The 57,671-nt window shown below is 56.8% G+C and carries 48 protein-coding genes, 4 tRNA genes and 1 pseudogene (1 of these 53 running past the window's edge); 13 read left to right on the plus strand and 40 right to left on the minus strand.

Features of this window, described 5'->3' with window-relative positions:
• The 9 genes and pseudogenes from MDG893_RS21240 to MDG893_RS11945 all read right to left on the minus strand — a co-directional run.
• Positions 1-68, minus strand: a pseudogene (locus MDG893_RS21240) (DNA-binding protein HU); the annotation flags it as partial.
• Between the two features lie 238 nt (positions 69-306).
• The gene (gene lon, locus MDG893_RS11910; protein WP_007154038.1) at positions 307-2,724 is read right to left on the minus strand and encodes an endopeptidase La; all 2,418 of its coding nucleotides are present in this window, start codon (positions 2,722-2,724) and stop codon (positions 307-309) included.
• Between the two features lie 159 nt (positions 2,725-2,883).
• The gene (clpX, locus tag MDG893_RS11915) at positions 2,884-4,167 is read right to left on the minus strand and encodes an ATP-dependent Clp protease ATP-binding subunit ClpX (protein ID WP_007154039.1); all 1,284 of its coding nucleotides are present in this window, start codon (positions 4,165-4,167) and stop codon (positions 2,884-2,886) included.
• Between the two features lie 77 nt (positions 4,168-4,244).
• Entirely contained in the window at positions 4,245-4,880 is a 636-nt protein-coding gene (gene clpP / locus MDG893_RS11920; protein WP_036205091.1) for an ATP-dependent Clp endopeptidase proteolytic subunit ClpP, read from the minus strand.
• A gap of 213 nt (positions 4,881-5,093) precedes the next feature.
• Entirely contained in the window at positions 5,094-6,398 is a 1,305-nt protein-coding gene (tig, locus tag MDG893_RS11925; RefSeq protein ID WP_007154041.1) for a trigger factor, read from the minus strand.
• A 314-nt stretch (positions 6,399-6,712) separates the two neighbouring features.
• A tRNA-Leu gene (locus tag MDG893_RS11930) sits at positions 6,713-6,797 on the minus strand.
• Positions 6,798-6,852: 55 nt separating this feature from the next.
• Positions 6,853-6,928: transfer RNA gene (locus tag MDG893_RS11935), tRNA-His, on the minus strand.
• Between the two features lie 96 nt (positions 6,929-7,024).
• A tRNA-Arg gene (locus MDG893_RS11940) sits at positions 7,025-7,101 on the minus strand.
• Positions 7,102-7,151: 50 nt separating this feature from the next.
• Positions 7,152-7,228, minus strand: a tRNA-Pro gene (locus MDG893_RS11945).
• 164 nt (positions 7,229-7,392) lie between these two features.
• On the opposite strand from MDG893_RS11945, the gene folD reads away from it, so the two are divergent.
• On the plus strand, positions 7,393-8,250 hold the full coding sequence (folD, locus tag MDG893_RS11950; RefSeq protein WP_007154042.1) for a bifunctional methylenetetrahydrofolate dehydrogenase/methenyltetrahydrofolate cyclohydrolase FolD: 858 nt from the start codon (positions 7,393-7,395) through the stop codon (positions 8,248-8,250).
• Between the two features lie 54 nt (positions 8,251-8,304).
• On the opposite strand, the gene MDG893_RS11955 is transcribed toward folD, so the two are convergent.
• From MDG893_RS11955 to MDG893_RS11965, 3 genes are all read right to left on the minus strand, one after another.
• Complete coding sequence (locus MDG893_RS11955) at positions 8,305-10,485, minus strand: malate synthase G (RefSeq protein ID WP_007154043.1); 2,181 nt, start codon at positions 10,483-10,485, stop codon at positions 8,305-8,307.
• A gap of 143 nt (positions 10,486-10,628) precedes the next feature.
• A complete protein-coding gene (gene cysS, locus MDG893_RS11960; RefSeq protein WP_040474548.1) occupies positions 10,629-12,011 on the minus strand; it encodes a cysteine--tRNA ligase in 1,383 nt (460 codons plus the stop codon).
• A 39-nt stretch (positions 12,012-12,050) separates the two neighbouring features.
• On the minus strand, positions 12,051-13,727 hold the full coding sequence (locus MDG893_RS11965; RefSeq protein WP_007154045.1) for a glutamine--tRNA ligase/YqeY domain fusion protein: 1,677 nt from the start codon (positions 13,725-13,727) through the stop codon (positions 12,051-12,053).
• 138 nt (positions 13,728-13,865) lie between these two features.
• On the opposite strand from MDG893_RS11965, the gene MDG893_RS11970 reads away from it, so the two are divergent.
• Positions 13,866-14,375 (plus strand): peptidylprolyl isomerase, encoded by a 510-nt coding sequence (locus MDG893_RS11970; protein ID WP_007154046.1) that lies wholly within the window; start codon positions 13,866-13,868, stop codon positions 14,373-14,375.
• Complete coding sequence (locus tag MDG893_RS11975) at positions 14,372-15,097, plus strand: UDP-2,3-diacylglucosamine diphosphatase (RefSeq protein ID WP_007154047.1); 726 nt, start codon at positions 14,372-14,374, stop codon at positions 15,095-15,097. The genes MDG893_RS11970 and MDG893_RS11975 overlap by 4 nt, the downstream gene beginning before the upstream one ends.
• A gap of 31 nt (positions 15,098-15,128) precedes the next feature.
• Here MDG893_RS11975 and MDG893_RS11980 read toward each other — a convergent pair whose 3' ends face one another.
• The 5 genes from MDG893_RS11980 to MDG893_RS12000 form a co-directional block, all read right to left on the minus strand.
• The gene (locus MDG893_RS11980; protein ID WP_050776501.1) at positions 15,129-15,923 is read right to left on the minus strand and encodes an amino acid ABC transporter ATP-binding protein; all 795 of its coding nucleotides are present in this window, start codon (positions 15,921-15,923) and stop codon (positions 15,129-15,131) included.
• An 11-nt stretch (positions 15,924-15,934) separates the two neighbouring features.
• Positions 15,935-17,020 (minus strand): amino acid ABC transporter permease, encoded by a 1,086-nt coding sequence (locus tag MDG893_RS11985; RefSeq protein ID WP_007154050.1) that lies wholly within the window; start codon positions 17,018-17,020, stop codon positions 15,935-15,937.
• Positions 17,020-18,207, minus strand: coding sequence for an amino acid ABC transporter permease (locus tag MDG893_RS11990; RefSeq protein ID WP_007154051.1), 1,188 nt, complete (start codon positions 18,205-18,207; stop codon positions 17,020-17,022). The genes MDG893_RS11985 and MDG893_RS11990 overlap by 1 nt, the downstream gene beginning before the upstream one ends.
• Before the next feature lie 93 nt (positions 18,208-18,300).
• Complete coding sequence (locus MDG893_RS11995; protein WP_040474555.1) at positions 18,301-19,326, minus strand: amino acid ABC transporter substrate-binding protein; 1,026 nt, start codon at positions 19,324-19,326, stop codon at positions 18,301-18,303.
• A 281-nt stretch (positions 19,327-19,607) separates the two neighbouring features.
• A complete protein-coding gene (locus MDG893_RS12000; RefSeq protein WP_157132828.1) occupies positions 19,608-20,468 on the minus strand; it encodes a hypothetical protein in 861 nt (286 codons plus the stop codon).
• 99 nt (positions 20,469-20,567) lie between these two features.
• On the opposite strand from MDG893_RS12000, the gene MDG893_RS12005 reads away from it, so the two are divergent.
• Both MDG893_RS12005 and MDG893_RS12010 read left to right on the plus strand, forming a co-directional pair.
• A complete protein-coding gene (locus MDG893_RS12005) occupies positions 20,568-22,436 on the plus strand; it encodes an LTA synthase family protein (RefSeq protein WP_007154054.1) in 1,869 nt (622 codons plus the stop codon).
• A gap of 33 nt (positions 22,437-22,469) precedes the next feature.
• Positions 22,470-24,266 (plus strand): glycerophosphodiester phosphodiesterase, encoded by a 1,797-nt coding sequence (locus MDG893_RS12010; RefSeq protein WP_007154055.1) that lies wholly within the window; start codon positions 22,470-22,472, stop codon positions 24,264-24,266.
• 36 nt (positions 24,267-24,302) lie between these two features.
• On the opposite strand, the gene MDG893_RS12015 is transcribed toward MDG893_RS12010, so the two are convergent.
• From MDG893_RS12015 to MDG893_RS12025, 3 genes are all read right to left on the minus strand, one after another.
• Positions 24,303-25,412, minus strand: a complete 1,110-nt coding sequence (locus tag MDG893_RS12015) for a hypothetical protein (RefSeq protein ID WP_040474549.1) — start codon at positions 25,410-25,412, stop codon at positions 24,303-24,305.
• Between the two features lie 15 nt (positions 25,413-25,427).
• Complete coding sequence (locus MDG893_RS12020) at positions 25,428-25,766, minus strand: DMT family transporter (protein ID WP_007154057.1); 339 nt, start codon at positions 25,764-25,766, stop codon at positions 25,428-25,430.
• Positions 25,767-25,867: 101 nt separating this feature from the next.
• Positions 25,868-26,638, minus strand: coding sequence for a ferredoxin--NADP reductase (locus MDG893_RS12025; RefSeq protein WP_007154058.1), 771 nt, complete (start codon positions 26,636-26,638; stop codon positions 25,868-25,870).
• A gap of 119 nt (positions 26,639-26,757) precedes the next feature.
• On the opposite strand from MDG893_RS12025, the gene MDG893_RS12030 reads away from it, so the two are divergent.
• On the plus strand, positions 26,758-27,693 hold the full coding sequence (locus MDG893_RS12030) for a LysR family transcriptional regulator (RefSeq protein WP_007154059.1): 936 nt from the start codon (positions 26,758-26,760) through the stop codon (positions 27,691-27,693).
• A 13-nt stretch (positions 27,694-27,706) separates the two neighbouring features.
• Here the strand turns inward: MDG893_RS12030 and MDG893_RS12035 are convergent, their stop codons facing one another.
• Positions 27,707-28,309 carry a MiaE family protein gene (locus tag MDG893_RS12035; RefSeq protein WP_007154060.1) on the minus strand — a complete coding sequence of 201 codons (603 nt, stop codon included), beginning with the start codon at positions 28,307-28,309 and terminating at the stop codon, positions 27,707-27,709.
• A 194-nt stretch (positions 28,310-28,503) separates the two neighbouring features.
• Between MDG893_RS12035 and MDG893_RS12040 the strand changes: the two genes are divergently transcribed.
• A complete protein-coding gene (locus MDG893_RS12040; RefSeq protein ID WP_007154061.1) occupies positions 28,504-31,098 on the plus strand; it encodes a bifunctional aconitate hydratase 2/2-methylisocitrate dehydratase in 2,595 nt (864 codons plus the stop codon).
• 284 nt (positions 31,099-31,382) lie between these two features.
• Here the strand turns inward: MDG893_RS12040 and putP are convergent, their stop codons facing one another.
• From putP to MDG893_RS12105, 13 genes are all read right to left on the minus strand, one after another.
• Positions 31,383-32,873 (minus strand): sodium/proline symporter PutP, encoded by a 1,491-nt coding sequence (gene putP / locus MDG893_RS12045; RefSeq protein WP_007154062.1) that lies wholly within the window; start codon positions 32,871-32,873, stop codon positions 31,383-31,385.
• A gap of 214 nt (positions 32,874-33,087) precedes the next feature.
• Positions 33,088-36,267: a bifunctional proline dehydrogenase/L-glutamate gamma-semialdehyde dehydrogenase PutA gene (gene putA, locus MDG893_RS12050; RefSeq protein ID WP_007154063.1), complete on the minus strand. Its 3,180-nt coding sequence runs from the start codon at positions 36,265-36,267 to the stop codon at positions 33,088-33,090.
• A 200-nt stretch (positions 36,268-36,467) separates the two neighbouring features.
• Positions 36,468-37,247: an AraC family transcriptional regulator gene (locus tag MDG893_RS12055; protein ID WP_007154064.1), complete on the minus strand. Its 780-nt coding sequence runs from the start codon at positions 37,245-37,247 to the stop codon at positions 36,468-36,470.
• 67 nt (positions 37,248-37,314) lie between these two features.
• Positions 37,315-37,947, minus strand: coding sequence for a dTMP kinase (tmk, locus tag MDG893_RS12060; protein WP_007154065.1), 633 nt, complete (start codon positions 37,945-37,947; stop codon positions 37,315-37,317).
• Complete coding sequence (mltG, locus tag MDG893_RS12065; RefSeq protein ID WP_007154066.1) at positions 37,944-39,011, minus strand: endolytic transglycosylase MltG; 1,068 nt, start codon at positions 39,009-39,011, stop codon at positions 37,944-37,946. Before mltG ends, tmk begins: the two co-directional genes overlap by 4 nt.
• A gap of 4 nt (positions 39,012-39,015) precedes the next feature.
• Positions 39,016-39,834 (minus strand): aminotransferase class IV, encoded by an 819-nt coding sequence (locus MDG893_RS12070; RefSeq protein ID WP_007154067.1) that lies wholly within the window; start codon positions 39,832-39,834, stop codon positions 39,016-39,018.
• A gap of 7 nt (positions 39,835-39,841) precedes the next feature.
• Entirely contained in the window at positions 39,842-41,089 is a 1,248-nt protein-coding gene (gene fabF / locus MDG893_RS12075) for a beta-ketoacyl-ACP synthase II (RefSeq protein ID WP_040474550.1), read from the minus strand.
• 115 nt (positions 41,090-41,204) lie between these two features.
• Positions 41,205-41,438: an acyl carrier protein gene (gene acpP / locus MDG893_RS12080; protein WP_007154069.1), complete on the minus strand. Its 234-nt coding sequence runs from the start codon at positions 41,436-41,438 to the stop codon at positions 41,205-41,207.
• 133 nt (positions 41,439-41,571) lie between these two features.
• Positions 41,572-42,315 carry a 3-oxoacyl-ACP reductase FabG gene (gene fabG, locus MDG893_RS12085; protein WP_007154070.1) on the minus strand — a complete coding sequence of 248 codons (744 nt, stop codon included), beginning with the start codon at positions 42,313-42,315 and terminating at the stop codon, positions 41,572-41,574.
• A gap of 16 nt (positions 42,316-42,331) precedes the next feature.
• Positions 42,332-43,267: an ACP S-malonyltransferase gene (gene fabD / locus MDG893_RS12090; RefSeq protein ID WP_040474551.1), complete on the minus strand. Its 936-nt coding sequence runs from the start codon at positions 43,265-43,267 to the stop codon at positions 42,332-42,334.
• Between the two features lie 129 nt (positions 43,268-43,396).
• Positions 43,397-44,398, minus strand: coding sequence for a phosphate acyltransferase PlsX (plsX, locus tag MDG893_RS12095; protein WP_007154072.1), 1,002 nt, complete (start codon positions 44,396-44,398; stop codon positions 43,397-43,399).
• A gap of 44 nt (positions 44,399-44,442) precedes the next feature.
• Positions 44,443-44,622: a 50S ribosomal protein L32 gene (gene rpmF / locus MDG893_RS12100; protein WP_007154073.1), complete on the minus strand. Its 180-nt coding sequence runs from the start codon at positions 44,620-44,622 to the stop codon at positions 44,443-44,445.
• Positions 44,623-44,693: 71 nt separating this feature from the next.
• A complete protein-coding gene (locus MDG893_RS12105; RefSeq protein WP_007154074.1) occupies positions 44,694-45,251 on the minus strand; it encodes a YceD family protein in 558 nt (185 codons plus the stop codon).
• 121 nt (positions 45,252-45,372) lie between these two features.
• On the opposite strand from MDG893_RS12105, the gene MDG893_RS12110 reads away from it, so the two are divergent.
• Positions 45,373-46,008, plus strand: a complete 636-nt coding sequence (locus MDG893_RS12110; RefSeq protein WP_040474552.1) for a Maf family protein — start codon at positions 45,373-45,375, stop codon at positions 46,006-46,008.
• Here MDG893_RS12110 and MDG893_RS12115 read toward each other — a convergent pair.
• Genes MDG893_RS12115 through rluC form a run of 3 tightly spaced genes read right to left on the minus strand, consistent with a single transcriptional unit; the run spans position 45,975 to position 48,788 of the window.
• Positions 45,975-47,015 (minus strand): S49 family peptidase, encoded by a 1,041-nt coding sequence (locus tag MDG893_RS12115; RefSeq protein ID WP_007154076.1) that lies wholly within the window; start codon positions 47,013-47,015, stop codon positions 45,975-45,977. The genes MDG893_RS12110 and MDG893_RS12115 overlap by 34 nt on opposite strands.
• Before the next feature lie 25 nt (positions 47,016-47,040).
• Positions 47,041-47,688 (minus strand): HAD family hydrolase, encoded by a 648-nt coding sequence (locus MDG893_RS12120; RefSeq protein WP_007154077.1) that lies wholly within the window; start codon positions 47,686-47,688, stop codon positions 47,041-47,043.
• A gap of 50 nt (positions 47,689-47,738) precedes the next feature.
• The gene (rluC, locus tag MDG893_RS12125; protein ID WP_083797697.1) at positions 47,739-48,788 is read right to left on the minus strand and encodes a 23S rRNA pseudouridine(955/2504/2580) synthase RluC; all 1,050 of its coding nucleotides are present in this window, start codon (positions 48,786-48,788) and stop codon (positions 47,739-47,741) included.
• A gap of 597 nt (positions 48,789-49,385) precedes the next feature.
• On the opposite strand from rluC, the gene rne reads away from it, so the two are divergent.
• Positions 49,386-52,529 carry a ribonuclease E gene (gene rne, locus MDG893_RS12130; RefSeq protein WP_007154079.1) on the plus strand — a complete coding sequence of 1,048 codons (3,144 nt, stop codon included), beginning with the start codon at positions 49,386-49,388 and terminating at the stop codon, positions 52,527-52,529.
• Between the two features lie 3 nt (positions 52,530-52,532).
• Positions 52,533-53,072: a YecA/YgfB family protein gene (locus tag MDG893_RS12135; protein WP_007154080.1), complete on the plus strand. Its 540-nt coding sequence runs from the start codon at positions 52,533-52,535 to the stop codon at positions 53,070-53,072.
• On the opposite strand, the gene MDG893_RS12140 is transcribed toward MDG893_RS12135, so the two are convergent.
• A complete protein-coding gene (locus tag MDG893_RS12140; RefSeq protein ID WP_007154081.1) occupies positions 53,069-53,947 on the minus strand; it encodes a PHP domain-containing protein in 879 nt (292 codons plus the stop codon). The two genes, MDG893_RS12135 and MDG893_RS12140, sit on opposite strands and share 4 nt — an antisense overlap.
• Positions 53,948-54,033: 86 nt before the next feature.
• Between MDG893_RS12140 and MDG893_RS12145 the strand changes: the two genes are divergently transcribed.
• From MDG893_RS12145 to MDG893_RS12155, 3 genes are all read left to right on the plus strand, one after another.
• Entirely contained in the window at positions 54,034-54,333 is a 300-nt protein-coding gene (locus tag MDG893_RS12145; RefSeq protein ID WP_007154082.1) for a YciI family protein, read from the plus strand.
• Positions 54,334-54,450: 117 nt separating this feature from the next.
• Positions 54,451-55,122 (plus strand): TIGR04211 family SH3 domain-containing protein, encoded by a 672-nt coding sequence (locus MDG893_RS12150; protein WP_040474557.1) that lies wholly within the window; start codon positions 54,451-54,453, stop codon positions 55,120-55,122.
• Between the two features lie 182 nt (positions 55,123-55,304).
• Positions 55,305-55,607: a PilZ domain-containing protein gene (locus tag MDG893_RS12155; RefSeq protein ID WP_007154084.1), complete on the plus strand. Its 303-nt coding sequence runs from the start codon at positions 55,305-55,307 to the stop codon at positions 55,605-55,607.
• A 64-nt stretch (positions 55,608-55,671) separates the two neighbouring features.
• Here the strand turns inward: MDG893_RS12155 and rraA are convergent, their stop codons facing one another.
• Together rraA and ppsA are read right to left on the minus strand one after the other, a co-directional pair.
• The gene (gene rraA / locus MDG893_RS12160; RefSeq protein ID WP_007154085.1) at positions 55,672-56,154 is read right to left on the minus strand and encodes a ribonuclease E activity regulator RraA; all 483 of its coding nucleotides are present in this window, start codon (positions 56,152-56,154) and stop codon (positions 55,672-55,674) included.
• Positions 56,155-56,179: 25 nt separating this feature from the next.
• Positions 56,180-57,671, minus strand: the 3' portion of a protein-coding gene (ppsA, locus tag MDG893_RS12165; RefSeq protein ID WP_007154086.1) for a phosphoenolpyruvate synthase. It continues 881 nt past the right edge of the window; only the last 1,492 of its 2,373 coding nucleotides appear in the window; its start codon lies off the right edge, out of view; it ends in the stop codon at positions 56,180-56,182.

Below are 57,671 nucleotides of genomic sequence, written 5' to 3' on the forward strand. Positions count from 1 at the left end.
CGGCCAGCAGCGGCTTTGGAGATATCTGCGGATTCTGCAATTGCATCGATCAGTTCGGACTTGTTCACACTAAACCCCTTCGATTTCAGGTTGAAGATGTTATAGGTTGGTTTGTTGTTTCCTGGACGTTCCCGACTATCGCATAAGCGGTCAGAGAATTCCATTCTTCACTATTTTTATTCCTTTCGGTTACTAACCGGTGTTCGGAATAGGCATTAACTGCGCGGGAGCCCTTGATATTGGCTGCTTCACGGCGAAACAGTTATACCAATGGGCTCTCTCGCATGTCAACAATACAACGCGTGTTTAATGTGTATTTATGCGCTCTGCAGCGTCGCCGTCTTCGTCACGGGGCTTACCTGCCCCCGTTTCTGAGGACGAATCTTCGGTGCGCGGTTCCGGCGGATAGGCCAGTGCAATATCGAGCACCTCGTCAATCCATTTGACCGGTCGGATTTCCAGTGACTCCTTGATATTGTCCGGTATCTCTTTGAGATCACGAGCATTTTCATCAGGGATAATAACTGTCTTTATACCACCTCTGTGGGCCGCCAGGAGCTTCTCCTTTAGCCCTCCGATGGGCAGAACCCGACCGCGAAGGGTGATCTCACCCGTCATCGCCACGTCGGCCCGAACCGGAATCTGGGTCAATGAAGAAACCAGTGCCGTGCACATGCCGATACCGGCACTCGGGCCATCTTTTGGCGTCGCGCCCTCGGGAACGTGGACGTGCAAATCGTGCTTTTCATGAAAATCGTCACTGATACCCAACCCCAACGCACGACTTCTGACCACTGTCAGGGCAGCCTGGATAGACTCCTGCATCACATCACCCAGGGAGCCGGTCTTGACCACACGTCCCTTGCCTTTGGTCAGGGCGCATTCAAGAGTCAGCAGCTCACCACCAACCTGGGTCCAGGCAAGGCCTGTCACCTGTCCGACCTGATTCTTCTCCTCGGCCAGGCCATACTTGAATTTTTTAACACCTGAATAGTCCTCAAGCATCTCAGGCGAGAGCGTCACAGTGGCCTTGGCACCGCTTTCAACATGATCCCGAACCACTTTACGGCAGATCTTGGCAATCTCACGCTCAAGGCCGCGTACGCCGGCCTCACGGGTATAGTAGCGAATCAGGTCACGAAGCGTTTGCTCTGGCATGTCGAGTTCGTTCTTACGCAGGCCGTTGGCCTTTACCTGCTTGGGCAACAGATATTTCAGCGCAATATTGACCTTCTCGTCCTCGGTGTACCCCGGGATGCGGATAATTTCCATGCGATCCAGCAGCGCCGGCGGAATGTCCATGGAGTTCGACGTACACACGAACATCACATCCGAAAGATCGTAGTCGACCTCCAGGTAATGGTCGTTGAAGGTGTGGTTCTGTTCCGGGTCGAGCACTTCCAGCAACGCTGACGCCGGGTCGCCACGATGATCCATGCCCATTTTGTCGATTTCATCGAACAGGAACAGCGGGTTCTTCACACCCACCTTGGACAGCTTCTGCAGCAACTTGCCCGGCAAAGCCCCGATATAGGTTTTGCGATGGCCGCGGATCTCCGCTTCGTCACGGACGCCGCCCAACGCCATACGCGTATACTTGCGATTGGTCGCGCGGGCGATCGATTGGCCAAGAGAGGTCTTACCAACACCGGGAGGACCTACCAGACAGAGAACCGGACCCTTCACTTTTTTCACCCGACTCTGGACAGCCAGATACTCCAGAATCCGCTTCTTCACTTCGTCCAGGCCGTAGTGATCCTCATCCAGGATGTCGCGGGCCTTTTCGATGTCGTGGCGAACACGGCTGCGCTTTTTCCAGGGAATGGCCAGCATCCAGTCGATGTAACCACGCACAACCGTTGCCTCTGCAGACATCGGTGACATCATCTTGAGCTTGTTCAGCTCCGCTTCGGTTTTCTTGCGGGCCTCTTCGGGCAGGCCGGCTTCTTCCAGCTTTTGCTCAAGCTCTTCAAAATCGTTATTGCCCTCACCGAGACTGCCCATCTCTTTCTGGATGGCCTTCATCTGCTCGTTGAGATAGTACTCCCGCTGGCTGCGCTCCATCTGTTTCTTGACGCGGCCGCGAATGCGTTTTTCCACTTCAATCAGATCGATTTCACCGTCCAGCTTGCCCAGCAGCAAGTCAACACGCTGACGAATCTCGAGGGCTTCAAGAAGCTCCTGCTTCTCGGGAATCTTCAGCTCCAGATGGGCCGCCATGGTATCTGCAAGGCGTTCAAGCTCATTAATGCCGGTCAATGCATTGGAGACTTCCGAGGGCACTTTCCTGGAGAGCTTCACGTACTTCTCGAACTCGTCCATCAGGGTTTTGACCAGCACGTCCTCTTCCCTGGCAGGCAGCGAGTCCTCATCCATCAGCATGGCCGTACCGGCGAGATACTCGCCATCAGCGATGCCGGTAATGGTTGCACGGGCGTTGCCCTCAACCAGGACCTTGACGGTGCCATCCGGCAACCTGAGCATTTGCAGCACTGTGGCTACGGTACCCATGGCAAACACATCATCCGGGCCCGGTTCGTCCGTTGACGCATCTCTCTGGGCCACCAGCAGGATTTCCTTGTTGCCCTCCATGGCCGCTTCCAGCGCCTGTATGGACTTCTCCCGGCCCACAAACAGCGGTACCACCATGTGCGGGAACACCACCACATCTCTCAGCGGCAACAGCGGGTATTCTTGCACGGACTCTTCAGGTATCAGGGTCATAGAAAATCCTCTGACGATGTTTGATTCAGCATATCACCCTTCATTGGGGCGACAGCAAAAATTGCAACTTTTTACGCTCTCAGGCATTACTTCCCGGCCCGGTGCGGGCATAAAAAAAGGGCGTTTCCGCCCTTTTTTAAACGCCGACTGACCGGAGCATCAATCCTCCGGCACCGCCTTGGCGTGGTCGCTGCTTGCATAAATCTTGAAAGGCTCGGATTGGCCGCTGATGACGCTCTCGTCAATCACCACCTTGGAGACATCATGCTCAGACGGTATCTGATACATGGTGTCCAGCAATGTCGCCTCCATGATCGAACGAAGACCACGGGCGCCGGTTTTCCGCTCCATGGCCTTACGAGCAACTGCCCGCAGTGCGTCTTCGCGAAAGTCCAGTTCCACGCCTTCCATGTCAAACAGCTTCTGATACTGTTTGGTCAGAGCGTTCTTGGGCTCGGTCAATATCTGTACAAGCGCCTCTTCGTCCAGTTCCGTCAGAGTCGCCACTACCGGCAGACGACCGACGAACTCCGGAATCAAGCCATACTTGACCAGATCCTCGGTTTCGACATCCTTAATGATATCGCCCGTGTTCTTGGTGTCGTCCGGACTCTTCACCAGCGCAGAGAAGCCAATGCTGCTGCGTTCTGAGCGCTCCTGAATCACCTTATCCAGGCCAGCAAAGGCGCCGCCGCAGATAAACAGCATGTTACCGGTGTCCACCTGCAGGAATTCCTGCTGCGGGTGTTTGCGGCCACCCTGCGGAGGAACGGACGCCACAGTGCCCTCAATCAGCTTGAGCAGCGCCTGCTGAACGCCTTCACCGGACACATCCCGGGTGATGGACGGGTTGTCAGACTTGCGGGAAATCTTGTCAATTTCGTCGATGTACACAATGCCTCGCTGGGCCTTGTCGACATCGTAGTCGCATTTCTGCAGAAGTTTCTGGATGATGTTCTCGACGTCTTCACCGACATAGCCGGCTTCGGTCAACGTGGTTGCATCGGCAATGGTGAAGGGAACATTGAGCATCCGAGCCAGAGTTTCGGCAAGCAGAGTCTTACCACTACCGGTCGGGCCGATCAGCAGGATATTACTTTTGCCCAGTTCCACTTCGGCCTTGCCCTCACCATAGCGAAGGCGCTTGTAGTGGTTGTAAACCGCTACGGATAGCACCACCTTGGCCCGGTCCTGGCCGATCACGTATTCATTCAGCGTGTCGCGGATTTCAGCGGGTGTCGGAAGACGATCACTGGCCTCTTCCTGTGCATTTTCCTGGATTTCCTCCCGGATAATATCGTTGCACAGATCGACGCACTCGTCGCAGATGAACACCGAGGGCCCTGCAATGAGCTTACGGACTTCATGCTGGCTCTTTCCACAAAACGAGCAGTACAGCAACTTGCCGTTATCGTCGCCCCTGCCGTTTCTTTCATCTGCCATTGAAATACCTCTGAGCTTGGTTTGCCGGCGCACTCACCTCAATACGCCAGCAGGGAATGTTGCGATTACCTTCAGTATTATTTATTCGGTACACGCTTATCAAGTATAGAATCAATCAGCCCGTAGTCCTTCGCCTGCTGCGGATCCATGAAATTATCACGGTCCGTGTCCTTGGCGATGGTGTCGAGCTTCTGGCCGGTGTGATGGGCCAGGATGGAGTTCAGGGTGTGGCGGATCTTCAGGATCTCACGTGTGTGGATCTCAATATCCGTTGCCTGGCCCTGGTAACCGCCTAACGGCTGATGAATCATAACCCGCGAATTCGGCAGGCAGGCACGCTTGCCTTCTGCACCGCCCGCCAGCAGAAACGCGCCCATGCTGGCAGCTTGTCCCACACACAGCGTGGCCACATCGGGCTTGATGAACTGCATGGTGTCGTAGATAGACATACCCGCAGTAACGGAGCCGCCCGGGCTGTTGATGTACAGATGAATGTCCTTGTCCGGGTTCTCGGACTCCAGGAACAGCAACTGAGCCACGATCAGGTTGGCCATATGGTCTTCGACCGGGCCCACCAGGAAGATTACCCGCTCCTTTAACAGACGGGAAAAGATGTCAAAAGAACGTTCGCCTCGTGCGGTCTGCTCGATAACGATTGGTACCAGGCCGGAATTGGTAACCATTGCGGGACCATCAATTGGTGTCTGCGTCATGATGCGCGTGAACTCCTTCTGGACAATGAAGTGGCGTTTTTTCGCCACCGCTTATAAATCAGCTACGCCTCGTTTTTCTTATCGCTACTAATCAGAGCTATTGCTGTGTTGGCTATTACTGTGCCAGCACCGGGCCAAGATGAAAACAGCCGGACGTACCGGCTGCTCTACTTCCCAGGCATGCGGGGCCAATCTGCAATGGCCCTGCTGTCTTTAACGCTGCTGCTGACCGGCCTGGATAGCCTCTTCGTACTTGAGCTTCTTCTCCTTGACCTTAGCCTGGTCAAGAATCAGATCAACGACCGCATCTTCGAGAACAGACGACTCGATCTGCTGCTTCTGCTCCGGGCTGCTGTTGAAATGCGCCACAACCTCTTCAGGCTGTTCATACGTTGACGCAATTTCCTGGATCTTTTCATCCACTTTAGCAGGATCTGCCTTCAGGTCATTCTGCTTGACCACTTCCTGGAACAGAAGGCCTGTTTTCACACGACGACGAGCCTGCTCTTCGAAGATTTCCTTGGGCAACTGCTGGAAGTCTACCTGGCCGCCGAACCGCTGTACTGCGTCCTGGCGCAGGCGATCGATTTCCTGATCCACCAGAGCCGTGGGCACTTCAAGCTCGGTGCTTTCAAGAAGCCCCTCAACCACGTCATTCTTGACCTTGTTTGAGACCGCCTGCTTGAGCTCACGCTCCATGTTCTTCTGCACTTCTTCACGGAACGTGCCTTCGTCTTCAGCGTCGATACCAAACTTCTTGAAGAATTCCGCGTCCAGCTCCGGCAGCTGCGGCTCCTGAACGTCGTGAATCTTGATGTCGAACTTGGCCGGCTTGCCCGCCAGATCTTCGTTCTGGTAGTCCTCAGGGAAAGTCACTTCGATTTCAAGCTCTTCACCGGCTTTACCGCCAACAATGCCTTTCTCGAAACCGGGGATCATCTGGCCCGAACCGAGGGTCAGTTTGTGATTTTCGGCAGCACCGCCTTCGAACTCTTCGCCATCAACAGTGCCCTTGAAATCGATCAGTACAACATCCTTGTTCTTGGACTTGCGTTTGACCGACTTCATGGTGGCCTGCTGGCGACGCAGGTTGTCAATCATGGTGTCGACGTCTTTATCGGCAATCTCGGCCTTCGGCTTTTCCACGGAGATCTTGCTGAAATCACCCAGCTCCACTTCCGGCAATACTTCGAAAATGGCCACGAACTCGAGGTCCTTGCCCTCTTCCATGGTTTTCGGCTCGAACTTCGGCCAACCTGCAGGGTTGATGTCCTGCTCCTGCAACGCCTTGATGTAGTTGTCGCGCATAACCTCGCCGACAATCTCCTGCCGGACGCTGTCACCAAAACGACGCTTCACCACACGCATGGGCACCTTGCCCGGGCGGAAACCGTTCATTTTTACCGTGCGAGCGGTTTCCTGCAGGCGTTTCTGAACCGCCTGGTCGATTTCCTGGGCGGGCACACCGATTGTCATCCGACGTTCGATGTTGGAGGTCGTTTCAACAGACACTTGCATGGAAGATCCTCAAATTACAGGTTCGGTATGTGAATGAAAGTAAAAGCTAAATTCGATTTCAGGACAAATACCCTGAAAAGGACGAAAATTTAAAAGCGGGTAGTTTATCACGGTTTGCCGTGCCGAGAGAATCCACCTGTTACAGGCAACTTCCGGGAATATGGGCGCCCCGCTCTTTTATCTGAAACGAGAGTTGGGGATTAAAACCAAAAAAGAAAGGGGGCTATAAACATCAATGTGACAGGAATCACTCTCCAGCCACTTCTGTAACCCATAAAAAAACCCCCTCAGAGTTTCTGAGAGGGTTTCTGATTTGGTACCTCGGGAGGGACTTGAACCCCCACGCCTTGCGGCAACAGGACCTAAACCTATCGTGTCTACCAATTCCACCACCGAGGCAAAAAAATCGGAATTCTGTTCCTAAAGGAGCCATAGATCACTGCAAGCAGGAAAGTGGGGTGGACGAAGGGGTTCGAACCCTCGACCGCAGGAGTCACAATCCTGAGCTCTACCAACTGAGCTACGTCCACCACATCCAGACTACTGCCGGGCAGAGACCCCAACAGGCACTTCAGGTAAACTTTGCTGATTCGGTGTCTCCGGGACGGATCAAACCGTCTGCGGTATGGCGCGCCCGGCAGGACTCGAACCTGCGACCACCGGCTTAGAAGGCCGATGCTCTATCCAGCTGAGCTACGAGCGCATAAACCGTTCGCCCACCTGACTGTTCAATATCCTGGACTGACCAGAAAGTGGTCGGGGTAGAGAGATTCGAACTCCCGACATCCTGCTCCCAAAGCAGGCGCGCTACCAGACTGCGCTATACCCCGTCTCAACTGAACAACAGATACCTCAGCAAAGTTGGCGCGCATATTACCGGCGCCGAACCGGTCCGTCAACACGCATTTCGGGTTTTCGCCCTTCGATTGGCGACGGAGCCCAAGCATGAGACAATGCTGCGCCTTTATTCTCGCACAACCGACAAGACAAAGACATGAGCGCCAAACTGATCAACGGAAAAGACATCGCCGCCACTGTGCGACAACAGGTTGCGGCAGGAACTGAAGCCCGCAGGCAACAGGGGCTTCGCGCGCCCGGGCTGGCTGTGGTGCTGGTAGGCAATGACCCGGCCTCGCACGTGTACGTAGGCAACAAGCGCAGGGCCTGTGACGAGGCGGGCATCATGTCGCTCTCCTACGACCTTCCGGAAGACACCTCACAGGAAGCCCTGGAGGCTCTGGTTGACGAGCTCAATGAGAACCCAGACGTGGACGGCATCCTGGTGCAGCTTCCCCTGCCCGACCACATGGACGCTGACCCCATTCTGGTAAAGATTCGCCCTGACAAGGACGTGGACGGCTTCCACCCCTACAATATCGGACGCCTGATGCAGCGCAAGCCGGCCCTGAGACCCTGCACACCAGCAGGCGTCATCACCCTGCTGGACAGCGTAGACACCCCTTATAAGGGCCAGCACGCCGTTATCGTGGGCGCATCCAACATCGTCGGTCGCCCCATGACCATGGAGTTGTTGCTCAAAGGCGCCACCGTGACAATATGCCACCGGTTTACCGACGACCTCGAGAAGTTTGTGCGGGAAGCGGACATTCTGATTGCCGCGGTCGGAAAGCCGGGGCTGATCAAGGGTGAGTGGGTCAAACCCGGAGCAACCGTGATTGATGTGGGAATCAATCGAATGGAAGACGGCAAGCTGCGTGGTGATGTCGATTTCGAAGCGGCTTCGGAGCGGGCTGCGTACATTACTCCAGTGCCCGGCGGCGTAGGCCCCATGACGATTGCGACGCTGCTACAGAACACGCTCTATGCAGCGAACGAGCTACACAAGGATTAATCCGGCCCCACAAAAAACCCCGCATTCGCGGGGTTTTTTGATCGTCGGCCCTGATTACTGACCGTACTTCTCTTTCGCCTTCAGACGATAGGCGTGCAGAAGCGGCTCGGTGTAACCATTCGGCTGCTCGCGGCCCTTGAGAACCAGATCCATGGCAGCCTGGAAGGCAATGCTGCCCTCGAACTCCGGCGCCATGTCACGGTAGGACGGGTCGTTCGCATTCTGGCGATCAACCACTGCCGCCATGCGCTTCATGGTTTCGTTGATCTGCTCTTCGGTGCAGATACCGTGGTAGAGCCAGTTGGTCAGCAACTGCGAAGCGATACGCAAGGTAGCGCGGTCTTCCATCAGGCCCACATCGTTGATGTCGGGAACCTTGGAGCAGCCGACACCGCTGTCGATCCAACGCACCACGTAACCGAGAATACCCTGGGCGTTGTTGTCCAGCTCCTGCTGAATTTCTTCCGCCGACAGGGATTTCGGGTCGTCCATTACAGGCACGGTCAGGATGTCATCCAGGTTGGCACGGGTGCGGCTTTCCAGCTCTTGCTGGATATCCGCAACGCTCACCTGATGGTAGTGGGTGGCGTGCAACGTAGCCGCTGTTGGTGACGGCACCCATGCGGTATTGGCGCCGGCTTTCGGGTGACCGATCTTGGCTTCGAGCATACCCGCCATCAGGTCCGGCATGGCCCACATTCCTTTACCGATCTGGGCAACACCACGGAAACCGGTTTCCAGGCCGATATCCACGTTCCACTGTTCGTAGGCCTGGATCCAGGCAGCCTGCTTCATCGGCCCCTTACGGATAAACGGCCCCAATTCCATGGAGGTGTGGATCTCGTCACCAGTGCGATCCAGGAAACCAGTATTGATGAAGACGGCACGCTCTCTGGCGGCATAGATGCAGGACTTGAGGTTAACGGTGGTACGCCGCTCCTCGTCCATAATGCCCACTTTCAGGGTGAACGCCGGCAGACCAAGCGCATCTTCAACGCGACCGAAAAACTCGTTGGTAAACGCCACTTCTTCAGGCCCGTGCATCTTCGGTTTAACAATGTAAACCGAGCCGGTGGTGCTGTTCTGCAGCTTGCCAGTGCCTTTGAGGTCGTGGATTGCGATCAGTGAGGTCATGAGTCCGTCCATCAACCCCTCAGGCACTTCACTGCCGTCTTTCAGCAGGATGGCCGGGTTGGTCATCAGGTGACCCACGTTACGCACGAACATCAGGCTGCGGCCTTTCAGCACCAACTCTCCGCCTTCCGGCTTGGTGTAGGCACGATCACCGTGCATCTTGCGAGTGGTTTGCTGGCCGCCTTTCTCGAAGGTTTCTTCCAGGTCGCCTTTCATCAGACCCAACCAGTTGCGGTAGGCCAGCGCCTTGTCATCGGCATCCACGGCAGCGACGGAATCCTCACAGTCCATGATGGTGGTCAGGGCTGACTCCATCAGCACATCTTTTACATGTGCCCCGTCATCCTTTCCGATGGGGTGGCTGGCATCGACCTGAATTTCAAAGTGCATGCCATTCTTGACCAGCAGCACGCCAGTAGGTGCATCGGCGGCGCCGGTGTAACCCACAAAGCCGGACTCGTCTTTCAGGCCAGTAGACTCACCGTTCTGCAACTTGACCACCAGCTTGCCACTCTCAACCAGATACTGGGCTGCGTCTTTATGGCTGCCAGAAGCCAGCGGAGCGGAACTGTCCAGAAGGTTGCGCGCAAATTCAATGACCTTGGCACCACGAACCGGGTTGTAGCCACGGCCTTTTTCGGCGCCGTTTTCCTCGGAGATCGCATCGGTGCCGTACAGTGCGTCGTAAAGACTACCCCAACGGGCGTTGGCAGCGTTCAGCGCAAAACGGGCGTTCATCACCGGAACAACAAGCTGGGGACCAGCCATGGTGGCCACTTCCGGATCCACGTTTGAAGTGGAGATCTTGAAGTCACCGGGCTCGTCAACCAGGTAGCCGATATCCTTCAGGAACGACTTGTACTCGGCCATGTCGAGCTTCTGGCCCTTGTGGTCACGATTCCAGGTGTCCATTTTCTCCTGGATGTCATCGCGCTTGGCCAGCAGCTCTTTGTTACGCGGAGCCAATTCGTGAACAATCTTGTCGAACTCGGCCCAGAATTTGTCAGCGTCGACACCCGTGCCCGGAATTGCTTCGTTGTTAACGAAATCGAACAGGTTCTTTGCGACCTGAAGGTCGCCGACTTGTACGCGTTCTGTCATCGTTGTTTGCCTCAGTGGGTTACTGTATTCCCTGCCCTTTTTACGGGTTTACCCGTCAGGGCCGTTATAATTCGAGGGCCGTATTGTACGGGAATTTCCCTACAAGGTCATTCCCATGCCAACAACACGACCTTTGGTGGACATCATCCCCTGCGCCAGCTGGTGCCTTCGCGACTGTCGTCCAGGATAACGCCTTTATCGGCCAGCTCATCCCTTATACGGTCCGCTTCGGCGAAATCTTTCTGCTTGCGCGCATCGGCACGGGCCTGGATCATCGCCGCGATGTCGTCAGCACTGAGCTCACCGCCAGTATCGGCCTGAAAGAAAGCTTCCGGGTCCTGCTGCAACAGCCCCAGAACACCGCCAAGCCTCACAAGCACCGCAGCTTGCTCGTTAGCCTTTTCGTCGCGCCCTTCCCTACGGTGCAGGTTGATCTCATTAGCGACTGCATGAAGAACCGCCGTGGCTCCTGCAGTGTTGAAGTCGTCATCCATGGCCTCGGCAAAGCGCTGATCGTGTTCTGTTTCCGCCACGTTCTTGGCGGGCACCAGGCCACGCAGAGCATGGTAGAGACGGGTGAGCGTGCGCCCAGCTTCCGCGAGATTGTCTTCCGAGTAGTCCACCTGACTGCGGTAATGGCTGGATACAAGGAAGTAACGCACCACCTCCGGCGCATACTTCTCAAAGATCTCACGGATGGTGAAGAAATTGCCCAGGGACTTGGACATTTTCTCCTTGTTCACCCGAATTGCGCCAGCGTGCATCCAGGTGTTCACAAAGGTATGGCCATTGGCGCATTCGGACTGGGCAATTTCGTTCTCATGATGCGGGAACAGCAAATCCGGCCCGCCGCCGTGGATATCAAAGGTCTCGCCGAGGCAACGATTGGACATGGCAGAGCATTCGATATGCCAACCCGGCCGACCGTCACCCCAAGGTGAAGGCCAACTTACCTCACCCTCTTTAGCGGCCTTCCAAAGCACAAAATCCGCCGGGCTGCGCTTCGCTTCCTGAACATCCACCCTTGCGCCAGCCACAAGATCCTCAAGCTTTTTCTTGCTGAGTTTGCCGTAATCGGAGTACGACTCGACGGAAAAGTAGACGTCGCCGTTATCGGCGGCATAGGCATGACCGCCCGAAACGAGCTTGTGGATCATGGCCACGATGTCATTAATGTAGTCGGTCGCGCACGGCTCTTCGGTAGGCGACAAAACGCCCAGCTTGGCCTCATCCTCGTGCATGGCCTTGATCATGCGCTGGGTGAGGTCGCTATAAACTTCGCCATTCTCGTCCGCGCGGCGCAGGATCTTGTCGTCGATGTCGGTGATGTTGCGCACGTAGTGGACATCGTAGCCGCTGTGACGCAGGTACCGCGTGATCACATCAAACGCCACCAACACCCGCGCATGTCCCAGATGACAGTAGTCATACACCGTCATGCCACAGACATACATGCGAACCTTTCCTGGCTCTATCGGCTGAAACTCTTCCTTTTGCTGACTAAGGGTGTTGTAGATTCTAATCACGCGTCGCTCGTTAAAAATTGAATGAATGTATCACCGAACTTACTTGCCCTTGCCCCAGGAATCCCTGAGGGTCACGGTACGGTTAAACACCGGACGGCCTGCTGCCGCAGTCAGTTCCTGATCGCAGAAGAAGTAACCTTCCCGTTCAAACTGATACGGCAGGTCGGTCCCCGGAGAGGCCAGATTTTTCTCGGCTCGTGCGCCTTTGAGAACCACCAGCGATTCCGGGTTAATGGATTCCACAAAGTCGGTGTCTTTGTCGCTGTCCGGCGACTCTTCGACAAAGAGCCGGTCATACTGGTTGATGTCAACTTCCACGCTGTCGGCCGCCGATACCCAGTGGATCACGCCGTTGGGCTTGTAGCCCTCCGGATTCACACCGAGTGTGTTCTGGTCGAATTCGCACTTCAGCTCAACAATTTCACCATTGTCATTGCGAATCACCTCACGGCAAGTCATCACATAGCCGCCACGCAGACGAACCGCCTGATCAGGCGCCAACCGTTTCCACTTTCGCGGAGGTTCCTCGGCGAAATCTTCACGGTCGATGAACAGGGTCTGGCTCCAGGTGACTTCACGCTCGCCCATGTCCGGGTTCTGGGGGTGAAGCGGCAACACCAGGGTTTCGGTCTTGTCTTCCGGGTAATTAGTCAGTGTTACCTTCAGCGGGCGCATTACGCACATGGCGCGGGGCGCACGGGTATTCAGGTCTTCGCGAATGGCGTGCTCCAGCATGCCCATATCCACGGTGCCGCCGGCCTTGTTGACACCGATCATGTCACAGAAGGTGCGGATGGACTCCGGGGTATAACCACGGCGGCGCATGCCGGAGATGGTGGGCATGCGTGGATCGTTCCAGCTATCGACAAAGCCTTCGTCCACCAAACGCTTGAGTTTGCGCTTGCTGGTGATGGTGTAATTGAGATTCAGCCGGGCAAACTCGATCTGCCTTGGCTGGCACGGAGCGGAGATGTTTTCCAGCACCCAATCATACAACGGGCGATGATCCTCGAATTCCAGGGTGCACAGGGAGTGCGTAATCCCCTCCATGGCGTCGGAAATCGGGTGGGTGAAGTCGTACATCGGATAGATGCACCATTTATCGCCAGTCTGGTGATGGTCGGCATAACGAATCCGGTACAAAATCGGGTCCCGCAGATTGATGTTCGGGGAGGCCATATCGATTTTGGCGCGCAGCACCAGCTCACCGTTCTGATACTTACCGGCGCGCATATCGCGGAACAGCTGAAGGTTTTCTTCCACCGGACGGTCGCGGTAGGGACTGTTCTGGCCCGGTTCTTTAAGCGTACCCCGGTACTCGGCCATCTGATCGGCAGTCAGCGCGCACACATAGGCTTTGCCTTTTTCAATCAACTCAACGGCAAAGTCGTAAATGGCGTCAAAATAGTCCGAAGCGTAGCGAACCTCTCCGCTCCATTCACAACCCAGCCAATGAACATCCTGCTTGATGGAGTCAATGTACTCCTGGGATTCTTTTTCAGGATTAGTATCGTCAAACCGCAACGTGCATTCACCGCCAAAGGTTTCCGCAATGCCGAAATTCAGGCAAATGGATTTGGCGTGGCCGATGTGCAGGTAACCGTTCGGCTCGGGTGGAAAACGGGTCACAACCTTACCCGTGTGTTCGCCTTTGGCAACGGCGTCTTCGATCAGGCTCTGGATGAAGTTATGGGCTTTCTTGGACTCGGCGCTCATACAATCTCAATCGTAGGGTGTGTATCTGAAACCGCGTATTATACTCACAAATCATTGCCTAACTCATGCACGCGTACAAACTCTTCAGTACAATAACTGCCACGTTGCTTTTAATACCTACTTGAACAGGAAACCCTGATGATTCTGCTGAAAACCTCCCACGGTGACATCACACTGGAACTGGATTACGACAAGGCCCCCGAGACCGCCAAAAACTTTGAGCAATATGTTCGCGACGGATTCTATGATGGGCTGATCTTTCACCGTGTGATCAGCAACTTCATGATTCAGGGTGGCGGCTTTGAACCCGGCATGACCCCTCGAAAGACCCGCGAGCCCATTCAGAACGAAGCCAACAATGGCCTCAGCAATATGCAGGGCACCGTTGCCATGGCCCGCACCATGGACCCACACTCCGCCACCGCGCAGTTCTTCATTAACGTCGAGAACAACGGCTTTCTCGATCACACCGCGGAGAATGCCGAAGGCTGGGGCTACTGCGTCTTCGGCAAGGTTGTGGATGGTATGGAAACGGTAAACGCCATTCGCGCGATACGTACCACCATGCGTGCTGGGCATCAGGATGTGCCCGCTGAAGACGTGGTGATCGAAAAAGCCGAAATTACAGAGGATGGAGGCGCGGCGTGACCACGCTGTTCATCTCAGATTTACACCTGGAAGAGTCCCGCCCGGACATCACCAATGCGTTTTTGGGGTTTCTTGAAGAGAAGGCCCGCGGTGTGGAGCAGCTCTACATTCTCGGCGACTTTTTCGAGGCCTGGATTGGCGATGACGAGCGAACGCCCTTGCAGGAACGGATTGCGACAGCACTGCACGCGGTCAGCGACTCGGGCACCAGGTTGTTCCTGATGCACGGAAACCGGGACTTTCTGATCGGCGAGGAGTACTGCAATCGAATTGGCGCCACTCTACTGGATGACCCAACGGTGGTGGACCTTTACGGCACGCCCACCCTGCTGATGCACGGTGACAGCCTGTGTACCGCGGATGTGGAGTATCAGAAATTCCGCGCCAACATGCGCAACCCGCAATGGCAGCAGATGATTCTCCAACGCCCCCTGGCCGAGCGTCAGCAGATGGCCCGTCAGTTACGGGAAATCAGCATGGCCAAGAACCAGGGCAAGGAAGAGTTCATCATGGACGTCACCAAAGATGAGGTGGTGAAGGAAATGGAAGCGCACGGGGTGCAACGGCTGATTCACGGCCACACCCACCGCCCGGCGATTCACGAACTGGAGGCAGGCGGTAAACCGGCAAAGCGGATTGTGCTGGGAGATTGGGACGAAAACGTCTGGTGGCTGGTGGTGGAACCGGACAAGGAACCGGTTCTTACCAAACAACCGCTGTAAAAAGAGCCGGGCATCGCCCGGCTCTTTTCGTTCAGTGCTGCAGGATCTGCTTCAGGAACTTCTGGGTTCTGGGCTCCTGCGGGTTGGTGAAGAAATCGTGGGGCGGCGCCTCTTCAACAATTTCACCGCCATCCATGAAAATCACCCGGTCGGCCACCGTCTTGGCGAAGCCCATTTCATGGGTAACGCACAACATGGTCATGCCGCTGCCGGCCAACTCAATCATGACGTCCAGCACTTCCTTGATCATCTCCGGGTCCAGCGCCGATGTCGGCTCGTCAAACAGCATGATTTTCGGTTTCATGCACAGCGCCCGGGCAATCGCGACCCGCTGTTGCTGGCCACCGGAAAGCTGGCCTGGAAACTTATTGGCCTGGTCCGGAATTTTCACTCGTTCCAGGTATTCCATCGCCGTAGCCTCGGCTTCCTTACGGGGCGTTTTCCGCACCCAGATCGGCGACAGGCAGCAGTTCTCAAGCACCGTCAGATGCGGGAACAGGTTGAAATGCTGAAACACCATACCAACCTCACGTCGCACGCTGTCGATCTGACGTACGTCGTCCGTCAGCTCCACGTCGTCGACAATGATTTTGCCTTGCTGGTGTTCCTCTAACCGGTTGATACAACGAATAAACGTGGATTTGCCCGAACCGGAGGGGCCACATATAACAATGCGCTCGCCATGGCGAACTGTCAGGTTAAGGTCCTTCAGCACGTGGAAATCGCCGTACCACTTGTGCATGCCCTCCACCCGAATAATGTCAGACTTGCCCACGTCTGTGGACGGTGACGACTGTGTTTCAGGAGTTTGCGTTTGTTCTGTCATTGGTTTACCCATCAGGTTCTGTGACCGGTATCGAGTTTGCGCTCAAGGTTCTGGCTGTATCGGGAGATGCCGAAGCAAAACACCCAGAAACAGAACGCCACAAAGACATACCCCTCCACGGCCACGTTCTGCCAGGCGGGGTCCGTAACCGTCGATTGAACGGTGCCGAGAATATCGAACAGCCCGATAATCAGCACCAGCGTTGTGTCCTTGAACAACGAGATAAACGTGTTAACGATGCCGGGAATAACGAGCTTGAGCGCTTGAGGCAGGATGATCAGCCCCATTTTCTTCCAGTACCCAAGGCCCAGGGCACTGGCGGCTTCGTACTGCCCACGGGGGATGGCCTGCAGGCCGCCACGAATGACTTCCGCCATATATGCGGACTGCCAGAGCGTGATGCCGATGAGCGCACGCGCTAGTTTCTCGAAGTTCATGCCTTCCGGGAGGAACAACGGCAGCATCACCGAGGCCATGAACAGTACCGTGATTAACGGGACTGCTCGCCACACTTCGATGAAAACCACACAAAGCCCACGAATGATCGGCATCTCGGAGCGCCGCCCCAGTGCCAGCAAGGTCCCGATCGGCAACGAGGCAATGATGCCGATGTACGCCAGAATCAGCGTCAGCATCAGCCCACCCCACTTCGAGCTCTGAACCTCCTCCAGGCCAAATAGGCCACCCGGAATCAGGAAATAGCCGACAATCGGCAGCCCTGTCAGTCCGAACAACCCCAGCCACTTACGGCCAGGAAAGCGTTCAATGAACTGAGGCGCGAAAGACAGTGCCAGCAGGCCGAACATAATGTCCACGCGCCACTGGAACTCCTCGGGATAAAACCCGTAGATAAAGAAATTAAGCCGCTGATTGATAAACAGCCAGCAGGCCCCCGCTCCGGTGCAGTCACTCGGGTCACTGCCCTGGAAGTTCGCATCCAGCAACACCCAATTAAGCAAGGGACCCACACTGGTCACGATCAGGTAGCCCACCAAGAGCGTCAGAATCGTGTTGTGCCAGCTTGAAAACAGGTTTTCCCGCGCCCACCGGACCGGATCAATGCGCTTTTTTGGCGCTTTCATGGTTGACTCAGCCATCATCGCTCCTTAATCGCTACAGCCCGGTTATAGATATTCATAAACAGGGAGATCAACAGGCTGATGGTGAGATAAACGGCCATGGTAATGGCCACAACTTCCACGGCCTGGCCGGTCTGGTTCAGCGTAGTTCCCATGAACACCGCAACCAGATCGGGATAACCGATGGCCGTAGCGAGCGAGGAGTTCTTCACCAGGTTGAGATATTGGCTCGTCAACGGCGGGATAATCACCCGCATCGCCTGGGGAATCACCACCAGTCTGAGCGTAAGGCCATTCGGAAGGCCCAGTGCCTTCGACGCCTCAGTCTGCCCCTTACTGACCGAAAGAATGCCGGACCGCACGATTTCCGCGATGAAGCTGGCGGTGTACAGGGACAAGGCAATCCATAGAGCGGCCAGTTCCGGAATGATGGAAATGCCACCACCGAAATTGAAGCCCTTCAACGCTGGCAAATCCCATTCCAGAGGCTGACCGGCGAGGAAGTACGACATTATCGGAACCAGAAACAGAATTCCCACGCCCACCTTGAAGGTCGGGAAAATCGCTCCGGTCGCCAGTTGGCGCCTCTTGGCCCATATGCGAATGCCGATGACGGCTGCAATGGCCGCGAGAATGCCTCCCCACACCAGGCCAAAGCCATCCTGAGTCACCGGCTCCGGCACATACAGGCCACGATTGTTGAGGAAAAAGGCGCCGCCGACGTCCACGCTTTGTCGCGGTGAAGGCAGGCTACTGAGCACCGCAAAGTACCAGAAGAAAATCTGCAGCAGCAGGGGGATGTTGCGGATCACTTCGATATACGCCAGAGAGACTTTGGCAACCAGCCAGTTACTTGAAAGCCTGGCGACACCGATGATGAAACCGAGGATAGTGGCGGTCACCACACCCATTGCCGATACCAGAAGGGTATTGGTCAGGCCGACCCAAAAAGTTCGACCGTACGACATGGTGGCGTCGTAGGGGACCAGGCTCATGATGATGCCGAACCCGGCTGATTCATCAAGGAACCCGAAACCGGTGCTTATGCCACGGCTCTCCATATTGGAAAGCGTATTGTCGATAAGAACCCAGCCACCCCAGAAGACAAGGGCAATGGCTACTACCTGGAAAAAAATAGCGCGAACCCGCGGGTCGTACCAGGGCTTTGGCCCCGCAGGTTTGGAATCAAAGGTTTGTTTTTTCATGCATGTTCCCGGAAAGCTAGCCCGCGACGAAACGAATCACAGATGTCAGTGGGCGGCTCTACGAGGAGCGCGCCCACTGGGTGCTTTCAGGTATTAACGTACCGGAGGCGCGTACATAACACCGCCTTCGGTCCACAGGGCGTTGATTCCCCGCTCCAGACCAAGCGGAGTGTCCGGGCCTACGTTACGATCGTACATCTCGCCGTAGTTACCGACCTGTTTGATGGCCTTGGCACCAAAATCAGCCGGCAGGCCGAGCTTGGCCCCCATATCACCGTCGGTGCCCAGCAGACGCTGGATGTTCGGGTTGTCGGACTTCAGCATGTCATCAACGTTGGCGCTGGTAACGCCCAGCTCTTCAGCGTTGATTTGTACAGACAACACCCACTTCACGATGTTGAACCACTGGTCATCGCCCTGGCGCACGACCGGTCCAAGCGGCTCCTTGGAGATGGTGTTGGGAAGGATCTTGGCGGAATCGGGATCGGACAGTTTGGAGCGAAGTGCCGCAAGCTGTGAACGGTCTGAAGTCAGCACGTCACAACGACCGGACGCAAAGCCCTGAACCGTCTGTTCAGAGGTGTCAAATACAATCGGCTTGTATTCCATGCCCTTGGCGCGGAAGTAGTCCGACAGGTTGAGCTCCGTGGTTGTACCGGCCTGGATACAGACAGTTGCACCGTCCAGCTGGGTGGCATCGTCCACACCAATACCCTTGTTCACCAGGAAGCCCTGGCCGTCGTAGTAGTTAACACCGGCGAAGTTGAGACCCAGCGATGCATCCCGGGTAAGGGTCCACGTGGTATTACGGGACAGCATGTCTATTTCACCCGACTGGAGTGCGGTGAAACGCTCTTTGGCAGTCAAAGGGGTGAACTCGACCGCCTTGGCATCCCCGAAAATCGCAGCGGCTACGGCACGACAGGTGTCAACGTCTATACCAGTCCAGTTGCCTTTGTCGTCCGGCTGTGAAAACCCCGGAAGACCACTTGTTACACCACACTGCAAATGCCCTTTTTCTTTGACGCTTTCGAGCGTCGTAGCCGCACTGGCAACCGAAGCGGTAAAAACTCCACACAGCATGGCTGCGCCGACGGCAATCGACTTGGCGTTCTTCATTATCATATCTCCAAAATTCCGTTGGTTAGAGGTGCACTGAATATGAGCAATTTACGAGCCAGATATACCAACGTGTTGATTTATAGTATTTGTTTTATCAAACAAGTAGCCTCGAATACTGCCTTCAACCTCTACGGGCCACAACTTTGTGCAGCGAGTGCCTCACATCAGCACGCGCTGACAGACCCAAGGGCAGGCAATTTCTCAACCACTTCCCTATAAAGTAGAAGGCGTTCGCGAATTGGACCAGTTTTCACGATTTATTTTGGTGCGACAAAAGTCTAATTTGGCTCCCGATAACTTTCCAAACGCCGGAGCCATCCCTTTAGCCAGCGCTCCCGCTCGATCGGCGCATCGGCATTCTCGGCCCGCCGGGTCAATACCTCAGCGGCTGCGCTTCGGAATCGGTCAAGGATGGGCCGATCATCACCTTTCATGGCAAGAAGGACCTGTAACAGGCCCCAACCTTCACCGTTGTATTGTTCTGTGGCGGACAACCCCTCCCCCTTGAAGTTCACGTAGTCAATGACGGCGTAAACCCCGCCGGACGTGCTGACCAGCTCGTCAAGATGGCGCTTTACACGTGGTTGTTGAGCGTCAGGAGCTGCCTGTATAACACGTAACAGGGAGCTTCTGGCCCGCTGGACAATAAAGCCGGCCTGGAGGTCCCGGGTTGCCAGCAGAAACTCCCTCAGTTCGGCAACACGGGAGGAGTCCGCCACCTCGAGAAAAGCGGCTCTGTCAGGCCATGGCGCGTCAAATGGCTCTAACTGCGCAAGCCAATGGGGCAATGGTGCGTCACGCTTCTCCATGTACCGAATCAACGCGGGAAAGCTTTCTACGAAGCGCCCCTCCACTGCCGACGGATACCAGATAAAATGCCCGATACCGAGCGACGGAAAGGCCTCACCTTCGTTCCAGTGCACAAGGCAGACTTTCTTCGCAGAACATTCATTTCGAAAAATCTGCTGCCCTACCCAGTCGAGTTCAGCCTTACTTAGCGCAATCTCAGGTACGCTTATGTCCTGCACGCTTTTCGATTCAGCCCCCGCCGGCGTGGGATCCATTTCATCGGAGCACCCTGCCAGGGTAAAAATGATCAGCCATCCGATTACCAGTGATTCATAAACGTTCCGCGACATTGCCAGCCTCCAGCCGGTGGCGATAACCTGTTTGTTTGGCGCCCGGCCTTTCACGCCAATTCTGACGATCTCAATCGCCGCTCGATACCGGACCACACTATGACATTTTTCTCTGGGCTCATGGCCAGACATTTCCGCCAAACACTGGTTTTGGCTTTCTGCTGGCTGGTTGTTGTCAGGGCGAGCTATGTGTTGCAAAGCGGGGTCGTTCCCAATCCTCTGGCGATGATTGCCGGCGATCTGGCCGGTGCGTTTGTTCTCGCAGTTTTGCTATGCATCACCAGAGGCATTTCCAGGGTTATTCTGGTCGTGGTCCTGGGATGCGCAACGTTTGTTGCCGGCATGCACCTCACCGTTCACGGAACCCTGTTCCAGCTGTCACTGATCGGCAAGGGCGTTGATCCGACCTTTGTAACCGGCAGCCTGATCAACGTTCACGCGCTTTGGTTTCCCGTCTACCTTTCCCTTGCCGGGTTTCTTCATTGGCGGCACCGTCGGCTCGACCCCGAAGCAGTGCCGGCAGGCAGGACCGGGCAGGTGTTGGTTGCGGTCCTCGTAGCCGCGATCTATGGCGTGTCGTTCCAGAGCCTTACAACGCCCGCAAACAATGTTGTCGCCAGCTTCTTCGCCCAGATACCAGGGGCGATCATCGGGCCACTCGCCCCGACACTGTCCACGGAAGACGAGGACCTCAACGGGTCTGAAAAGGCCCTGAAAACCCTGCAGACGGCGAGCTTTTTTCGTCACCAGGTTGCCGCGCCTATCGTGAAGAACCACCCTAATGTGCTGCTGGTCATGATTGAGGGCATGTCAGGCGGCTATTTCCCAAGCCTGAGCCGCTATCACGGTCTTGACCCAACCGTTACCCTGGCCAGCCTTGAAGAAAACCTGCGCCGTCATGGATTTCGTCTCTACCGGAATTCGCTGAGCATGGAACGTCAGACAGATCGCGGCACCTTTGCCATCCTGTGTGGCGCATACCCGGACTTCCGCCGGCAATCACGGAAAATGGTTGATGTGGCTGAGGGGCGCGTTGTGGTGGACTGCATGCCCAAACACCTGAAAGAACATGGCTACCGTACGGCCTACTGGCAGGCCGCGCCGCTGGATTATATGCAAAAGGGCGAGTTCATGCCGCAGGCCGGATTTATCGATGTCACCGGCGCAAAGATCTTCAACGGCCCCGGAGAAGAAGTGGAAGGTTGGGGGCCACCGGATCCGATCTATTTCAACAACGTTGCACAGCGGCTAAGACAGCTTGACGCGAAACCTGGCCCCTGGATGGTCACCTTGTTGAACGTGGGCACCCATCACCCGTTCAAAATCGGAAAAGAGGCGGAACAGCAACCACCGGACGATGAATTGAATGCCGAGGACATTACACCAGAGCCTCAGGAGGCTCGGAAAAAGGCCATGAAAACCATGGAAGATGCCTTGAATCAGTTTCTTGACGACCTGGCGTCCGACGGCATTCTTGACGACACTCTCGTCATTATCACTTCTGATGAGTCTGGAGGCTTCATTCGCAAAGATCATGAATCAATGCCCCTGAACAGCAACGTTGGCGTGCTGGCGATACGTCCTCCGGACAGCGATTCGCTCGAGGACTATGCCAATCGCGACCAGATCGTGGCGCAAATCGATATTCCGCCCACCATCCTGGACGCAACGGGGCTCGGGACAAAGGCTGGCGACATGATTGGCCGGAGCCTGCTGGTCAAGCAACCAAAACAGCAACGCGACCTGCTGTTGGCGGACACCTACACGGGGCTCAAGTACTTCCTTAGGGAGTCTGGGCAACTCCTGAGTTGCAGCGAACTGATGACTGACTGCACCACCTGGCGCTTTAATCCGGAGCGACTGTTTGGCACGCTTGAAGCGACGAATGCGGAACCTTTCCTGACATTCGATGAACGCACGGCATTGTTCAACAGGGCAGCCCTCATGGAGCCTGCAGAGGACCCCTGAGCTTGAAACTTCGACACGGGGACGATTGCCTGAATGAAGATTCTTGCACTGCACACGCTGGCATTCCTGCACGTTCATCGCCGGGCGCTGTTGGTCTTTTACCTGTTTTTCACCGGCCTCGTTCTGGCCGCCATTGCACCGCTCTTTTCCAGCGCCCTGGCAGCGCTTCGGCCGATAACCGGTCACGCTGCCATCAGCACTGGTGGGCTGGTGCAGTTTGTGGTGTCCCCTGGCGGCTTGCTGTGGCTCAGCGCAACGGCGACCCTGACCGCCTTCCTGGTGATCCTGCAACAAGCGGGCATGACCTGGATTGCCGCCTCCGGCGGAGGCCGCGAATACCGGATAGCCATTGCCACGCTGTGGGCTCTTGCGCAACGTTTCAAACAACTACTCACCCTCACCCTGCTGCAATTGGGCGGCCATGCACTGATCGCCGTGCCTTTCCTGCTGGCCATAGTGGCGAGTTACCAGTGGCTGATCTCACCCCACGACATCTACTATCTGAAGCTGGAACGGCCACCCGAAGTCTGGTGGTTCCTGGGCATATCTGGGGTCGCAGCGCTGGGAATCGCCGTATGTAACGGCTGGCTTTACCTGCGCTGGGCACTGTCAGTTCCCCTGCTCCTGCTGGAGCGCATGGGTGCGCGCGACGCTCTCAGGCAGAGTAGCCATTATGTTCACGGCCAGCGCCTGCCCGTGATGGGCGCACTCATCGCCGGCCTGGTCGGCCTGGCCCTGACCCCAATTGCGGTTACATGGCTGTTCCAGGCGGCGGGAGGCGAGATCCTAACAAGCCTGCCTGAGCGGATGGGCGTGCTGATGCCCGTCACCCTGGGCCTGATCGCGCTCTATACACTGTTCACCCTCACCGCCGCCTTTGCTGGCATAGCGGCCTACAGCATGCTGACATACAGCGTGTATAGGCAGGCAACGGGTCACCACCGTCACAGCACCGCCCAAAACCTGCCCCGGCGGGCGTCACCATTGGCGTGGTCGGCCGAACTTTTGATCATCATTCTGGCCGCCACGCAGGCCTGGTTTGTCCTGCAATCCTTCGACCACAGGGACGATGTTTCCATCACTGCCCATCGTGGCAGTGCTTTCAAGGCGCCGGAAAACACCATGAGCGCCATAGAACAGGCCATCGAGGATGGCGCTGACTACATTGAAGTGGATATCCGCATGACCGCGGACGGCGTGCCGGTGCTTTGGCACGATACCGACATGCGACGTGTCTTCGGCCTGAGCGGCAGGATCTCCGATATCACCCTGGAACAGGCCCGTGCCCGGGACGCTGGTTCGTGGTTCGGCCCGGCGTTCAGCGATGAGCGGATTGCCACCCTGGAACGGGTCATCGAAACCACCAGAGGGCGAGCCCATTTATACCTCGATCTGAAGCCCGCCCCGGAGACGCCCGACCTGACCAGGGAGGTCGTCCATATGCTGCAGCGCATGGACGCCGTGGAGAACACGGTGATTGCGGCCGCCGAATGGCGAGTCCTGGCGGAAGCGCGACAACTGGAGCCTTCGCTGAAAACCAGCCTGCTGGCACAATTCATCGTTGGTCCGCTGTGGGAACAAGACTTTGACATACTGGGCCTGCGACAGAACCGTGTCACTCCTGCCACGGTGGCTCGCACCCACCGTGCTGGCAACGAACTCCATGTATGGACGGTCAATACGCCGCAGGCGATGTCACGCTTTATCGACATGGGCGTGGACAATATCATTACCGACCGGCCAGCTATGTTGGCGCAACTGCTACAACGCCGGCAGGCACTGACCGACGCAGAACTTCTGGTGATCAAGCTCCGGAACTGGCTGCGCTAGTCTCTTGAACGAGCAAACGCGATACGAGACAACAACCTACTGAAGGCCGGAAAAATAACCGGGCCTGCGGCCAGCAAGCCGGTAGAGAAACGCAAGAAGCCCCCTCAAGAGCGCAATGGCGGGCCAAAGTAACCAACTTGCCAGATAAAGCAGCGGCACAAGAATCAGCAACCAGCCCACGAGCTGGACCATCATCGGGGAGACACCCAACACATCGGCGACGCCGGCAAAAAAGTCGTTGATGATGCTGGGGTGGGCGACCACCAGGTAGCCAGCGCCAATGATCAGAGGCCACTTCGCATAGCGGGCACTGCGGAGAATCAAGCGCCCGCTGCCGGTAATACGGGCAGCCAACGCTGCGGAGCGGGTTGAAAGTCTGGCGCCCTGGGTCGCCTTTGCCGCCGTACGACCGACCCGAAGCACCTTGACTGCGCTGGCAAACACCAACACATCCACCGATGCCCAGCCTATGTCACTGGCGGAGATATCCTCTCCGGTTCGGTAATCCGCCTCCAGCTGTCGCACGCCGCTAGTGAAGAACTGGGCAAGCCCTTCTGTAATCCTCTCGGTCTGCACCCACTGGGTTTCGCCATTGGCATCCACCACGAACTGCCCGAGAAAATCGTGACCCTCGTTGCGGATGAAGTTCACTGCGTACCAGCCCCGCTGTTCGGGCGTCATAGGCTCTGTTTTTTCCGGCTTCTGTTCGCTCGGGTCCTTGCCACGGAGCTCAGCGATATAGTTCCGGGCGCGTTCATATTGACGGGCAGCCTTGTTCATCCATTCAATGGAGCTGACAGGCTGGCGAAGGAAGTAGTAAATCGGTGGCAGGGCGCTCTCTCCATAGGTGCGCAACACCTCCTGGAATTCCGGCTCGGACGCATAAAGCGGAAAAATGGCGCGGGCCATGTCAGGGTGTGCCATCAACGCTGCCTGGGCCTTGAGGAGCAGAAGAGGATCGCCCCCCAGGTCCAGAATGGCGGCCTGGACGTCAACAGGCTCATCCCCGATATCCTCAAAACCTGGCAATGCCTCCCGGGCCTGAATCGAAATCAGTTTCTGCTCAATGGGTACCGGATCGGAGGCGACACTGGCGATTGCGGCAACCAGCAGCGCGATACCCAGAATCACCATGGCCTTCTTCAAACGTCCACCTCGGGCTCAATGCGTTGATCCTATACTGCCTGAGAATACGTTGATTACCATAACGCCGGCAACGATGAGGCCGATGCCGAGGATGGCGGGAAGGTCCAGCGTCTGCCCGAAAAACAGATAACCCGCCAGCGCAATCAAGGCCACACCAGCGCCGGCCCACACCGCATAGGCCACTCCCACTGGCAAGGTTTTCAGGGTCAACGCCAGGAAGTAGAACGCCAGGATGTAGGACACCACAACAACCAGCGACGGCCCCAGGCGGGTGAAGCCCTCAGAACTCTTTAAAAAGGAGGTTCCGATAACCTCCGCAACGATAGCCACCGACAAATATACCCACTGAATCATTCTACAGTTCACCTTTCTGACGGGCGCAAAATGCAAAAACCCCGAAGCTCTCACTTCGGGGTTTTGCGGACATTGGGATCAACCCTGGCGACGCGGAGAATTTACTGCTCCACGAAGGCCCTCTCGATCACGTAGTGACCAAGGTTACCATGGCGTGCTTCCTTGAACCCCATGTTATTGAGGATGGAGCAGGTGTCCTTCAGCATGCTGGGGCTGCCACACACCATGAAACGATCATTTTCCAGGTCAAACTCCGGCAGGTCCAGATCCTTCGTCAGCTTTCCGTTTTCCATAGCGTCGGTCAGCCGCCCGGTGTTACGGAAGTCCTCACGGGTGACCGTGGGATAATAAAGCAGCTTGCCATCAACCATTTCACCGAAGAATTCGTTATTCGGCAGTTCCTCAATCTCGGACTGGTACGCCAGCTCGGACTTGTAGCGAACGCCATGGGTCACGATGACTTTATCAAAAGCCTCATAAACTTCCGGGTCCTTGATGATGCTGATAAACGGTGCCAGGCCGGTACCCGTGCTGATCAGCCAGAGATTTTTACCCGGCAGCAGGTTGTCCATAATCAGGGTACCGGTGGGCTTGCGACTGACCATGATCTCGTCGCCAACCTCAATTTTTTGCAGACGTGATGTCAGCGGGCCGTCCTGAACCTTGATCGAGAAGAACTCCAGCTCTTCTTCATAGTTGGCACTGGCAATGCTGTAGGCACGCATCAGAGGCTTGCCGTCGGTTTCCAGGCCAATCATTGTGAAGTGGCCATTCTTGAACCGGAAGCCCGGATCACGGGTGGTGGTGAAGCTGAAGAGTGTGTCGTTCCAGTGACGAACACTTGTTACACGCTCTTTATTCAGGTTGCTCATGGTATCGCCCGTTCGTTAGCCGTTAGCAAATAAGTAAAAATCATTGTGTAAATAGTAACCCAGGGGTAACCTATCGACAAAATGGGATATTTTCATAACCTTATTCGGAATTATCGATTATGAAGTTTAGCTTCCGCCAACTCGAGGTCTTCCTGGCTGCGGCGCACTTCCAGAACATCACCCGTGCGGCGGATTCCCTGGCAATGTCTCAGTCTGCGGCCAGTAGCGCCCTGAAAGAACTGGAGAGCCAGTTCGATATCCAGCTCTTCGACCGGGTCGGGAAACGACTGCAGCTCAATGAGCTCGGCCGTCTCTATCGGCCAAAGGTCGAGGCTTTGCTGGCGCAGGCCGGGGAGCTGGAACAGGCATTCAGCAAGCATACTGAAGTCGGCGCCCTGAAAGTCGGCGCAACCCTCACTATTGGTAACTATCTGGCTGTTGGTGTCATGGCCCAATACATGAATACCCCTACCCACCCGAAAGTGGCGCTTGAAGTGGCCAACACCCGCACCATTGCCCAGCGCGTCAAGGATTTTGAACTGGACATCGGGCTGATTGAAGGTGAACTGCAATCCTCTGAGCTGGAAGTTATACCCTGGCGGGGCGACGAGCTGGTGGTCTTTTGCTCCCCCGACCACCCCTTTGCCCAGAAGGGTAGGCTTTCGGATGCAGACCTTCGCTCGGCAACCTGGGTGATGCGTGAACAGGGGTCCGGCACCCGGCAGACCTTCGAACGCGGCATGCACGGCCTGCTTCCAGACCTGGACATACTGCTGGAACTCGAGCATACCGAGGCGATCAAACGAGCAGTGGAAGCCAATCTTGGGATCGGATGCCTGTCACGGGTGTGTCTTGCAGATGCGTTCAGGCGGGGCAGCCTCGTTCCCCTGAAGGTTCCCGAGGAGCGGCAGTTCGACCGGACTTTTTACTTTATCCTGCACAAACAGAAGTATCGGAGCGCCGGCATCGACCGCTGGATTGACCTGTGCGAGCAACTTCAGGACCCACCGCTTCCTGAGGAGCGTGGCTTGTTGTACGACAGGACATCCTCCTGATCCCGCCTTGCAGTCAGACTGGCCCGCCGTGAAACCGGAACTCGGTGTCCGGTGTCTCAATCAGTTGTTGCTCCAGCGCGAGGAAGGTCGCCACCCGATCCTCCACCGAGCTCGCTGCGGCCTGCTCGGCTAATGTCAGGTAGTCACGGTAGTGTCGGGCTTCGGACTTCAGGAGTCCGGTGTAGAAATCTGACAGTGTCGCATCCAGATGCGGTGCCAGAGCTGCGAACCGCTCACAGGAACGGGCCTCGATAATGGCACCCACGATCAGCACATCCACCAGCCGACCGGGATCTTCTGTACGTACTTCCTGCCGTAACCCGGCTGCGTATCGAGCTGGGCTCAGGTGGCCATAACTCACTCCCCGCTTTTTCATGATAGCCAGCACCTGCTCAAAATGGCGCAACTCTTCCCGCGCAAGACGCGACATCCTGTTGAGCAAGTCCGTGTTGTCCACGTAGCGATACATCAAACTCAGGGCCGTGGACGCTGCTTTTTTCTCACAATGAGCATGATCAATCAGCATCAGATCCTGATTGGCCACGGCATTTTCAATCCATCGCTGTGGCGTTCTGCAGGGCAGGAAATCGTGAATCTGGTCGAGGGAATCGGTCATTGTTTACAGCAGGTCGGGTTCTCGGGCACGGCAGTATACCGCAACAAACCACAATATCCGACCACAGTCCAACTTAACTTTATAAGGGGTTTCCTATAGAATGCAGCGCCAACTTAGCGCCTTTTCGCCATAAAACTCCCGCCAGGCAACGACGCCCACGGCGCGGGACATTCCAACTGATGAGGGTCCATATCGTGTTAGAAGCCTATCGTGAACACGTTGCAGAACGCGAGGCTCTGGGCATTCCCCCGAAGCCTCTGAACGCTGAGCAGACCGCCGCTCTGGTCGATCTCCTTAAAAACCCGCCGGCCGGCGAAGAAGAGACGCTGGTCTATTTGCTTGAAAACCGCGTTCCGCCGGGTGTGGACGAAGCCGCTTATGTAAAAGCTGCTTTCCTGACCGCCATTGTTAAGGGTGAAGCAACGTCTCCCCTGCTGGACAAGCCGAAGGCCGTTGATCTGCTGGGCATGATGCAGGGTGGCTATAACATCGCGACCCTGGTCGACCTGCTGGACGATTCTGAACTGGCCGAACAGGCCGGCGAGAAGCTCAAGCGCACCCTGCTGATGTTCGATGCCTTCAACGACGTGAAGGAAAAGATGGACGCAGGCAACGCCGTTGCCAAGGCCGTCATCGAATCCTGGGCCAACGCCGAATGGTTCACCAAAAGGAAGAAGGTACCGGAAAGCACCAAAATGGTGGTATTCAAGGTGACCGGTGAAACCAACACCGACGATCTTTCTCCGGCTCCAGATGCCTGGTCCCGCCCGGACATCCCGCTGCACGCCCGCGCCGCCTACAAAATGGAGCGTGATGGCCTGAAGCCGGAAGAACCCGGCGTTACCGGCCCGATGAGCCAGATCGACGACATCAAGTCCAAAGGCCTGCCCGTTGCCTTCGTTGGTGACGTGGTCGGCACCGGCTCCTCACGCAAGTCTGCCACCAACTCTGTGCTTTGGTTCTTCGGTGAAGACGTTCCGGGTGTGCCGAACAAGCGCGCCGGCGGCGTGTGCATTGGCAACAAGGTTGCTCCGATCTTCTTCAATACCATGGAAGATGCTGGCGCTCTGGTTTTCGAGGCCCCGGTTGACGATCTGAACATGGGCGACGTTATCGACATTCGCCCCTACGAAGGCAAAATCCTGAACGAAGCCGGCGAAACCATCTCTGAGTTTGGCTTCAAGTCCGACGTTATCCTGGACGAAGTTCAGGCCGGCGGTCGTATTCCGCTGATCATTGGCCGTGGCCTGACCGCCAAGGCCCGCACAGCACTGGGCATGGGCGCCACTGACATCTTCCGTTTGCCGAATGACCCGGAAGAAGGCACCAAGGGCTTCACCCTGGGCCAGAAGATGGTCGGCAAGGCCTGCGGCCTGGAAGAAGGTAAAGGCGTTCGCCCCGGCACCTACTGCGAGCCACACATGACCACTGTTGGCTCCCAGGATACTACTGGTCCGATGACCCGTGACGAGCTGAAAGACCTGGCGTGCCTGGGCTTCCAGGCTGATCTGGTGATGCAGTCCTTCTGTCACACCGCGGCTTATCCGAAGCCGGTCGACGTGGAAATGCAGCACACCATGCCGGACTTCATCCGCACCCGCGGTGGCGTATCCCTGCGCCCGGGCGATGGCATCATCCACTCCTGGCTGAACCGTATGCTGTTGCCGGACACGGTCGGCACCGGTGGCGATTCCCACACCCGCTTCCCGATGGGCATCTCCTTCCCGGCCGGTTCCGGCCTGGTGGCGTTTGCTGCAGCGACTGGCGTTATGCCCCTGGATATGCCGGAATCCGTTCTGGTTCGCTTCAAGGGCGAGATGCAGCCGGGCATCACGCTGCGCGATCTGGTACATGCGATCCCGCTGTACGGCATCAAGCAAGGCATGTTGACCGTTGAGAAGAAGGGCAAGATCAACGAGTTCTCCGGTCGCATCCTGGAAATCGAAGGTCTTGAGCACCTGACCGTTGAGCAGGCGTTCGAGCTGTCTGACGCTTCTGCTGAGCGCTCCGCAGCCGGTTGTACGATCAACCTGTCTGAAGAGTCCGTGGCTGAGTACCTGCGTTCCAACATCACCATGCTGCGCTGGATGATCGCCGAAGGTTATGGCGACCCGCGTACCCTGGAGCGTCGCGCCCAGCAGATGGAAGAGTGGATTGCCGATCCCAAACTGATGCGTGCCGACAAGGACGCCGAGTACTCTCATGTTGTGGAAATCGATCTGGCTGACATCAAGGAGCCGATCGTATGCTGCCCGAACGACCCGGACGATGCCAAGTTCCTGTCTGAGGTTGCTGGCGACAAGGTCGACGAAGTGTTCATCGGTTCCTGCATGACCAACATCGGCCACTTCCGCGCTGCGGGCAAGCTGCTGGAGATGAACAAGGAGCCGCTGAAGACCCGCCTGTGGATGTCTCCGCCTACCAAGATGGACCAGGCGCAGCTGATGGAAGAGGGCTACTTCAACACCTACGGCACCGCCGGGGTTCGCACCGAAATGCCGGGCTGCTCCCTGTGCATGGGTAACCAGGCACGCGTAAACGCCAAGTCTACAGTGCTGTCCACATCCACCCGTAACTTCCCCAACCGTCTGGGCGATGGTGCCAATGTGTACCTGACCTCCGCGGAACTGGCAGCGGTTGGTGCGGTACTGGGCAAACTCCCGTCTCCGGCGGAGTACATGGAGTACGCCAAGGACCTGAACAGCATGTCGAAAGAGATCTACAAGTATCTCAACTTCGACCAGATGGAGAACTACACCAAGAAGGCGTCTGAAGCGAACGTTGCTTAAGATCTGACCTTCTGGTTTAGCTCCATGAAAACGCCAGCCTCCGGGCTGGCGTTTTTTTTGGTTTTACCTAAGTAGCCTGCTTGAGACGGGGCGGGGCCCGTCGCGGGGTACCTTTTCCTCTGGGAAAAAGAACTCGCTGCGCTCAGACACCTTTTTCCCGGCAGAAAAGGTACCCCACACCGTGCCCGAGCTGATGACTCAGATATTTCAGGAAGGGAGAAGCATAAAAAAGGGGCTCCCGAAGGAGCCCCTGTTCTTACTCAGAGCGTTGGAAACGCGTCTGTTTAGCGGGTGATGTGCTGATACTCACCAGCATCTTCAGTCACCGAGCTCACCACCATAATGGCAATGAAAGCAGCAACGAAGCCAGGAATGATCTCGTACACGCCAGGACCACCCATGAACTCACCGTTCCAGCCCAGAGAGATCCAGATCATGACAGTGGCAGCGCCCACAACCATGCCTGCGATGGCGCCAGCGCCGTTTGTGCGTGGCCACATCAGCGACAGGATAATCAGCGGGCCAAACGCGGCGCCAAAGCCTGCCCAGGCGTTACTGACCAGGGCCAGAACCTGAGAGTTCGGGTCGGAGGCAATAACCGCGGCAACCAGGCCAACCAGTACAACACACACACGGCCTACGCCGACGCATTCTTTGTCGGTCGCTTCTTTACGCAGGAACAGGCGATAGAAGTCTTCGGTCAGTGAAGAAGATGACACCAGCAGCTGGCTGGAGATGGTACTCATGACCGCAGCAAGCAGTGCCGCGTAGAGGAAGCCAGTGATCAGCGGATGGAACAGCAGGTCCGAAAGCAGGATAAAGATCGTTTCCGGATCTTCGATATTCATACCATTGCGAACCGCATACGCCCGGCCAAACACACCAAGGGATACTGCGCCAATCAGGGAAATCAACATCCAGGACATGCCAATGTTGCGGGCAGTCGGTACTTCTTCCAGTGTACGGATGGCCATGAAACGCACGATGATGTGTGGCTGACCAAAATAGCCCAAGCCCCAGGTAACGGCAGACAACCAGCCGATGACCGTCAGGCCTTCCGTCCACGACAGTAGCGTGGGGTCGACTTCGTTCAGTGTTTGCGACGCCTGGGCGAACCCACCACCGCCTTCACCGAAGAGGACAACTGCCGGCATGATGACCAGTGCCAGCATCATGATGCAGCCCTGCACGAAGTCCGTCATGCTCACGGCCAGGAACCCGCCGACCACGGTATAGGCCAGTACCACACCCAGAGTGATAACAATACCAACCGCATAGTCACTCAAACCGCCGAAGTTGAAGATTCCGGAGAACGCACTCTCAAACAGCTTACCGCCCGCAACCAGACCGGATGCAGTGTAGACGGCGAAGAAGATAACGATGACGATGGCTGACACGGTACGCAGGGAAAGCGCCTGTGTCGGGAACCGGTTTGCCAGGAAGGACGGGATGGTGATCGCATTGCCATAGTGAACCGTCTGTTCACGAAGACGCGGTGCTACCAGAGTCCAGTTAAAGAACGCGCCCACGAGCAGACCAATACCGATCCAGGCCGAACCCAGGCCCGATGCAAACAGCGCCCCGGGTAGACCGAGAAGCAACCAGCCACTCATATCCGAAGCACCAGCGGACAGGGCCGCCACCTTTGGACTGAGGGCTCGCCCACCCAACATGTAATCTTCAGATGAAGACGTAGCTCTGCGCATGGCATAAACGCCTATGGCGATCATGAGCGCAAAGTAAGCAAATAGACTGATCCAAACACCAATAGCCATGAAACTCCTCCAGTTCAAATGGACGGAATCAACTCCGACCGTTTAGCGCGCTTACCATGGTGAACCCGGTAGTCGCACCCTTTGTTTTTTTTACTCCCCAAACTACTCACGTTATCAAGGCGCTACGGCTTACAACGCCAACCTCCCCTTCTCAATACTTACCTCCTATCGTTCAGGTTTTCGTTCCGCACTGCCTCGTGAGCAAAGCGCCCTATCAAACCTTTTCAATGCCAAGCGACAAAAGTGACGCGTTTCCACCCACCGCCGTGGTGTTGATGGTGCGGGTTCTCTCCGTGGCAAACCGCAGCAGGTAGTGCGGCCCGCCAGCTTTTGGACCGGTACCGGAAAGCCCTCGCCCCCCGAACGGCTGAACACCCACAACCGCGCCAATCTGGTTTCGGTTTACGTAGGTATTGCCCACTTTGACCCGCCGCTCAATATAGGCCGCTGTGGACTCACTTCTGCTGTGGATACCCAGGGTAAGCCCATAACCCGCCGCATTAATTTCATCAATCAGATCGTCCAGCTTCTCTGCAGTGTAGCGGACAATGTGAAGAACGGGGCCGAAGTGTTCGCCTTTCAACTCGTTGATACTTGAAATAGCGTAGGCGGACGGTGGAACAAAGTAGCCCCCGCGGCAGGCCTCCGGTAATGGTGTCTGAGATACCAACCTCGCCTGCTTGCCCAGGTCGGTCAGGTGGGTTTCCAGAGCATCCCGCGCTGCTTGGTCGATCACCGGTCCCACATCGGTACTGTGACGCTCAGGGTTACCGACCGACAATTCCTGCATGGCGCCCGCCAGCAGGTTTTCTGTGCGATCAGCGACCTCTTTCTGGATATAGAGCACACGCAGTGCCGAACAACGCTGTCCGGCACTGGCGAAAGCGGACTGGATAACATCCCTGACCACCTGTTCCGGCAGTGCACTGCTGTCCACAATCATGGCATTCTGTCCGCCGGTCTCGGCGATGAGGGGCACAATCGCCCCTTCACGCTGCGCCAGAGTGCGATTGAGGATGTGCGCTACCTGTGTAGAGCCGGTGAAGGCGACGCCGGCAATTCTGGGGTCCGGGGTCAGTTTGCCGCCGATTGTTGCGCCATCACCGGGTAAAAATTGAATCACGTCGGGCGGGAAGCCCGCTTCCAGCATCAGCTCAAAAGCCCGTTGAGCAACCAGGCTTGTCTGTTCCGCAGGCTTGGCGATAACAGCATTCCCTGCCACCAACGCCGCCATCACCTGGCCGGTAAAAATAGCCAGAGGGAAGTTCCAGGGGCTGATACAGAGGAAAACGCCCCGCCCTTCCATGTATAGCTCATTGCTCTCTCCCGTGGGGCCAGGCAGAGCCATGGCCTTGCCAAAGCGGGATCGGCCTTGAAGGGCATAATAGCGACAGAAGTCGACGGCTTCGCGCACCTCGTCGATACCATCCTGCATGGTTTTCCCGGCTTCACGGCAGCAGATCGCCATGAGCTCCTGCATATTCACTTCCATCAGATCGGCGTATCGCTCGAGACAGCCGGCGCGGTCCTCCACCGGGCGCTCCCGCCATGAGACGAAGCCTTCCGTTGCAACGGCCAGTGCTTCTTCCGCCATGGCCTCGGTCGCCCAGAACACCTGACCAACGTGCTGGGCACTGTCGTAGGGCGCGTGGATATCATTCCGCGCGCCATCCCGGCGCTTTTCACCACCAATGACGGGTGCAGCTTCCCAGCGGGTCGTTGCCCATTGCCCAAGATGATTCAGCAACGGGTCCAGATGAGCCGCTACATGGATATTTATTCCCTTGGAGTTGCGCCGCTCGTCGCCAAAGATGTCGATGGGCAGTGGAATACGGTCGTTGGGCAATGAGTCGTATCCCTGCAATTCCTGAACCGGATTCTGCACCAGGGCTTCAATGGGCGTTGCCGCATCTACCAATCGGTGAACAAACGAGGAGTTTGCGCCATTCTCCAGGAGCCGTCGTACCAGATACGGCAACAGATCTTTGTGAGCACCCACAGGGGCATAGATACGAACCGGAAGATTGTTGTCCTCGAGGATGCTGTTGTATAGGGCGTCCCCCATACCGTGCAGGCGCTGGAACTCGATCTTGCGCCCTTTGTTCCTCGCCATGGTCAGAACCGAGGAAACCGTATGGGCGTTGTGGCTCGCAAGCTGCGGGTACAATGCTCCTTCTGTGTAGTCACTGAGCAAATAACGCAGACACGCCAGGTAGGACGTATCGGTGGCCTCTTTGCGCGTGAATACGGGGTAGCCCTCCAAACCCAACTGTTGGCAGATTTTGATCTCGGTGTCCCAGTAGGCCCCTTTGACCAGGCGAATGGGAACCTCGTCACCCTGCTGTTTCGCCAGCTTGGTCAACCAGCACAACACCGGCAAGGCTCGCTTGGAATAGGCCTGGATAACCAGGCCAAAACCACCCCACCCCTTTGCAACCGGTGATGTAAACGCCTTCTCAAACAGCTTTAGCGAGATTTCCAGCCGGTCCATTTCCTCGGCATCGATGGTAATGGATACCTTCTTTTCCCGCGCAAACGTCAGTAAGTCAATAACCGTTACATAGAGCTCATCCAGAACCCGCTCTTCCTGGGACGCCTCGTATCGAGGATGCAGGGCTGACAGCTTGATGGAAATCGAAGGCGCTGGCGCCCTGCTGTCCAGGTAAGTATCGTTCCCCACGGACTCAATGGCATCCATGTAGTCCTTCAGGTAACGGTCGGCGTCGTCCTTGGTCAAGGCCGCTTCGCCGAGCATGTCGAAGGAGTAGGTGTAGCCCAAATCCCGGTATTCGCGGGCGTTCCTCAATGCCTCGTCGATATCCCGTCCCAGCACGAACTGTTTGCCCATAATGGCCATGGCCTGGTACATCGCACTCCGGATGACCGGCTCGCCGCTGCGCTTGATAAGGCGCTTCCAGATACTGGACGGGGAACCATCCAGCCGTTTATCCATCCTGACCACACGACCGGTCAGCAGCAGGCCCCAGGTGGAGGCGTTGACCAGTGTCGACTCGCTGCGGCCCACGTGTTTCTTCCAGTCAGCGTCCGACAGCTTGTCCTGAATCAACGCATCGGCGGTGTATTTGTCGGGTATACGCATCAATGCCTCGGCCAGACACATCAGCAGGATGCCTTCTTCGGTATCAAGGCTGTATTCCTGCAGCAGTGCGTCGACCATATGGACGGAGTCGTCCTGCTCGCGGACTTTTCTGATCAGGCTCGTTGCCGTTTCAGTGACGTCTCGAAGCTCAGACGCATCGCTCTGGGCAAGGGGGATCAGTTCGTTGAGATAACGTGTTTCGTCGACGGCGTAGTTGGCAGTGATCGCTTGCCAGAAGAATGACTTTGGCTGTTCCTGAAATGCAGGCTCGAGCACCTTGCTTGCATTGAACATCTGAGCGCCTCGCCGACGGTTCCCGTCAATGGCCGGGCCCCTCGAACTTTTTTATGGTTAGGTCAGACAACGCGTACGCACCGTACTGCGCTGTGACGTGATCAGCTACCCTGTTAAGTTAGTATTACTACGGACGCCAGGCTTACAAAATCCTACGATTATTTTGTAAATTCGTCCGAAAATGAGGTTTTTTTAACAAATCAGGCGACTTTTTCACCAAAACGCAATCTGGAGGGGGTCGTACCCTTGTGTTTCCTGAGCGCGTTGGTAAGGGCACTTTGGGAGGAAAATCCGGTCCGGTAACTGATTTCGGAGACCGAAAGGGAGGTCAGAGTCAGGAATTGCACGGCCTGGTCAAGCCGGGTCTGGAGCAGAAACTGGTGGGGGGTAATACCCGTCACGTCACGGAACATCTCGTGGAACCGGCTGACACTCAGGCAGGCCACACTGGCAAGGTCGCTCACCGTTATCTTGCGCTGAATATTCTCCATGATGTAACGGCGGATTGTGTCGGGGCTGATGGCATGGCGGTTCTGGCGAACCTCCCTGCCTTCGTTCAGACGTTCGGCCATGCAGTGCAGGATGCTTGCCCCCATGTGGCGCTGCATATCCTGATTGTCCGGCGAGCGATCGAACTCTCCCGCCACGAACTGAACCAACCCTTGGAGCTTATTGTCCAGAACCAGTGTGCGCGGACGCTCAAACAAAGGCGCGAGCGTTTCATACTCACTGTGGCCTGGACTATTTATGGCCGGCATGTAGGGATCGAGATTGATAACCAGAACGTGGTTTTGCAGATCACCACAGTAATCATGGCGGGCTTCGGTGGGAACCAGGCAGGCTCGCCAGGTGTCCAGGTGCGAACCTGTTCCGTCCACACTCAGGTCGGCCTCCCCACGAACACCAACAACGATTTGGTGATGCTCATGGCGATGGTGATGTGAAGCGGTGGGAAGCTTGAGCAAACGTGCGTCCAACATGCCCGCGATCCGGAGATTTCCTGAGAATGTAGCTCAATTAAAGCAGATCATCGGCAAACTTGCACGACTACGCCCGATTCACCAGATTCCGAAGCAGGCCCGAGACTTCGGCGCTGACCGTCTCAATCGGCTGGGAGGCGTCCACAATGTGATAACGGCCCGGCGCATTGGCGGCACGAGCGAGATAGGTCTCGCGTATTCGCTCGAAAAACGCGACCGCTTCCTGTTCGAACCGGTCCAGCTCCCCCCGGTGGCGGGCACGAGTCATACCGGTTTCCACCGGTGCATCCAGAAGGACAACGTGATCCGGGCGCACCGTGCCCTGCACCAGGTTTTCCAGCAGTGCTATGCGCTCGGTGGGCACACCACGCCCCCCCCCCTGGTAGGCAAAGGTGGCGTCGGTGAATCGATCACAAAGCACCCAGCGACCGGCCTCCAATTCGGGAAGAATACGCGTATGGAGGTGTTGCGCCCTGGCAGCGAACATCAGCAGTAGTTCGGTGGTTTCGTTCACCGGCTCATCACGCGGCGCCAGCAAAAGCTCGCGAATGGACTCCGCCATCGGGGTGCCGCCAGGTTCCCGGGTCACAACGCATTCAACACCAAGCGCGTCCAGTGTGCTCGCGGCGTTTGCCAGCTGGGTGGACTTCCCAACCCCTTCCGTACCTTCAAAGGTGATGAACTGCCCTCTGCGGGTCATTGGTCACCCTCTTCCGCGGCTGTGTCCGGCGACGGAGCCGGAGAGGAACGGTAGTCTGAACGGCGGTTGAGCTGAAACGCTCTCACTGCCTTCTGGTGTTCCGCCAGGGTTTTCGAGAACTTGTGGGTGCCATCGCCGCGGGCCACAAAGTAGAGCGTGTCACCTTCAGCCGGATTCAGAGCCGCATGAATGGCTTCCCGGCCGGGCAATGCGATGGGCGTTGGCGGCAGCCCGTCGATCCGGTAGGTATTGTAGTCGGTGTGGGTTCGCAGATCCTTGCGGGTGATTCGCCCCTGATATTTCTCCCCCATCCCGTAGATGACCGTAGGATCGGTCTGCAATCTCATACCTTTCTCCAGGCGCCGGACAAAAACACCCGCGACTTGCTCTCGCTCATGGACCGCACCGGTTTCGCGCTCAACGATCGACGCCATAATCAGAGCTTCATAGGGAGAATCGTAAGGCAGATTTTCCGACCTCGCCTGCCACTCCGTCGCAAGCACCTCTTCCATTCGCTCGAAGGCCCGGCGTAACAGATCAAGGTCTGTTTCACTGCTGGTAAACAGGTAGGTATCCGGGAAAAAGCGGCCTTCAGGATGTACCCCGCTGGCCCCGATCTCCTCCATGATCCGCTCATCGGTCCAGTCGGCGGTCACCTGCCCAAGACGCTCACTGCTGGCAAGCGCGGCGCGCATGTCACGGAAGGTCCAGCCTTCGATGAACTGAATCTGCCAGTGCTTGGTGTCACCGGAAACCATCGCATTGATCATGTCGAGACTGGTCATGCCATCGGTGAACTCATATTCGCCAGCCTTGAGTAACGCCTGCTCCGGGTACAGACGCCCATGAATCTTCAGCCACAGACTGTCGCCCGCAAGACCTTCTGCTTCGAGTTTACGCGCAACCTGTCCGTAACCGCTCCCGGAGGGCACGCTGAACAGAACCGGCTCATCCAGCGCCACCGGTTGCTCAAGGGTCTGAAGCCCCTGCCACAACCAGAGGCCGCCCCCGGCGAGCGCCAGAACGGAGAGACATAACACACAGATGAATAACTTCTTGAGCAAGCTTTTATTCCAAAGTTTTCAGAGGGTCGCAGATTGTCTCAAGCCCATCGTCAACAGGCAAATCAACGCTGCCCAATCTGCGAACCGCGACAATACCCACTACGCTGTTGACGAGATACAGTCCACGCAGCCCGCACGATGACAGCAACGCGGGCGGGATAACCTGCTCCTGGATGGTGTGGCCTGCCGCGCGCAGACACTCAAGGGCGTACTGCCGCATGACGCCGGCTACTGCAAGGCTCTCAACCGGAGGGGTTACCCACTCGCCTTCCATCCTGACAATGAGGTTGGTTCGCGTACCCTCGAGCAACTGCCCGTCGGCATTCGCCATGATCAGTTCGAATTCCTCACCAGTGAATTCACGGCTTGCCATCACCTGTTCCAGTCGGTTCAGGCTCTTGATCCCAGCGAGCCTCGGATTGACGGTGAGAGGAAACTGCGAGAACGCCGCAACCACGCCTCCGGACGGGGGGAGCATGGGCATAGGAGAAGAGGTGACAATCAGGTTTGGTTCACACTCGACAGGCCACCGGTAACCTCGCCCGCCGTCTCCTCGAGTGAGGACCAGCTTCAGTACCCAGTCACCATCGCCATATTCGGAGACCATATCGCGACCCGAGCGACTGATTTCAGCATCCAGGTCACTGCGCTCGACCGGAATGCCCAGGCGACCGGCATCGGCCACCATGCGATCCAGATGATGTGAGCGCAATACGGCTTGCCGGCCCCGCATGCGAATGGTTTCAAATAGCCCATCACCGTAGGCCACCCCCCGGTCCGTCGCGGAAACACCATTGCCGTCAGGGCGAATAACGTTCAACACAACCCGATCAACCCTCGTAACGACGGAAAATCAGGGTGCCGTTTGTACCACCAAAGCCAAAAGAGTTGGACAACGCAACCCGGACATCGGCCTTGCGGCTCTTGCCAGCCACAAAATCCAGATCACAGCCGTCATCGGGATCGTCAAGGTTGATGGTCGGCGGCAGCACACCCTCCCGGATCGCCAATACCGAGAAAATAGCCTCAACGGCCCCAGCAGCGCCAAGCAGGTGCCCGGTCATGGACTTGGTACTGCTGACAGCCAACGTGTGGGCGTGGTCGGCAAATACCGACTTCACTGCAGATACCTCTGCCAGATCCCCCACGAGCGTAGAGGTGCCATGGGCATTGATATAGTCAATATCGTTGGCGCCAAGCCCGGCGTCGCGAATCGCATTCTTCATGGAGCGCGCGGCACCCTCCCCGCTTTCAGGGGGCGCGGTTATATGGAACGCATCGTCGCTCATACCGAAACCGATGACTTCGCCATGAATGGTGGCTCCACGGCGTTTCGCATGCTCGAGATCCTCCAGCACCAGCACGCCGGCGCCGTCGCTGAGCACAAAGCCATCCCGACCACGATCCCACGGCCGGCTGGCCTTTTCCGGTTCGTCATTGCGGGTAGACAACGCACGCGCCGCTGAAAACGCGGCAATAGAGCTTCGGGTGGTGGCCATCTCCGAACCACCGGCCAACATCACATCGGCATCTCCGTAGGCAATGGTGCGCGCCGCATAGCCAATGTTATGGGTGCCGGTCGTGCAGGCTGTCACGATGGCGATGTTCGGGCCCTTGTAGCCAAAACGAATTGCCACGTTTCCTGAAATCATATTGATTACGGAGGCTGGCACGAAGAAGGGAGACACCTTTCGCGGCCCGGACTTCTCCATCGTGATCACGTTCTTCTCGATGTATTCAAGACCACCGATGCCCGAACCAATGGCAACCCCTACCCTTTCACGATCAAGATCGGTGTAATCATCGAGACCACTGGCATCTACCGCCTGTTGAGCGGCGATCAGGCCGTAATGAATGAAGGCATCCAGTTTTCTGGCATCCTTCGTGGACAGGTACGGTTCAATATCCAGGTCCTTGATGCCACCGCCGATCCGTGTGTTGTATCCGGTGGTATCAAAGCGGTCGATCCCGGCAATGCCGCTGCGACCGGAACAAATGCCATCCCAGGACGAATCCACATCGTTACCCAGCGGCGAGAGCATTCCCATGCCTGTGATTACAACACGTCGTTTAGCCATACCCCTTCACCTGAGTTCCTTGCTGATCATGAACTGGAATTCCTGCCAATAAAAAAGCCGTCCGATGTCTAGTCACATGGACGGCTTTTTGCCTGGCGATAAAGCGTGCAGAGTATCAGGTATGCGCGACGATGTAGTCGATCGCGTCCTGGACACTCGCCAGCTTTTCCGCTTCCTCATCAGGAATCTCGGTCTCGAACTCTTCCTCGAGTGCCATGACCAGCTCAACGGTGTCCAGTGAGTCAGCGCCAAGGTCCTCTACAAAAGAAGATGTGTTCTGAACTTCGGACTCTTTAACGCCCAACTGCTCACAAACGATCTTCTTCACGCGCTCTTCAACTGTACTCATAATGTCCTCACTTTTGTGTCAACCAAGCAACTTAAGTGCTGCCAGTTTAGTTTAAACCATACCTGCAAACAAGCAGGGGTTCCATTCAAACATGTTGTGCGACAAGGGTTTGCGCACACGCCCCCCTCGGGGACTATCCCATGTACATACCACCGTTCACGTGGATCGTTTCACCCGTCACGTAACCAGCGGCTTCCGACGCCAGGAAGGCAACCACCGCAGCCACTTCTTCCGGCTCACCCAGACGACCGGCAGGTATGACTTCCATCATAGCCTCACGTTGCTTGTCGTCCAGTTTTCGGGTCATATCCGTATCGATAAAACCGGGGGCGACACAATTGGCCGTAATGCCCCGGTTCGACATTTCTTTCGCCAGGCTGCGGGTAAAACCCTCAACTCCGGCCTTGGCGGCACAATAATTGGCCTGTCCGGGGTTACCCATACCAGCCACAACCGAGCTGATATTGATCACCCGACCCCATCGCGCCTTGGCCATACCGCGCAATACAGCCTTGCTGGTCCGGTAGACGCTGGACAAGTTGGTTTCCACAACCGACGCCCAGTCATCGTCCTTCAGCCGCATCAGCAGATTATCACGAGTGATCCCTGCGTTGTTGACAAGGATCGCCGGCGCACCGGCTTTCTCGTTGATTTCCTTCAGGCCAGCCTCGATGCTGTCCGGGTCGGCGACATTCATTACGATACCGAAACCCTTCGCACCTGCTGCTTTCAGGTCGGCGGAAATCGACTCGGCGCCATTCTCACTGGTTGCCGTGCCAACCACCATTGCGCCCTGATCTGCCAGCGCTTTTGCAATGGCCTTTCCGATCCCACGAGTTGCACCCGTTACCAGCGCTGTTTTGCCTTCAAGAGACATGTGTTGCTCCTATTTATTACTGTCCAAATGCCTCTGACGCCTTTGCCAGCGCATCCGGCTCGTCAATGCCGTAAACCGACAATTCACGGTCAATTCGCTTCGCCAGCCCTGCAAGGACTTTACCGGCGCCGCACTCTACAGCGATCCGAACATCATTTGCCACCAGTTTACGAACTGTATCGGTCCACAACACCGGAGAGTATAGCTGCTTGACCAGATTAGCCTTGAGGGACTCACTGTCCTGGGCGACGGAAGCGGTAACATTCTGTATGACCGGGATGACAGCATCGTTAAACGTTACTTCGTCCAACGCGGTTGCCAGCTCCTCTGCGGCTCCCTTCATCAGGGCACAGTGGGAAGGCACGCTCACTGGCAACGGCATGGCCTTGCGGGCGCCCCGGGCCTTGCAGGCTTCGATGGCGCGTTCAACCGCCTCTGCGGCACCAGCAATCACCACTTGCCCTGGAGCGTTGAAGTTGACGGCGGCCACCACATCACCATTCGCTGCTTCGGCACAGGCTGCTGTTACGTCTTCGTCTTCGAGACCAAGAATAGCTGCCATCTTGCCTTCGCCGGCTGGCACAGCGGCCTGCATGAGCTCGCCACGCAGTCGTACCAGCTTAATGGCATCAAAAAAGTTCAGGCTTTCCGCTGCAACCAGTGCGCTGTACTCACCCAAGCTGTGCCCGGCGACAAAGTCAGGCGCCTGACCTCCGGCTACAAACCACTGCCGCCAGAGTGCGACACTCGCCGCCAACAGCGCTGGCTGAGTAACTGTGGTCTGATTAAGCTCTTCCGCAGGCCCATGCTGGCATAGATGCCAGAGATCATAGCCCAGTACATCGGAGGCTTCGGAAAACGTTTTTTCTATGATCGGCCAGTTCTCGGCAGCTGCTCCCAGCATACCGACAGACTGCGATCCTTGTCCGGGAAAAATAAAGGCTGATTTCATAGTGGGAATCTTACCGTCAATGAGGGGTTACGGGAGATTAGCCAATAGTACAACCTGGGGGCCGATCCGGCCAATCTAGCAAAAATGGGGAGAGACTTTAGTCTCAGGGAGAGGCCAAGGCTTGAGCGCTCAGATCATCAGGTCATCGAGACGGTCGTTGATGCGGCTGGGCACTTCCAGCTCAACTTCACGAACGGCCTGACGTATGGCGGCCAGCATGGCACGCTCGTTGGCATTGCCATGACTCTTTATCACCACACCCTGAAGGCCCAGGAGACTGGCACCATTGTGCCTTGATGGATCCATAAGCCGAAGCAGCCGACCGATGATCGGCCGCGCCAAAAAGCCGACACACTTGCCGTACAACGTTTTGGTAAAGGCTTGCTCCAGAAGCTCAATCAGCAGGCCGGCAACACCCTCACCCGTCTTCAGGGCAATATTCCCGACAAAACCGTCGCACACCACCACATCCGCCACATCGCGAAACAGGTCACTGCCCTCAATGTATCCGATATAGTTGATGGTATCGCACTGAGCCAGCATGTGAGAGGCAAGCCGCACTTGCTCATTGCCCTTGATTTCCTCTTCGCCAACGTTAAGCAGAGCGACTCGCGGTTCTGGCTGATTGCAGATGGCCGACGCCATCAGTGAGCCCATCAGTGCGTACTGATAGAGGTTCTCCGCGGTGGAGTCCACGTTGGCGCCCAGATCGAGCACGTGGCAACGCCCCCGAAGCGAAGGAATCAGTTTGGCGATTGCAGGGCGTTCAATACCCGGATACATGCGGATAACAGAACGGCCGAATGCCATGAGTGCCCCGGTGTTGCCGGCACTGACGCAGCCTTGAGCTGCACCGTCGCGGACAAGCCCCAGCGCCACGGCCATGGACGAATTGCGTTTGTGGCGAAGCGCATGGGAGGGCCGCTCGTTCATCCGCACGACATCTGCAGCTTCGACGATACGAATCCGCGGGTGCCCAGGATGCAACAAAGCCTCAAGCTCACTCCGGATACCTACCAGAACAAGACTCAAGGCTTCGTTTTCTTTCACCGCATCCAGTGCAGCGGAGGCCACAATATCGGCTCCGCGATCACCACTCATGGCGTCAATTGCGATGGTGACCGGCTTCACCGTTCCTCCATCTCGCACTGGCGGGTGGATTTGCGCGCGACGGTTTACTCGTCGCGAGCCTCAATTACCTGCTTGCCACGGTAAAAACCGTCCGGCGACACGTGGTGACGAAGATGCACTTCACCTGTCGTGGTGTCAGTGGACAGAGCCGCCGTGCTCAGAGCGTCATGTGAACGGCGCATACCGCGCTTTGAGCGGGTCTTTCGGTTTTTCTGTACAGCCATGATTATGCTCCTGACCTGATAAACGTGTGTTCGTTAAATTCGCGACGGTTTCCAGGGAAAACGACGCCTGATTAATGTTTCTTTGTCTTGAGATCCGCCAGCACACTGAACGGATTGTCTTCAGCCTTCCTGACCGGCTCCTCGTCCCCGGATTCATCCGGCTCAAAAGCTTCCAGTTCTTCTCGGGCGGGACATTCGTCACGCTCGTGAAGCGGAAACGGAGGCAGAACCAGCAACAGTTCGTCCTCAGTCAAGGACCACAAATCCGCGCTGAAATCGTCCGTCAGAAACGGTTCAAGCTCTTTTGGCAACTGCTGGGCCTGCTCGTCGCTGGTCACCAACCCCAACGTAAAGCGGGAGACCAGTGTCTTTTGCATGGGCCCCATGCAGCGCTGACACTCCAGGGTAACCGGTGCCTCGAGCTCACCTGTCACCATGCGTCGGCGTTCGCCGTCCATGGAGAATGACAGGCTTACCCGGCACACTGCGCCGTCCTCAAAACCGAATACAGAATCACCAAAACGAGACAATGCCTGCAGAGGGATTTCTCCCTCCAACACTATTTCTTGCTCTGCCAACCGGTAAGGATCGACAGTTTTGGGCAGCTCGGTGCTTGAGGCTTTTGACATAGGCGCGCAATTTTAGGGACCTGGCCGCCTGCTGTCAAAGACTTCATGCGCTTTTGGCCAGGGGTTACGCTGCGGATAGGTGTATTCTACGATAATACCAAGCGATGACATAAGGAACCCAATGCAACACCACCCACTTCTACTTGCCTCATCATCACCTTACCGGCGACAGCTGATGGAACGGCTGGGGCTGCCATTCCAGGCTGCATCACCGAACGTCGACGAAACGCCAGAGGTGAGCGAGAGCCCGGAACAGCTGGCCGTGCGCCTGGCGCTGAAGAAGGCCGAAGCGCTCGCCGGGGATTACCCGGATCACTGGATCATCGGCTCTGACCAGGTTGCCTGCCTCGATGATGACACCCTGCTGAACAAGCCGGAAACCCATGAGCGTGCCGTGCAGCAACTGAAGCGCAGCAGCGGCCGGAAAGTTTCATTCCTGACTGGCCTGGTACTATTGGATTCCGGGACCGGCGAACGGCAGAGCCACTGCGAACACTTCCATGCCCACTTCCGGGAGCTCGACGCGGACGAAATCGACAACTACCTGCACGTTGAGAAGCCTTATGACTGCGCAGGCAGTTTCAAGATGGAAGGCCTGGGCATCACTCTGTTCAGGCGACTGGAGGGGGACGATCCGAACAGCCTGATCGGGCTGCCGTTGATCGCTCTCACCAGAATGCTCCTGCATTGGGGGCTGAACCCATTGCGCCAGCCCCGCAGCTCTCAGCGCAGCTCCAGTCGCGATTCAGCGAGATAGCTGGCAATACCACTGCCCACGGAAACGCCGAACTGGTCAACGATATTCTGGAACGGCGATTCACGGCGACTGTAGTCCACAAGATCCTCCTGGCCAATAACCTGCCTTGCCACGTGAGATGAGCTACCAAGGCCATCGATCAGACCAAGCTCGAGCGCCTGTTCGCCACTCCAGACCAACCCTGAGAACAGTTGCTCGTCATCCGCGAGCCGATCACCCCGCCCTTTACGCACACTCTCGATAAACTGACTGTGAGTGGTTTCCAGAACGTCTTGCCAGAACTTCACCTCTTCTTCTTCCTCCGGTGAGAACGGGTCCAGGAAAGCCTTGTTCTCGCCCGCCGTGTATAGACGGCGATCGACTCCCAGCTTATCCATAATCCCGGTAAAACCGAAACCGCCGGCCACCACACCGATCGAACCCACCAGACTCGCCTTGTCGGCGTATATTTCATCCGCAGCAGCAGCGATGTAGTAGGCGCCAGAGGCTCCAATATCGGAAATCACCGCGTACACCTTCTTTTCCGGATACTCGCCCCTCAACCGAACGATTTCGTCATAGACGTAACCGGACTGGACCGGGCTGCCGCCCGGACTGTTGATACGCAGGATCACCCCCACCGAATTCTCCGCCTCGAACGCTTCGCGCAGGGAACCTACGATGTTGTCGGCACTGGCAAGCTCGTCCGCCGCTATGGTGCCCTCAATCTCCACAAGCGCCGTGTGCTTTCCCTTGGCAGCGGATTCCAGCGCACCGCTGAGCGGGAACTGGATCATCAGTAGCAATGCAAAGAGATACCCAAATGTCAGCAGCTTGAAAAATATCCCCCAGCGGCGGCTTTTTCTCTGCTCCGACTGCAGCGACATCACCAGCTTTTCGATCAGCTTCCAATCGCGAGCTGACTCCGGCGGCATCGCCGGTGTGCGGCGACTCCCCGCGGCTCTGTTCGCCCCACTTTCTGGCTCGCTACCCCAGCCGGGATGTTTATCTGATTCCCACTCGCTCATTGCTACTTCCTGTTGCTGTTACGGTTCAGAGACAAAGGACGTCGCGCAGGTCTTTTACCGAATCGACGATCGCGTGCGGCGCGTAGTGCCCCAGCACATCCCGTTTATGCACACCCCACTCCACACCAATAGACGGCATTCCGATTCGCTGGGCCATCTCAAGATCGTACCGGGTATCGCCGATCATAACCGCTTCCGCTGGCTCAATGCCGTAGAAGCGAATGATCTCTCCGAGCATCGCCGGATCGGGCTTGGACCGGGTTTCATCGGCGCAGCGGGTAATATCGAAATGCGGGCCAAGGCCGCTGGACACCAGCGCACCCTCCAGACCACGACGGCTCTTGCCAGTGGCCACCGAACAGCCGCGACCGCCCAGACGCAGGTCAGCCAGTACATCTGCCATGCCTGCAAACACATTCTGGGGCGTGGTCACCTTGGCGAAAAAGTAACGGGCATAGCCCTCACGGATGGTGGTCATTTCCTCCCGCGTTATACCGGGATACAGTTTCTCCAGAGCCTCAATCATGCCCAGGCCGATGATATCGCGATAGGCTTCCCGCTCCAGTTCCGGATACCCCAATTCGGTGGCCGCCTGGTGAAGGCTGTCTGCAATATGATCAACGGAATCAACCAGCGTTCCGTCCCAGTCAAAAATCACGACCTTTACGTCCATTGATACTACCTTGGTACGGTTATCCTGCCTGCGAGCCACAGAATAACGGATTATTCGGATGCCTTCCGGCGCGCCGCCAGTTTGGCCATGAGTTCGCCGAAAGCCTCATCGTAGGGCGCCTCAAGATGAACAGACTCTCCCGAGGGGGGCAGCGTGAAATCCAGAGCACGGGCATGGAGCATCAAACGCTGACCGCCGGCGGAGCGAAATGCCCGCAGGCTTACATCATCCATATACTTGTCATCCCCGGCAATCGGATGACCGGCCCAGGCACTGTGCACGCGAATCTGATGGGTACGGCCGGTTACCGGTGAAGCCTCGACCAGGGTGTACCCTGAAAAAGACTCCAGCACCCGGAAGCGGGTGAGCGAGTCCTTTCCTGCGTCATCCACACGGACACGACGCTCACCGGAGCCAAGCTCAAACCGCAACAACGGCTCGCTGACTTTCTTCACAGATCCCGGCCAGTCACCCGCCACCAAGGCATGATAATGCTTACGAATACGCTTGTGACGCAACTCGTCCTGCAGATAACGCAACGCAGAACGCTTTTTCGCGACCATCACCAGCCCTGAGGTATCCCGATCAAGCCGATGCACGAGTTCCAGGAACCGAGCTTCCGGTCGTGCCGCCCGCAAGACTTCGATCAACCCGAAATCCAGACCGCTACCGCCGTGCACCGCGATACCCGACGGTTTGTTGACCACCAACATCTGATCATTCTCAAACACCACTGCGCTCTGCATGACGCCCTGAACCCGGGACCCCGGAACAACCTGCGCCGGCTTTTCCTTTCGGGTAACGGGCGGAATGCGCACCTCATCCCCCGTGTTCAGACGGGTGTCGGGCTTTACCCTGCCCTTGTTCACACGCACCTCGCCCTTGCGAATAATGCGATAGATAATACTGCGCGGCACATCTCGGATCTGCGCCATCAGGTAGTTGTCCACGCGCTGGCCGTGATTGTCCTCATCAACCACCACCTTTCGCACGCCCTGCTTAACCTCCCCGCCTCTGGGGCCGGGTGCAGCGCTGCTCTTGCCGCCACCGACAGACTGTGGTGAGGAAGGGGGACGTTTTTGCCTGGTCGATCTGGACATGGATACCTTACCGCGGGAAACCCTGCGGGATTGAAGGAGCCGGCGAATACTGTTATATTCCGGCGTGCTCTGCCGTTTGTCTACGGCCTGGCCAGTATGCCAGAAGCCGGAGCGGCAGGAGTATACCGACACTATTTGAGAGTTTGAACGCCGAAAGCCCAATCATTACCGGGCTCGGCGATTGAAATCCTCCCGGATCAAAACGGAAGATGCTGATGACAGCCACTGTCCGGGAACCGGGAGAACAAGAAACCGTACGGAAAACCGTCGGGCGACATCGCGAAGAATCTTTACCAGCACGCAGGGCCGGGCCGTCCAGCATACGAATACGACGTGAGACCTAGGCACCAGCGTGAACCTGAAAACGGATAACATGCGCCAACAGACTCTGACCCTAAGCGACTCTTTCCTGCCCACAGGCAGGCGAACCGTCAGCGGTGGCCTCGGAACCCCGGGGAAATTCCCCGCTGGGATCTGATTCGTCTGGCCGCCGGATTGCCCCTGTTACAAGGGGTCCGCGGCACGCAAGTTCTGCTTCGCTGATGCCATTCCCCCAGGTTTTCTGTCCAAACCAAACGACAGGAACCATTTCTTTCCATGAAAAGAATGCTAATCAATGCAACTCATCCCGAAGAGTTGCGCGTAGCCCTGGTTGACGGCCAGCGCCTGTTTGACCTCGACATCGAATCCAGCTCCCGCGAGCAGAAAAAGGCCAATATCTACAAGGGACGCATTACCCGTGTAGAGCCCAGCCTGGAAGCCGCCTTTGTGGACTTCGGCGCGGAGCGCCACGGATTCCTCCCCCTCAAAGAAATCTCCAAGGAGTATTTCAAGAAATCCCCCGGCCAGATTGAAGGCAAGATCAACATCAAGGATGTGGTTGCTGAAGGTCAGGAAGTTATTATCCAGGTAGATAAGGAAGAACGTGGTAACAAGGGTGCCGCACTCACCACCTTTATCTCCCTTGCGGGCCGATACCTCGTGCTCATGCCCAACAATCCTCGCGCTGGCGGCATCTCCCGTCGCATCGAAGGTGAAGAACGGGCGCAACTGAAAGAGGCTATGAACGATGTACAGGTGCCCAAATCCATGGGCATCATTGTTCGCACTGCCGGCATTGGCCGCACCACGGAAGAATTGCAGTGGGACCTGGACTACCTGGTACAGTTCTGGGAAGCCATTTCCCAGGCCGCCGGCGAGCGCAAGGCGCCGTTCCTGATTCACCAGGAAAGCAACGTCATCATCCGCGCTGTACGCGATTACCTTCGCCAGGACATTGGTGAAGTTCTGATTGACGCCGGAACGGTTTACGAGGATGTATTGAACTTCGTTCGTGCCGTCATGCCATCGTTCGAAAACAAGATCAAGCTGTACAAGGACGAAATTCCCCTGTTCAGCCGCTACCAGATTGAAGGCCAGATCGAAACCGCTTTCCAGCGTGAAGTGAAGCTGCCATCCGGTGGTTCCATCGTAATCGATCCCACCGAGGCGCTCGTCTCCATCGACATCAACTCCTCCCGTGCCACCAAGGGGCATGATATCGAGGAAACAGCGCTCCAGACCAACCTGGAAGCGGCGGAAGAGATTGCCCGTCAATTGCGCCTCAGGGACATGGGCGGCTTGATCGTGATCGACTTCATCGACATGACCCCGGCCAAGCACCAGCGCGAAGTCGAGCAGAAGATGCGCGAAGCACTGGAAATCGACCGTGCCCGGGTCCAGGTGGGCAAGATTTCCCGCTTTGGCCTGCTCGAGATGTCGCGTCAGCGTTTGCGTCCATCCCTTGGTGAAACCCGCAGCGAAGTCTGCCCTCGCTGTGAAGGTCAGGGCACCATTCGGGGCATCGAATCTCTGGCCCTGAGCATCATGCGCCTGATCTACGAGGAATCTTCCAAGGAAAAAACCGGTCAGGTTCGCGCCGTGGTGCCCGTCGCCGTCGCCACATTCCTGCTGAATGAGAAGCGCAAACAGTTGGCCGACATCGAAGCCCGCCAGGAAGTGGAAGTGGTGGTGGTTCCCGCGCCTCATATGGAAACGCCGCACTTCGAAATCCTGCGCATGCGTGACGATGAGGCCGGCGTGGAGCACGTATCGAGCTACCAGGTGGCCCAGGAGTACAGTGAGCGGGAAGAGGAAATCTTCGAGGCTCCCGCTGCCCAGCCACCGGTTCGCGAACAGGCAGCCGTGAAAGCCATTCGTCCGGTTGCACCGGCGCCTACCCCGGAAAAAGCAGCGCAAGAGACACCAGCCGAACAGACCGAAGGCCTGTTCCGCAAGCTTGGTCGCAAGATCGCCGATTTCTTCAGCGGTGAGGAAGTCATCGGTGAGCCACCGGTGAAACGGGAACATACTGCCGGCTCCAACCGTGACGACCGCCGTACTCAGGACCGCCAGGACCGTCGCAAATCCAGGGTCGCACGTGACGACAATCGTTCCGGCAATCGTAGCGGTGCCGACCGTCGTCAGGCCGGCGCCAATCGCGGTGATAGCAGCCGTAGCGACGACAACCGAGGACGTAACCGAGGTGCAAACCGCAATCGCGGAGACGGCCAGAGCCAGCAGGGCGGTGCCGACAAGACAGCCGATAGCCGTAGGGACGGCAATCGCAAAGACGGCCAACCTCAGGGCCAGGGTCGCGGACAGGGGCGCAACAAGCCTCAGACCAGAGACCAGAAGGACCGTCAGGAACCACAGGACACCGGAAGCCAGAAAAGCGCTGCTGCCGACAAGTCTGGCGCCGATGAAAAACGTCGCAAACCAAGACGCAACCGTAATCGCGACGGCTCCCCCGCTGAAAGCCCGGCGTCCACACCGGCAGATCGGAAGTCCGCCCGCAGCGAGAAACATCAGAAGGATACTCAGCCGGAAGAGCTGGCCGATAAGCAACCTGCCACTCAACCCGCAGGAAAACCGGACGTAGCGGCGGCCAATACGGCAGAGCCGAAGCCGGTGGAAAACCTGGCTGAAAAGCGTGTCGAAGCGAAGTCGGCGGAAAGTACAACGGAGGCGCCAATCGAGAAATCGCCGGAGAAGCCCGCTGAACCAACAGTCGATAGCGCAGAGCCCAGTGAAGCGCCCGAAAAGCAGCCGACGCCGGCAATGTCTGGCAATGCGAAGTCGGATCCGTCGGACACCGCTGGCAATGAGGCAGCGAAATCTGAGGCCGACACAAGCGTTGAGGAGAAACCGAAACGCCCTGCCCGGCCACGCCGGTCATCAAGGAAGCCAGCTGAAAAGAAAGCTGAAACCGCCAACGCAGATGCGACGGCGGACAAGGCTGAACAGGCAACTTCGGAAAAAGAGGCTCCAGAAGCCGCCGCAGAGACCGAGACCGCCAAGCAGGAAGTGGCCGCCAAGTCACAACCAGCAGAAGCTGACACCAAACCCAAGCCGGAATCCAAGGCCGACAGCACTGCCGACGCAGAGCCAACGACACCCAAAGCCGAGAAAGCGGAACAACCCGAAACCGCTCCCCCGGCTACCGAGCCGGTAGCAGCGGGTAAGGCTGAAGAAGCGCAGGAAGCCACCAGCAAACCGGCTGCGAAACCAAAAGCCGAGGCTACCCCGGCAGAGGAAACTCAAAAGCCTGCAGAGAAGCCGGCTGAGCCCGCGATCGAGCAAGAAAAGCCGAGTGAGCAGGTCAATGTACCGGTAACCCCGGGCCGCGCCTACAATGATCCGAGGGAAGTTCGTAAGCGTCAGCGGGCCGCCGAAGAGGCCAAAAAGGCCGGGAGTAATTAACGAATGCTATCAGATTCGGACATCGAAGCGCTGGAAGACATCCTTTTCGCAGAACCCTGGGGCGACGAAGCCCTGGATTTTTTCGGTTTGCATGGGGTTGTCTGCGCCAGCGTGGTAGGCCCGACATCCTTGAGCACTGAAGATATCTTCAGGCTGGCCACAGGCGCCGAACAGGCGCCCAGCGGCCAGGTTCCGGATGTGTTCCGCCAAGCCGTTGAGCAACTCGGCAGGGATATGGCACACGCACTGGACATGGGCCAGCCCCTTGAGTTGCCGGAGCCTGAAGATGGCGACCCGATGAATGCGCTGGAGAACTGGTGTGCCGGGTTCGTGGACACCTTCCTCGAGAACGAGGAAGCCTGGCTGGAAGCCGGCGAAGAAGAAACCGCAGACCTGCTGGTGCCGATGCTCACGCTGTCCGGACTGTTCGAGGATGAAGACTTCCAGAATGTCCGAAACAGCGAGAAACTGTCCCGGCAAATGGCAGACGCGATCCCCGACTCGCTGACCGACCTGTACCTGCTGTTCCACGCACCGGATTAAACCGCTGCGGGAACCCCTGCCGGTTGTTTGAAATGATGCCAGACAGGCTCAAGCCCGTCTGGCATTTTCATGATGGCCCCAAGCTCACACCAGGGCGCACCGGGAAAATGGAAATCGCTGCCCTGGGAGGCAAGCAGATTTTCCCGACGACACAGTTCCGCCAGAAAGCCCAGATCACCACTGGACTGCCCTGACGTTGAGACTTCAATACTCCGGCCTCCCGCCTGACGGAAGTCGGCAACGAGCGCACGCAGTTTGGTTGCGGTAAGCTTGTACTTCCTGGGATGAGCCAGCACGGCCACACCTCCGGCCTCTGTAATCCACCGGACTACCTCCGGCAATTCAGGCCAGAAACCCTTTACATCCCCCGCCTTGCCAGCTCCAAGGTAGCGCTTGAACGCCTGGGCGATATCCTTTACCACCCCCTCTTCCACCAGCACCCTGGCAAAATGAGGCCGACCGGGCACGTCGCCGACCGCCTTATCCGTTGCCTTCTCGAGCAGGTTTTCAATTTTCAGCTTTGAAAGCTTGTCGGTAATGGTGCGGGCCCGGGACCAACGGTTCTTGTTCTGCCGCTCCAACGCCTGCTTCAGACGCTCATCATCAACGTCAAAATCAAGCCCGACGACATGTATGGTGTGACTTTTCCAGAGGCAGGACAACTCGGTACCGGCGATCAGCGTAAGACCAGCCTCCCGTGCGGCCTCCGATGCTTCTTCAAGCCCGGCGATGGTATCGTGATCTGTTATGGCAAGGTGGGTAACACCTCTGGCGTGCGCACGTGCGACCAATTCCTTCGGTGGCAGCGCGCCGTCGGACGCCGTCGTGTGGCAATGCAGATCAATGCAGAAGTCAGCTTCTTGGGTTATAGTCACATCTTTCCCGATTTCAGAGTAAATACCATCAACGCCAGTGTACCAGCCAGGTATTACACTGTGTCAGTAAATATCCGGAGAATATCATGTACTACGCCATCATCAGCGAAGATGTCGAGAACAGCCTGCCGCTGAGGTCTTCTGCCCGTCCTGCCCACATTGAACGGCTAAAGCTGCTCAGAGACGAAGGCCGCCTTCTGGTCGCGGGCCCCCACCCGGCCCTGGACACACCGGAACCCGGTGACGCAGGGTTCACCGGCAGCCTGGTTGTAGCCGAATTTGATTCATTGGCATCGGCCCAGGCCTGGGCCGATGCCGACCCCTACGTGGATGCCGGTGTGTACCAGAAAGTGATCGTCAAACCCTTCAAGGCTGTACTGCCCTGAGGGCGCACGGTTGCCTGCACCTGGCACCATGAGCTTTTTGTAATGAACTCCACCTTGTATGACCCGGCATCTATGACAAAATTGCGCCTTAAATCGCTGTTCCAGGGAATAAAACCAGTGACGCCTTTACGTCTGATTACCTGCATTATCGTTTTGATGGTGGCTGCAACGTCAACCCACGCCAAAACCGTTTATGTCGATGACACGCTCTACGCTCCGATCCGAAGTGGTGAAGGGACACAGTACCGAATTCTGCACTCAGGAGTCCGGAGCGGGACCTCGCTTGAGCTGCTGGAAACATCGGAATCAGGGTATAGCCGTGTACGCACGCCGGACGGCATCGAAGGCTGGATGGTGTCACGCTATCTCACCGACACTCCTATTGCGCGTCAGCGTCTGGAAGCCAACAACCGGCAACTGGAGCAGGCTCGCAATGAACTGAGCAATCTCAGAACTCAGCTTGAAGAAGTCACCAATGAGCGGAACGAACTCAGGAGTTCGGAAGAGTCCCTGGAGGCTCGCTCAGGGAGACTCAGCGAAGAGCTTCGTAATATCAAGGAAGTCGCCTCGGACTCCATCAATCTGAATCGGCGGAATAGCGAGCTTCGCGAAGAAAACCAGAGGCTGCGCAACGACCTGGAAGTACTCACCGCAGAAAAAGAGCGCCTGGAAGCCAAAAAGGAATCCGACTTCATGCTACTGGGTGCAGCCCTTGTGCTGCTCGGGGTAATTCTGGCCCTTGTCATCCCATTGCTCAAGCCTTCAAGGAAAACGGACAACTGGGCATAACGCATCTCCTCCACAGCGGGAGATGTCGGAGGAATCGCCCCTCCGAAAGCCCACATATAGTGTTACTCGGGGAATCTAAATACTAAATATGAGGGTTTCCCGAATTTTTATTCCCATGAATTCTTTGACGCTTCCACCCTTAGCATTTATAACTAACAAAACAACAACCGCGAGGTGCCGGGATGTCTGAAACCATGAAGGACTATTCAGAAAAACGCGATTTCCACCGCATGACAATGAACTCGGAAATCGAACTCACAGACAACAATGGCGTCGCGATTCCTGGCATTTGCCGGGATCTCAGCGGCACTGGCATGCAGCTTTATGTGGAAAGGGCGTTTGCCGAAGGGGATGAAATCCACACCCTTCTCCCCTCCACCAGCGAGCAGTTCCCGCCGTTCGAAACGGTTTGCCGCGTGCTTCGCTGCGTTCCTGACGGGGATGGATTTCTCTTGGGCATGGAGATTGTAAAGGTAAAACGCTGACCGGGACGGTCCAGGGAAATGTAGCCCGGTAGTGCGTGGTGGAACTACCGGGCAAACGGCTGTATCAGTCGATCTTCAGTGGCTTTTCGGAAACCACGATGCCGTTGTTGTCTGCATAGATGTAATGGCCGGGGTGGAAGGTCACGCCTCCGAAGGTGACCGGCACGTCCAGGTCACCCACTCCACGCTTCTCGGTTTTGCGCGGGTGCGTACCCAGCGCCTGCACCCCCAGGGCCGTCTTTCCAATGACATCCACATCTCGAATGCAGCCATAGATCACCAGCCCGGCCCAGCCATTATCCGCCGCTTTCTCGGCCAGCATGTCGCCTAGCAGAGCGGCCCGCTTTGATCCGCCACCATCGACAACCATCACACGACCGTTACCCGGCAGGGCAACCTGTTCCTTTACGATAGAGTTGTCCTCGAAGCATTTTACCGTCACGATCTCGCCCCCGAAGGCGTCCACGCCACCAAAGTTGCGGAAACCCGGCTCTACCACCAGGATTTCGGGGTAATCGTCACACAGATCAGGGGTTACGATAGGCACGCACGCGCTCCTTTTCTCGAAATGGTCAGTCTATTTTCTCGTCCGCGAGGAAGAACCAGGTATCCAGTACCGAATCCGGATTCAGTGATACGGAATCGATCCCCTGATCCATCAGCCATTTGGCCAGATCAGGATGATCCGATGGCCCCTGGCCGCAGATACCAATGTACTTATTGGCCTTCTTGCAGGCCTGGATAGCACTGCCCAATAACGCCTTGACGGCATCATTTCGCTCGTCGAACAGATGGGCAATGATGCCGGAGTCCCTGTCCAGCCCCAAGGTCAACTGGGTCAGGTCGTTAGAACCAATCGAGAAGCCGTCAAAGTGCTCCAGGAACTGCTCGGCCAACAGGGCGTTAGCGGGCAGCTCGCACATCATGATTACACGCAATCCGTTCTCGCCACGCTTGAGGCCATTTTCCGCCAACAGATTCACCACCTGCTCAGCTTCCCCCACAGTACGAACAAACGGCACCATGATCTCAACGTTGGTCAGCCCCATTTCATTGCGGACTTTCTTCAGAGCCCGGCATTCAAGCTCAAAACAGTCGCGGAAGGTTTCGGAGATATACCGGGAAGCACCACGGAAGCCCAGCATCGGGTTTTCTTCGTCAGGCTCGTATAGGGTACCGCCGATCAGGTTGGCGTATTCATTGGACTTGAAGTCGGACAACCGCACAATCACCTTCTTGGGCGCAAAGGCAGCGGCAAGGGTGGATATTCCCTCGACCAGCTTATCGACGTAGAAGTCTACCGGCGAGCTGTACCCGGAAATCCGCTTCTCCACCGTCTGGCGGATATCCCTCGGCAGGCCGTCAAAGTTCAGCAGCGCCTTCGGGTGCACGCCAATCATGCGGTTGATAATGAACTCGAGCCTCGCCAGGCCGACACCTTCATTGGGCAAGGCCTGAAAGTCGAAGGCCCGGTCCGGGTTACCCACGTTCATCATGATTTTGAACGGAATGGCGGGCATGGAGTCGACCGTGTTTTCCTTAAGCTCGAAATCCAGGCTGCCCTCGTAGATCATTCCGGTGTCGCCTTCGGCGCAGGACACGGTTACTTCCTGGCCGTCTTTCAGTAGTTCCGTGGCATCACCACAGCCCACCACGGCTGGAATACCAAGCTCCCGCGCAATAATCGCCGCGTGGCAGGTGCGCCCGCCGCGATCGGTAACAATGGCGGACGCCCGCTTCATCACCGGTTCCCAGTCCGGGTCAGTCATATCCGTAACGAGAACATCACCCGCCTGAACGCGGTCCATCTCTTTGATGCTGTTTACAATTTTTACAGGGCCACTGCCAATCTTGTGGCCGATACTGCGACCTTCCACCAGGATGGTGCCAGTCTCATTGAGCAGGTAGCGCTCCATGACGTTGGCGGAGGCACGGCTCTTAACGGTTTCCGGGCGGGCCTGCACAATGTAGATACGGCCATCATCACCGTCTTTCGCCCACTCGATGTCCATCGGGCGCTGGTAATGCTTTTCGATGATCATGGCCTGCTTGGCCAATTCTTCC

The organism is Marinobacter algicola DG893, from assembly GCF_000170835.1.
In the GTDB taxonomy this organism is placed as follows: Bacteria; Pseudomonadota; Gammaproteobacteria; order Pseudomonadales; family Oleiphilaceae; genus Marinobacter; species Marinobacter algicola.

Bases quoted from the DNA above. Each gene is read 5' to 3' on its own strand.
- MDG893_RS11990 (WP_007154051.1), bottom strand. From the start codon at position 18,207: ATGAAAAAACAAACCTTTGATTCCAAACCTGCGGGGCCAAAGCCCTGG.
- MDG893_RS12110 (WP_040474552.1), top strand. From the start codon at position 45,373: ATGCAACACCACCCACTTCTACTTGCCTCATCATCACCTTACCGGCGA.
- putA (WP_007154063.1), bottom strand. From the start codon at position 36,267: ATGTTCAATGCAAGCAAGGTGCTCGAGCCTGCATTTCAGGAACAGCCA.
- acpP (WP_007154069.1), bottom strand. From the start codon at position 41,438: ATGAGTACAGTTGAAGAGCGCGTGAAGAAGATCGTTTGTGAGCAGTTG.
- rpmF (WP_007154073.1), bottom strand. From the start codon at position 44,622: ATGGCTGTACAGAAAAACCGAAAGACCCGCTCAAAGCGCGGTATGCGC.
- MDG893_RS11980 (WP_050776501.1), bottom strand. From the start codon at position 15,923: ATGACAGAACAAACGCAAACTCCTGAAACACAGTCGTCACCGTCCACA.
- MDG893_RS12000 (WP_157132828.1), bottom strand. From the start codon at position 20,468: ATGTCGCGGAACGTTTATGAATCACTGGTAATCGGATGGCTGATCATT.
- lon (WP_007154038.1), bottom strand. From the start codon at position 2,724: ATGACCCTGATACCTGAAGAGTCCGTGCAAGAATACCCGCTGTTGCCG.
- MDG893_RS12155 (WP_007154084.1), top strand. From the start codon at position 55,305: ATGTCTGAAACCATGAAGGACTATTCAGAAAAACGCGATTTCCACCGC.
- tmk (WP_007154065.1), bottom strand. From the start codon at position 37,947: ATGACCCGCAGAGGGCAGTTCATCACCTTTGAAGGTACGGAAGGGGTT.
- clpX (WP_007154039.1), bottom strand. From the start codon at position 4,167: ATGGCAGATGAAAGAAACGGCAGGGGCGACGATAACGGCAAGTTGCTG.
- MDG893_RS11955 (WP_007154043.1), bottom strand. From the start codon at position 10,485: ATGACAGAACGCGTACAAGTCGGCGACCTTCAGGTCGCAAAGAACCTG.
- MDG893_RS12030 (WP_007154059.1), top strand. From the start codon at position 26,758: ATGAAGTTTAGCTTCCGCCAACTCGAGGTCTTCCTGGCTGCGGCGCAC.
- fabD (WP_040474551.1), bottom strand. From the start codon at position 43,267: ATGAAATCAGCCTTTATTTTTCCCGGACAAGGATCGCAGTCTGTCGGT.
- rne (WP_007154079.1), top strand. From the start codon at position 49,386: ATGAAAAGAATGCTAATCAATGCAACTCATCCCGAAGAGTTGCGCGTA.
- putP (WP_007154062.1), bottom strand. From the start codon at position 32,873: ATGGCTATTGGTGTTTGGATCAGTCTATTTGCTTACTTTGCGCTCATG.
- MDG893_RS11965 (WP_007154045.1), bottom strand. From the start codon at position 13,727: ATGAGCGCCGAGTCCAAGAAAGCCCATAACTTCATCCAGAGCCTGATC.
- MDG893_RS12005 (WP_007154054.1), top strand. From the start codon at position 20,568: ATGACATTTTTCTCTGGGCTCATGGCCAGACATTTCCGCCAAACACTG.
- MDG893_RS11970 (WP_007154046.1), top strand. From the start codon at position 13,866: ATGATTCTGCTGAAAACCTCCCACGGTGACATCACACTGGAACTGGAT.
- clpP (WP_036205091.1), bottom strand. From the start codon at position 4,880: ATGACGCAGACACCAATTGATGGTCCCGCAATGGTTACCAATTCCGGC.
- MDG893_RS11995 (WP_040474555.1), bottom strand. From the start codon at position 19,326: ATGAAGAACGCCAAGTCGATTGCCGTCGGCGCAGCCATGCTGTGTGGA.
- MDG893_RS12020 (WP_007154057.1), bottom strand. From the start codon at position 25,766: ATGATTCAGTGGGTATATTTGTCGGTGGCTATCGTTGCGGAGGTTATC.
- MDG893_RS12120 (WP_007154077.1), bottom strand. From the start codon at position 47,688: ATGGACGTAAAGGTCGTGATTTTTGACTGGGACGGAACGCTGGTTGAT.
- folD (WP_007154042.1), top strand. From the start codon at position 7,393: ATGAGCGCCAAACTGATCAACGGAAAAGACATCGCCGCCACTGTGCGA.
- fabG (WP_007154070.1), bottom strand. From the start codon at position 42,315: ATGTCTCTTGAAGGCAAAACAGCGCTGGTAACGGGTGCAACTCGTGGG.
- MDG893_RS12010 (WP_007154055.1), top strand. From the start codon at position 22,470: ATGAAGATTCTTGCACTGCACACGCTGGCATTCCTGCACGTTCATCGC.
- MDG893_RS12055 (WP_007154064.1), bottom strand. From the start codon at position 37,247: ATGTTGGACGCACGTTTGCTCAAGCTTCCCACCGCTTCACATCACCAT.
- MDG893_RS12035 (WP_007154060.1), bottom strand. From the start codon at position 28,309: ATGACCGATTCCCTCGACCAGATTCACGATTTCCTGCCCTGCAGAACG.
- rluC (WP_083797697.1), bottom strand. From the start codon at position 48,788: ATGTCCAGATCGACCAGGCAAAAACGTCCCCCTTCCTCACCACAGTCT.
- tig (WP_007154041.1), bottom strand. From the start codon at position 6,398: ATGCAAGTGTCTGTTGAAACGACCTCCAACATCGAACGTCGGATGACA.
- MDG893_RS12135 (WP_007154080.1), top strand. From the start codon at position 52,533: ATGCTATCAGATTCGGACATCGAAGCGCTGGAAGACATCCTTTTCGCA.
- MDG893_RS12105 (WP_007154074.1), bottom strand. From the start codon at position 45,251: ATGTCAAAAGCCTCAAGCACCGAGCTGCCCAAAACTGTCGATCCTTAC.
- MDG893_RS11985 (WP_007154050.1), bottom strand. From the start codon at position 17,020: ATGGCTGAGTCAACCATGAAAGCGCCAAAAAAGCGCATTGATCCGGTC.
- MDG893_RS12115 (WP_007154076.1), bottom strand. From the start codon at position 47,015: ATGAGCGAGTGGGAATCAGATAAACATCCCGGCTGGGGTAGCGAGCCA.
- fabF (WP_040474550.1), bottom strand. From the start codon at position 41,089: ATGGCTAAACGACGTGTTGTAATCACAGGCATGGGAATGCTCTCGCCG.
- MDG893_RS12145 (WP_007154082.1), top strand. From the start codon at position 54,034: ATGTACTACGCCATCATCAGCGAAGATGTCGAGAACAGCCTGCCGCTG.
- MDG893_RS12025 (WP_007154058.1), bottom strand. From the start codon at position 26,638: ATGAGCAACCTGAATAAAGAGCGTGTAACAAGTGTTCGTCACTGGAAC.